This window comes from Ornithinibacillus halophilus, from assembly GCF_900129485.1.
GTDB lineage: Bacteria > Bacillota > Bacilli > Bacillales > Amphibacillaceae > Ornithinibacillus > Ornithinibacillus halophilus.
Genome location: NZ_FQVW01000004.1, coordinates 5,082 through 62,752, shown reverse-complemented (window position 1 = coordinate 62,752; position 57,671 = coordinate 5,082). Strand labels below are relative to the sequence as shown.

The 57,671-nt window shown below is 36.8% G+C and carries 34 protein-coding genes (1 of these 34 only partly in view); 28 read left to right on the top strand and 6 right to left on the bottom strand.

What is annotated here, in order from left to right; all coding sequences use genetic code 11:
• The 5 genes from BUB12_RS04005 to BUB12_RS03985 form a co-directional block, all read left to right on the top strand.
• Nucleotides 1-6,073 carry the 3' portion of a carboxypeptidase regulatory-like domain-containing protein gene (locus BUB12_RS04005; protein ID WP_072888284.1) on the top strand. 4,460 nt of this gene lie to the left of the window's left edge, so only the last 6,073 of its 10,533 coding nucleotides appear in the window; its start codon lies off the left edge, out of view; it ends in the stop codon at nt 6,071-6,073.
• Nucleotides 6,074-6,365: 292 nt separating this feature from the next.
• A complete protein-coding gene (locus BUB12_RS04000) occupies nt 6,366-10,985 on the top strand; it encodes a cell wall-binding repeat-containing protein (protein ID WP_084063212.1) in 4,620 nt (1,539 codons plus the stop codon).
• A gap of 138 nt (nt 10,986-11,123) precedes the next feature.
• Nucleotides 11,124-14,738 carry a S8 family serine peptidase gene (locus BUB12_RS03995; protein WP_456093736.1) on the top strand — a complete coding sequence of 1,205 codons (3,615 nt, stop codon included), beginning with the start codon at nt 11,124-11,126 and terminating at the stop codon, nt 14,736-14,738.
• A gap of 154 nt (nt 14,739-14,892) precedes the next feature.
• Complete coding sequence (locus tag BUB12_RS03990) at nt 14,893-15,450, top strand: BsuPI-related putative proteinase inhibitor (protein WP_072888278.1); 558 nt, start codon at nt 14,893-14,895, stop codon at nt 15,448-15,450.
• A gap of 165 nt (nt 15,451-15,615) precedes the next feature.
• On the top strand, nt 15,616-20,214 hold the full coding sequence (locus tag BUB12_RS03985) for a cell wall-binding repeat-containing protein (protein WP_234982562.1): 4,599 nt from the start codon (nt 15,616-15,618) through the stop codon (nt 20,212-20,214).
• A 90-nt stretch (nt 20,215-20,304) separates the two neighbouring features.
• Here the strand turns inward: BUB12_RS03985 and BUB12_RS03980 are convergent, their stop codons facing one another.
• A complete protein-coding gene (locus tag BUB12_RS03980) occupies nt 20,305-21,618 on the bottom strand; it encodes a nucleotide sugar dehydrogenase (RefSeq protein ID WP_072888276.1) in 1,314 nt (437 codons plus the stop codon).
• Between the two features lie 195 nt (nt 21,619-21,813).
• On the opposite strand from BUB12_RS03980, the gene galU reads away from it, so the two are divergent.
• The 17 genes from galU to BUB12_RS03890 all read left to right on the top strand — a co-directional run bounded on the left by galU (nt 21,814) and on the right by BUB12_RS03890 (nt 44,839).
• Entirely contained in the window at nt 21,814-22,704 is an 891-nt protein-coding gene (gene galU / locus BUB12_RS03975; RefSeq protein WP_072888274.1) for a UTP--glucose-1-phosphate uridylyltransferase GalU, read from the top strand.
• 699 nt (nt 22,705-23,403) lie between these two features.
• Nucleotides 23,404-24,540, top strand: coding sequence for a glycosyltransferase (locus BUB12_RS03965; protein ID WP_072888270.1), 1,137 nt, complete (start codon nt 23,404-23,406; stop codon nt 24,538-24,540).
• An 11-nt stretch (nt 24,541-24,551) separates the two neighbouring features.
• Nucleotides 24,552-25,682 (top strand): glycosyltransferase, encoded by a 1,131-nt coding sequence (locus tag BUB12_RS03960; RefSeq protein WP_072888268.1) that lies wholly within the window; start codon nt 24,552-24,554, stop codon nt 25,680-25,682.
• 48 nt (nt 25,683-25,730) lie between these two features.
• The gene (locus tag BUB12_RS03955; protein ID WP_072888266.1) at nt 25,731-26,528 is read left to right on the top strand and encodes a glycosyltransferase family 2 protein; all 798 of its coding nucleotides are present in this window, start codon (nt 25,731-25,733) and stop codon (nt 26,526-26,528) included.
• Nucleotides 26,529-26,554: 26 nt separating this feature from the next.
• Nucleotides 26,555-28,492 carry a glycosyltransferase family 2 protein gene (locus BUB12_RS03950; protein ID WP_072888264.1) on the top strand — a complete coding sequence of 646 codons (1,938 nt, stop codon included), beginning with the start codon at nt 26,555-26,557 and terminating at the stop codon, nt 28,490-28,492.
• 258 nt (nt 28,493-28,750) lie between these two features.
• Nucleotides 28,751-32,608: an N-acetylglucosaminidase gene (locus BUB12_RS03945; RefSeq protein ID WP_072888262.1), complete on the top strand. Its 3,858-nt coding sequence runs from the start codon at nt 28,751-28,753 to the stop codon at nt 32,606-32,608.
• Nucleotides 32,609-32,911: 303 nt separating this feature from the next.
• Complete coding sequence (locus BUB12_RS03940; RefSeq protein ID WP_072888260.1) at nt 32,912-33,298, top strand: hypothetical protein; 387 nt, start codon at nt 32,912-32,914, stop codon at nt 33,296-33,298.
• A 163-nt stretch (nt 33,299-33,461) separates the two neighbouring features.
• Nucleotides 33,462-34,172: a hypothetical protein gene (locus tag BUB12_RS03935; RefSeq protein WP_072888257.1), complete on the top strand. Its 711-nt coding sequence runs from the start codon at nt 33,462-33,464 to the stop codon at nt 34,170-34,172.
• A 528-nt stretch (nt 34,173-34,700) separates the two neighbouring features.
• The gene (locus tag BUB12_RS17605; RefSeq protein ID WP_159431545.1) at nt 34,701-35,051 is read left to right on the top strand and encodes a hypothetical protein; all 351 of its coding nucleotides are present in this window, start codon (nt 34,701-34,703) and stop codon (nt 35,049-35,051) included.
• A 33-nt stretch (nt 35,052-35,084) separates the two neighbouring features.
• Complete coding sequence (locus BUB12_RS03925; protein WP_072888254.1) at nt 35,085-37,154, top strand: glycosyltransferase family 2 protein; 2,070 nt, start codon at nt 35,085-35,087, stop codon at nt 37,152-37,154.
• Between the two features lie 187 nt (nt 37,155-37,341).
• Complete coding sequence (locus BUB12_RS03920) at nt 37,342-38,118, top strand: ABC transporter permease (RefSeq protein ID WP_072888252.1); 777 nt, start codon at nt 37,342-37,344, stop codon at nt 38,116-38,118.
• Nucleotides 38,119-38,139: 21 nt separating this feature from the next.
• A complete protein-coding gene (locus BUB12_RS03915) occupies nt 38,140-39,615 on the top strand; it encodes an ABC transporter ATP-binding protein (protein WP_234982561.1) in 1,476 nt (491 codons plus the stop codon).
• Nucleotides 39,616-39,622: 7 nt separating this feature from the next.
• On the top strand, nt 39,623-40,456 hold the full coding sequence (locus tag BUB12_RS03910; protein WP_072888248.1) for a glycosyl transferase family 2: 834 nt from the start codon (nt 39,623-39,625) through the stop codon (nt 40,454-40,456).
• Between the two features lie 126 nt (nt 40,457-40,582).
• Complete coding sequence (locus BUB12_RS03905) at nt 40,583-40,999, top strand: hypothetical protein (protein WP_234982560.1); 417 nt, start codon at nt 40,583-40,585, stop codon at nt 40,997-40,999.
• A complete protein-coding gene (locus BUB12_RS03900) occupies nt 40,999-42,654 on the top strand; it encodes a CgeB family protein (RefSeq protein ID WP_072888244.1) in 1,656 nt (551 codons plus the stop codon). The genes BUB12_RS03905 and BUB12_RS03900 overlap by 1 nt, the downstream gene beginning before the upstream one ends.
• A gap of 31 nt (nt 42,655-42,685) precedes the next feature.
• Nucleotides 42,686-43,663 (top strand): glycosyltransferase family 4 protein, encoded by a 978-nt coding sequence (locus BUB12_RS03895; protein WP_072888242.1) that lies wholly within the window; start codon nt 42,686-42,688, stop codon nt 43,661-43,663.
• A 90-nt stretch (nt 43,664-43,753) separates the two neighbouring features.
• Complete coding sequence (locus BUB12_RS03890; RefSeq protein ID WP_072888240.1) at nt 43,754-44,839, top strand: glycosyltransferase family 4 protein; 1,086 nt, start codon at nt 43,754-43,756, stop codon at nt 44,837-44,839.
• A gap of 64 nt (nt 44,840-44,903) precedes the next feature.
• Here the strand turns inward: BUB12_RS03890 and BUB12_RS03885 are convergent, their stop codons facing one another.
• The 3 genes from BUB12_RS03885 to BUB12_RS03875 all read right to left on the bottom strand — a co-directional run bounded on the left by BUB12_RS03885 (nt 44,904) and on the right by BUB12_RS03875 (nt 50,735).
• Nucleotides 44,904-48,254 (bottom strand): M14 family zinc carboxypeptidase, encoded by a 3,351-nt coding sequence (locus tag BUB12_RS03885; protein ID WP_072888238.1) that lies wholly within the window; start codon nt 48,252-48,254, stop codon nt 44,904-44,906.
• Nucleotides 48,255-48,461: 207 nt separating this feature from the next.
• A complete protein-coding gene (locus tag BUB12_RS03880) occupies nt 48,462-49,499 on the bottom strand; it encodes an LCP family protein (RefSeq protein WP_072888236.1) in 1,038 nt (345 codons plus the stop codon).
• A gap of 246 nt (nt 49,500-49,745) precedes the next feature.
• Entirely contained in the window at nt 49,746-50,735 is a 990-nt protein-coding gene (locus BUB12_RS03875) for an LCP family protein (RefSeq protein ID WP_072888225.1), read from the bottom strand.
• Nucleotides 50,736-50,891: 156 nt separating this feature from the next.
• Here BUB12_RS03875 and BUB12_RS03870 point away from each other — a divergent pair, with 156 nt between their 5' ends.
• The 4 genes from BUB12_RS03870 to BUB12_RS03855 all read left to right on the top strand — a co-directional run bounded on the left by BUB12_RS03870 (nt 50,892) and on the right by BUB12_RS03855 (nt 53,082).
• Complete coding sequence (locus tag BUB12_RS03870) at nt 50,892-52,058, top strand: nucleotide sugar dehydrogenase (RefSeq protein WP_072888223.1); 1,167 nt, start codon at nt 50,892-50,894, stop codon at nt 52,056-52,058.
• Between the two features lie 238 nt (nt 52,059-52,296).
• Nucleotides 52,297-52,521: a DUF1659 domain-containing protein gene (locus BUB12_RS03865; RefSeq protein WP_072888221.1), complete on the top strand. Its 225-nt coding sequence runs from the start codon at nt 52,297-52,299 to the stop codon at nt 52,519-52,521.
• Between the two features lie 49 nt (nt 52,522-52,570).
• A complete protein-coding gene (locus tag BUB12_RS03860; RefSeq protein WP_072888219.1) occupies nt 52,571-52,792 on the top strand; it encodes a DUF2922 domain-containing protein in 222 nt (73 codons plus the stop codon).
• Between the two features lie 155 nt (nt 52,793-52,947).
• Complete coding sequence (locus BUB12_RS03855; protein ID WP_072888313.1) at nt 52,948-53,082, top strand: YvrJ family protein; 135 nt, start codon at nt 52,948-52,950, stop codon at nt 53,080-53,082.
• 397 nt (nt 53,083-53,479) lie between these two features.
• On the opposite strand, the gene BUB12_RS03850 is transcribed toward BUB12_RS03855, so the two are convergent.
• Complete coding sequence (locus BUB12_RS03850; protein ID WP_072888217.1) at nt 53,480-53,908, bottom strand: universal stress protein; 429 nt, start codon at nt 53,906-53,908, stop codon at nt 53,480-53,482.
• Between the two features lie 215 nt (nt 53,909-54,123).
• Here BUB12_RS03850 and BUB12_RS03845 point away from each other — a divergent pair, with 215 nt between their 5' ends.
• A complete protein-coding gene (locus tag BUB12_RS03845) occupies nt 54,124-54,435 on the top strand; it encodes a hypothetical protein (protein ID WP_072888215.1) in 312 nt (103 codons plus the stop codon).
• A gap of 192 nt (nt 54,436-54,627) precedes the next feature.
• On the opposite strand, the gene BUB12_RS03840 is transcribed toward BUB12_RS03845, so the two are convergent.
• Nucleotides 54,628-55,770 (bottom strand): glycerate kinase, encoded by a 1,143-nt coding sequence (locus BUB12_RS03840; RefSeq protein WP_072888213.1) that lies wholly within the window; start codon nt 55,768-55,770, stop codon nt 54,628-54,630.
• Between the two features lie 707 nt (nt 55,771-56,477).
• Here BUB12_RS03840 and BUB12_RS03835 point away from each other — a divergent pair.
• Nucleotides 56,478-57,428 (top strand): nuclease-related domain-containing protein, encoded by a 951-nt coding sequence (locus BUB12_RS03835; protein WP_072888211.1) that lies wholly within the window; start codon nt 56,478-56,480, stop codon nt 57,426-57,428.
• Nucleotides 57,429-57,671: the final 243 nt, after the last annotated feature.

Genomic DNA, 57,671 nt, shown 5'->3' with positions numbered 1-57,671 from the left:
TGGACTTTCAACGCAATATGCTACAGTGGATTTTGAAAAAGGGCAACCAGTCACAGAAGATATTGTAATGGTATCAACAGAAAGTGGTACAATCTCTGGTTCAATTGTCAACAAAATGACTGGTCAAGAAATTAGGCTAGCTTCTGTTAAACTATTTGACAGAAATGATGAATTGCTGGAAGAAACCTCCAGTAATGTCAATGGTAGCTTTGAAATAACTGGCCTAAATGAAGATACGTATACCATTGAAATCTCTAACAATGGTTTTGTAACATTTATTGAGACCGTACAAGTTGGGACAGAACCAGTTTCACTAAATGTGGAACTTTATCCTGCACCGGCAGTGGCAACACTTGGTGACTATAGTTTTGGTTCTATAGGGGATGTATTAAGTGAAGTTGGTATTCGAACTAGAGATTTTGACTTGAGAGATGTTATTGAAGAACTTCCGAATTTGGATGTTGTTTTCTTTAATGAACAATCTTCCTATAGTACATCAAAAGAACTATTTGAGGAGTTTCTTGCAGTCGCAGATGAGCATGAAGTAAGTATCATCTATGGTGATACGTACTGGTCTGGTTCTGGAATTAACCATCTTGTGGAGAATTTCCAAGACCCAGAGTCACGTTCAACACATCGAGATACTAGTAATCCAGCAGGTTATCTCATTCATGAGGAAAATCCGATTTTTGGTGATGCTGAAGCTGGAGAATTTGTAGAAATAATGATCCCTTCCGCAAGTAGTGTAGGTTCGTTTGAAGGGTACTCTGGTATAACTATTGCCGATGTAACCCATGGTGGTAATGAATCAACACATGGAGCTGGTGTTGCATTCAAACCAAGAACAGCAGGAAGTATGGAACTTCTAATGAGTGGTCATGGGACATCCTTCACTCATGATACTAGGGATTATACGGACAAAGGGAATGAGATGTTCATTAATGCAATCCTATGGGCTGCATATATTGAGTACAATTCTGTTGAAGGAATCGTAACAGATCAAGACGGAAATCCATTGGATGCGCAATTAAATTTAAGGGGAGAAGTTGACCAAGAAACAAGTACGAATCCAGAAACAGGGAACTTCTCTATTGGAAGCCTTGATGGTGAATATGAGTTAGAGGTTAACTCTTTTGGATATCAGACTTACACTCAAACAATAACTATTGATGAAAATATGGAAGAATTATCAATTGAAATGGTTGTTGATGAGAGTGTCGGATCAATTGAGGGAACATTTATTGACGAAAATACGTTGGAAGGAATTGAAGGAGCGCAAGTTGATGTAATAGGTCAACCTCGTTCAGAAGTGACTGACGTAAGTGGAGAATTCGTGGTAGAAAATCTTCTTCCTGGTACTTACACGTTATTAGTCAATGCAGATGGTTATGTTGTGCAGGAATTTGATATTGAAGTCCAGGAAAATGAAGCAACAACATTTGAACGTACAATGAAGCCTTCTCCAAAAGTTGGAGTAGTTGTGGATACAGATCCATCAAGATACTTGTCAGTAAAAGACTATTTAACATCTAGAAATTACATTGTGGAAGATATCTTCTTCACGGATCTTGATAAAATCGAAGAAATGGATTTAGTGTTTGTGAATTCTGATTACGATAACAGTCTAATACCAGAAGAAGACGAATTTATCGCATTCACTAAAGAACTGGATCGTACGGAAACACCGGTTATTTGGACAGGTAGTAATGGTCCTAGAGGTGGCATTCGCTTCTTAATCGATTACTTTGGGGATCCAGAAGTAGAAAATAGAGGAACAAATTCTACATCAAATCGTGAAATGACAGCAACCAAAGTTCAAGATCATCCGATTCTTGATGGTGTGACATTTGATGAAAATAATCAACTACTATTTGATAGTTATTATTACTATGGCTTTGAAGGGTATACAGGAACAACAATTGCAACGATTGCCAATGAAAGTCAAGGTGAATTAGGTTCATTCGTAGCTTATGGCGGTCGTACGATGAATAGTGTAGAAGTATTATTATCAACTATGACATTTGGTCATGGCTTTTCAGATGACCAGTACTTCGACAAGGATCGGGAGCGAATTATTAATAATGCAATCACATTTGCATTAGAAAATGATGAGCCTTTAGTTGGTGAAGTTCGTGGAACGGTTAAAAATAACTTTGAACGTGAGGTATTCTCAACTGTTACGGTTGAAGAAACAGGCTATACGTTAGATACAGAACAAGATGGAAGCTTTTTCATTGGTCTGGATGATGGAACGTACACCCTAACAATTGAAGCGTTTGGCCATACTACTGAAAGCTTTGAAGTGGAAGTAGAGCGTGGTCAAGTTGTTGAAGAGTCGTTTGTGCTTCAATCGGAAGATGCTGGTATCTTAAAAGGAAGTGTGACAGCAGTAGATACGGGAGAAGGTGTTGAAGGGGCAACTGTTCAGTTGGTTGGTACTCCAATACAAACACAAACAGATGAAGATGGTAATTATGAGTTCCAAGCACCAACAGGAACTTACCAAGTACGTGTAACTGCAAATGGGTACACCCCAGTTGTAGTAAATGAAACGGTCAATAATGGAGAAGAAACTGTTGTCGATTTCGCTTTAACGATATCAGAAAAAATTGCGTTTATGACAACATCGTATAATCAGTCAAGAGCAATTCCATTCCTTGAAGAACAAGGTTATGAAGTGGATTTCTGGTTAAATTCTGATATTGACCAGTTGATGGAGGAAATGGAGGAATATGCGTTAATTATCTTTAATGATCGTCATACCTCTAGTACTCCAGAAGCGAAGTTTAAAGAGTTTGTTGAGTTGGCAGATGAATATAATGTAAGTATGATTTTCCCAGGCCAATTTAATAATGGTACGATTCGCTATTTATCTGACTTTTATGGTGACCCAGAATCAGATATTAGTGACTTTGAACCAGACTTTATTAATTATACGGTTCTAGAAAATCATCCAATTTTTGAAGGCTTTGAAGTTGGAGAAGAGATTCGAATTCTTGCACGCGAAGGAAGTAACCAACAGTATTATGCCTTTGAAAATTATAGCGGTACAACAATTGCTGATATTAGCCATGATGAATTAGGAAGGCTTGGTGCCGGATTGGCATACGACTTTAGAACTTCCAGCAGTGTCCATGTATTATTAGGAAGCTTGCATATTGGTTCTTATGGTCATCCGGAAGACCGATGGAATGAAGACACGAAACGAATTTACATCAATGCAATCGATTGGGCATTATCTGCAAGTCTTGGTGAGGTATCTGGAACGGTAGTTGATGAGGATAACAATCCAATTTCAGGAGCAACCATTTCTATTCCTGAAGAAAACTTATCTACACAAACTAATAGTAATGGTGAGTATCGTTTAGGGGTAGGTATTGGTGAACATGAAGTAACCGTTCAAGCTAAAGGATATGTACCACAGTCTGAGTCAATTGAAATTGAAGAGTTAGGACATGTTGTAGAGCTAGACTTCGAATTACAGAGAACGGATAGAGCTTCACTATCTGGAACTGTTACCGATGTCGATGGTGAAGGTCTTGAGGAAGTTACGGTCACTTTAAATGAAATTGGTGGTGACTTTGAAGAAGTTAAGGTAACTAATGCAGAAGGATACTATCAATTTGATGAACTATTAGATGGTGACTATGAATTGACAGTAGAAGCAAATGGTTATCAAACTATTACGGATACAGTTACTCTTGAAGTAGGGCAATCAGTAGAGCGTGATTACACATTGAGTGAATTTAATATTGCTGTATTAGGTGATATTAAGGATAACCTCGTCTCCTTCTTAGCAGATCATGATTATGCAGCGCAGAATCGTGATTGGAATATTGTAGACGATGTTTACAACTATTCATTAATTATTGTAAACTCCAAAGATGCATCAGAGGAACAGTTAAATCAATTGATTAATGAAGCTGATGAATATGAAACGAGCTTAATATTTGTTGATACTTGGGGTGTCGATGGTTCCATACCTTTATTAGAAGAGGTGTTTGGACAACCGAACCGAACGGAGCAAGGCTATAATGAAGGTGCGGTTTACATTGAAACTCAAAGTGAACATGAGATTTTTAACGGTCTAACTGAAGAAAGTATTAAGATTCACAGTGAAACAAGTCCATATGCTGCTTTTGAAAATTATGAAGGTATAACATTGGCGAGCCTTGTTGTCGATGGAGAAAATAAAGGAGATACCATAGCATATGATTTCCGTGGTGAAAACCATATGCACTTACTATTATCTTCCTTTGCTGTCAACAATATGATTGGTCCAAACCAAGGATGGACAGAACAAGGAAAGCAATTGTTCTTAAATGCAGTAGGTTGGGCGAGAGATGCTAAGCAAGATTTACCACAAGTTCCTGAATGGGAAAATGAAGAAGATATTCTGACAAGTGGTGATATTGTATTATCCGGTACTGGTGAATATCGTAGCACGGTAACTATCAGTCATGGGGATGAAGTGCTAGCTGAAATAGTACCGAATCATGATGGTACATTTACAGCTGAAATTACGAATCTTGATCATGGCGAATATGATTTAGTTTTAGCATCAAGTAATTTCGCTGGAACAGTAACACAAGAAAATACAGTTCATGTAATTGTGGATAAACATGCGCCTGAATTAGAATTGACTTCTCCAAGTGACCATTTAATAACTAATAAGGAAGTTGTTGATGTAACTGGTACTGTTGCTGATGATAATTTACATGAGGTATTCGTTAATGATGAGCTTGTATCTGTATTAGAAGATGGTTCCTTTGATACAAGAGTTATTTTAGAAGAAGGTACAAACATTGTAACAATTACAGCAATGGATCTAGTAGGAAATGTCACTACAATTGAAAGAACTGTAACTCTAAGTCTTGGTGGACCTGAGATTACAGAGGTTAGCCCACAGGAAGATATGTACTTGGTTCCAGGTGAGGAAGTTGAAATCCGTTTAGTTAGCGATGCTGAAAATGGTGATGCTACCTACAGTATAAAATTACCTGGTCAAAACACACCACAATCAAGTAGTGATAATGTGATGGAAGAAATTGAGCCAGGTGTATATGCTGCTACATGGGTAGTACCTACAAATCTCGAGATAAATGGTGCGATTATTGAAGTTTCTTTAACTGATATTGCTGGCAATACGACTAAAGTAGAAACACCAGGTAAATTATTTGTTTCTTCTGAGCAAATCGAACGTTTATCTGGCGAATTGCGCTACGAAACAGCTGTAGAAATTAGTAGAGAAGGCTTTGATACCGCAGAAACGGTTGTTCTTGCTCGTGGAACGGAATTTGCTGATGCTCTAGCTGGAGTACCACTCGCATTCAAGCTAGATGCTCCAATTCTATTAACTCGAAGTGATGAGTTATATTCTGCAACCTTAGACGAAATTCATCGCTTAGGTGCTAGTAAAGTAGTGATTCTTGGAGGAACAGGTGCGATTAATGAAGATGTAGAAGCAGAGCTTGAAGCAGAAGGATTGAATATTCGTCGCATCGCTGGAGAAAATCGCTATGCAACAGCAGCGTTAATAGCAGAAGAAGTAGCGCCAGATGGAATTGAGCAAGCAATTGTTGCAAATGGCAGAGACTTCCCTGATGCACTATCTGCAGCAACACATGCAGCGAAGGCTGGTATGCCAATTCTGTTAACTAGACCTGATAGTTTACCTGAGGAAACAGCAAGTGTTGTAGAAACGCTTGGTGTAACGGAAACAATTATTGTTGGTGGCTATGAAGTAGTAACAGAGGAAGTAGCGGCACAACTACCAGCAGTAGAAAGACTCCGTGGAACGAATCGTTATGAAACTAACATAGTAGTAAATGATTATTTTGGAGTCGATAACAACCATTTATATGTTGCAACCGGAAAACAATATGCAGATGCTTTAACAGGTGCTGTATTAGCTGCAAAGAATGATAGTACAATTGTTTTAGTAAGTACAAATATTCCTGAAGACGTAGCTGCATTCATTGAAAATAACGACACCTACCGATTAACTGTTTTCGGTGGAGAAGGTGCGATCAGTTCCGAAGTAGTAGATGGTCTAGAGATGTTATTACCATAATGTTAAGAAAAGATTAACAGATTGTTAGTTTAATAGAGAGCCGAACTAATTCTTGAATGAGATGAATTAGTTCGGTTTTTCTTTTTGTAAAGCATAGGCATTAGCTACTAGGACCTTATCTTTAATTTTTGAAAATTAAAATAAAATGATAGTTAACATGCACATTTCTATGAAAATTTAAACTATAATAATAACTGTAACCCAAGAATCGACAACCAATAGCTAGTCTAAAAAGAAAGAGGTGAATATTTTAATTCTAAAACAAACCAACTATTAAAATAGGAGTGTTAAGATGAGGAGAAACTATAAGTTTAACCGGAATTTGTCACTTATGCTCATCATAGTGATGATTATTGGACTGTTTGCCCCTTTTGGTACATTAGCACAACCAAAATCAATCGATCCTAATGTACAAGGGACAAGCCAGAATAAAATACAAGCAGAGCTTTTGGAACAATTTAATGAAGAGAAATATGTACAGTATCTAGTATTGTTACATGATCAAGTAGATTCTGAAAAAGTTGCTTTGCAAGCTGAGAAAGAAGCTAATCAATTAAATCTATCCAAGGATGAAGCAAAACTTTCTAAACGTCAAGCAATAGTATCTACCTTACAAGAAAATGCCAAGAAATCACAAAAAAATATATCCAATTTTTTAACTAAGGAGAAAAAGTCTGGTAAAGTTAAAGAATTTCAAAATTATTTTATTGTGAATGGATTTGCTGTTAAAGGTAATAAAGCATCTGTAGAAGAGATTGCTAAATTACCAGAAGTAAAATCCATTGTAATGGATGGAAAGCAACAACTTACCCCAATCGATGTGGATGATGAATCCATTCTAGTAGCAGACACTAATTCTGATGATGACATCGAATGGCATGTTGATAGAATTGGTGCACCAGAGGTTTGGGATAGAGGAATAACAGGAGAAGGTACAGTAGTTGGGAATATCGATAGTGGAGTAGATGTAAACCATCCAGCATTACTAGAAAAATACCGAGGATACAATCCAGGTGACCCTGATAATTTGTCCCATGAATTTAACTGGTATGATGCTGCAAGTAATATTGGTTCACCAGTTGATTCTGATGGCCACGGAACCCATACAATGGGAACGATGGTTGGGCAGGAAGCGGATGGAACAAATAAGATTGGTGTAGCACCAGGTGCAAAATGGATTGCTGCTAGAGCGTTTGCACATGATACTGCTTATGATTCTGATATCATCGAGGCAGCTCAGTGGATGTTAGCACCACTTGATGAGAATGGTGTGCCACATCCAGAGATGGCACCAGATGTTATCAATAACTCATGGGGAGGAAATCCAATTAACAATGATTGGTTCCGTCCAATGGTACAAGCATGGCGTGCTGCAGAGATTGTTCCGGTATTCTCTATTGGGAATGCAGGATTATTTAACCCAGGAGCAGGTCCAGGAACTGCATCCGCACCAGGTAACTATCCAGAATCCATAGGTGTTGGGGCAACAGATGAAAACGATGACCTTGCTAGTTTTTCATTAAAAGGACCAACAGAATCAGGGGAGATGAAGCCTGATATTGCAGCGCCAGGGGTAAACGTTCGTTCATCCATTCCTGGTGAAACTTGGGATACGTTCGATTACGACAGCTATAACGGTACTTCTATGGCAGCGCCTGCAGTTGCTGCAACAGCATTATTGATGCTAGAGGCAGACCCGTTATTAACTGTAGATGAAATTGATAATATATTAAAATTAACTGCAGTACCAAAAACAAATGAAGAGTATACTGAAACACCTAACAATGCATTTGGTTATGGATTATTAGATGCAAATGCTGCTGTTAATGCGGTAGAACAAGGCATTGCAACAATCAGTGGCCAAGTCGTTGCTCCTGGTGGAGATGAAATACCACCGACATTTGAACATGAACCACGTGAAGTAGTATTCATTGGAGAAGAAGCTCATTTCACGATAAGAGCAATGGATAATCTAAGTGTAAATAAAGTAACATTACATATCGAATATGATGACGGGGAACACGTAACCTATGATACGTACCGCACAGAAGGTGATCACTTAGATGGAACGTATGAAGTCTACTTACCACCAGAGCATATCTTTGGTGAGTTGCTAGAATATTGGTGGGAAATTGAAGAATTCAGTGGTGAATCTTTCGTTAGTGACCATTATGAAGTGGAAATTAAAGAAGCTGTTACAGATGGATATGTAGAAGACTTTGAATCGTATCCAGATGGCTGGTTTTCATTTGGAACCTTTAATTCTTGGGAATGGGGTGTTCCAGAATATGGCCCTGAGGGAGCTGCATCAGGTGACAAAGTAATGGGAACAAACCTTCGCGGTCAATATAGCATGAATTCCAACATGACATTGGTGATGCCACCTGTTATTCCAGAAGAAGGAACTCAATTACGCTTTAACCAGTGGTATAGCTTGAGTTGGTTTGGATGGGATAAAGGGATTGTCTATGTATCAACGGATAATGGACAAACATGGGAACAAGTATTTAGTAATACAGAGGACAACGAAAATTGGCATGAAGTAGGTATTAGTCTATCGGATTATGCTGGCCAAAAGATTCTTGTTGCCTTTAACTTAACGAGCTTAGATAACGAATTCCCAGGCTGGTATATTGATGACGTACAATTAGTCAATAACAGTACGGCATCAACTGATGAAGCACCTACTGGTGAATTAACACAACCATTTGCTGAAAAGGATAATAAATCGTATCCTTCAGCAACAGAAGTAGAAGTGGCTGAAGTAGTACCAATGTACAATGAGTCACTTCCAGTAGAAGCAACAGTTAAAGTTGTCGAAACAGGATGGGAAACAAAAACTAACCCACAAAATGGTGAATTTGTAATTAATCATGAACCAGGTGAATATACGTTAGAAGTAGTGGCGTATGGATATGAATCCCATACAGAAACAGTTACTCTTACAGAAAACGGAGTAGTTCAACCTGAAATTGAGTTAACGTCGCTACCGAAACAAACCATTTCTGGTCAAATTGAAAATTCAGATGGTGCTGCTATAGAAAATGCGCAAGTTTTCTTGTTAGAAGATGACAATGTAACACCGGTGAAATCTGATGTAAAAGGTAACTATAGCCTTGAGGCATTAGCTGGAACCTATACATTGAAGGTTTATGCGGACGGGTATTATGCATTAACGGAAGAAATTACCGTAGTAGAGGGAGAACCTATTAATCTTAATATTCATCTAGGTGCTTTTAATAGTACGGAGGCTTCTGAGATTTATTATGATAATGGTGACTGGGATAAAAACATTGTCTGGGGTAAAGAAGATAGTGGTTTTGCTGTTAGAATGTCATTAGAAGAAGGACAAGACGCAGCAATGCTTACAGGTGCAAAATTACAATTCTGGGCAGGTCATGTTCCTGTACCAGGAGGAGAAGATATTCGTATTTCTGTTTATGATGCAACTGGAGAAGATGGAAAGCCAGGTAATAAAATAGCTGGACCTATTGATGCAACTGCTGTACGTGATTTGTATCAATGGACAGAGGTTGATTTATCTGAGCATGGTATTGTGGTAGAAGGCGATTTCTACATTCTTTATCAACAAACTGATGACTACCCATATGTTCCTAGTTTTGTAGCAGATGGTGACAGCGAGAATTGGACAGGCAGAAGCTGGGATTACTTTGGTGGAGAATGGTATCAATCTGACCAAAGCTATGGAAATTACATGATCCGTGCTGTTGTGGATTATGGGGAACAAGAAGCAATTCCTGATATTGATACACCAGTAATTACATCACCAGAATCAGGTTTAGAAACAAGTAAACAAACACTTAGTTTACAAGGTACTGCTTCATCCTTTACAACAATACAAGTATTGAATAATGGGGAAGTAGCAGGTACAGCAAATGTAAATAAAGAAGGGAAGTTCTCTGTTTCTGTTGATTTAACAGAGGGTGAAAACAACTTGAAAGCTGTTTCACTATACAATGGCAAGCCTGTGAAAGAATCTGATTCGGTTCTTGTTACATTTGTTGGTGAAAAGCTAGAAAGGCTTTCTGGAGAGTTAAGATATGAAACAGCCGTTGAAATTAGTAAAGAAGGCTGGGATTCTTCAGATACAGTTGTATTAGCGCGTGGAACGGAATTTGCGGATGCATTAGCAGGTGTACCACTTGCTCATTCATTAAATGCACCAATTCTATTAACCCGAAGTGATGAACTATATCCTGCAACGCTAGAAGAAATTGAACGCCTAGGGGCAACGAAAGTAGTCATCCTTGGAGGGACAGGTGCAATTAATGAACATGTTGAAATGGAACTTGAAGGTGAAGGATTAAACGTGCGTCGTATTGCTGGGGAAACTCGCTTTGAAACAGCAGCACGTATTGCTGATGAAGTAGCTCCAGAAGGAAGTGATAAAGTAGTAGTAACGAATGGCCGTGATTTTCCGGATGCTTTATCTGTTGCAAGTCACGCAGCAGTTGCAGGGATGCCAATTTTACTAACACGTCCTGATAGTTTACCAGATGCTACGGCTGATGCAGTTGACACTCTTGGTGTAAGTGAAACGTATGTAGTCGGAGGTTATGAAGTAGTGACAGACGAAGTTGTGGCTGAATTGCCTGATGTGGAAAGACTACGAGGAACCAATCGGTATGAAACGAACCTAGTAGTAAATGAACATTTTGGGGTAGACAATAATCACCTCTATGTGGCTACAGGGAAACATTATGCCGATGCCTTGGCTGGTGCAGTACTTGCAGCGAAAAATGACAGTACAATTGTGCTAGTAAGTACCGATTTACCAGAGGGTGTTGCAGACTTTATCACCGAAAATCATACTTTAAGATTAACAATCTTTGGTGGAACAGGAGCAGTGAGTTCAACTGTTGCTGATTCTTTAGAACAATTATTACCATAAATCTTTGACATCACAGAACTCACTTTTATTAGAAAGTGAGTTCTGTGTATTATAAAAGCTATCAATCAAGGAGGAAATCATTTGCGAAGAAATAATACGTATTCATTAAAAGTTTTTAGTGTACTAACAGCTTTCTTAATGTTCTTCACACTCATTACTCCTGCTTTTGCAGAAGGTACTACTAGTAACAAACGTGTTTTACATGAATCTAGCGAAAATGCAGTTAGTAAGCTCAGTAATCGCTTGATAAGCCAATTTGATGAAGACGAAAAGGTTACATTTTTAGTTAAGTTTAAAGAAAAGGCAGACACCGATAAAGTGGTTAAAGAGGCGAAAAGGAATGCTTCTATTAATAATTTATCGGAACAAAAGACTGAGTTTGTTCAGCGTTCGTCTGTTGTGAGTGCTTTAAAGGAAACAGCGATGGTAGAACAGAAGAAAGCAATGAAATTATTAGAGAATGAAATGATTAAAGGAAAAGTAGATTCAGTTCATTCTTATTTCATTGTCAATGCTCTAGCCGTTACTGCAACAAAAGAGATTGCAGAGAAAATGGCAATATTGCCTGAAGTTGAGAAAGTATTACCAAACGAAAAAAGGCAATTAACGCTACCAGTTTCCGATTCAGAAACAGCCCCTAGCTCTGACCAAGAAAATGTCGAATGGAATGTGGAAAAGCTAAATGTTCCAGAAGTTTGGGAGATGGGGTTAGATGGGGCAGGCACTGTTGTAGCAAGTATTGATACTGGTGTTCAATGGGACCACCCAGCTCTTAAGGAGAAATATCGTGGATATGATGCAGATACAGGTACAGTAAATCATGATTTTAACTGGTTCGACGCAACAGCTGGGTTGACTGAACCATATGATGACCAAGGGCACGGGACACACGTAACTGGAACAATGGTCGGAAGTGAACCAGATGGTACGAATCGGATTGGAGTAGCTCCTGGTGCAAAATGGATAGGTATAAAAGCATTTGGGGCAGATGGAACAGCCACGGATGAAAGCCTATTAGCTGCTGCAGAATGGATTATGGCACCGACCGATTCGGAAGGAAATGTAAGGGTTGATCTTGCTCCAGATATTGTCAATAACTCTTGGGGTGGTGGTCCTGGACTTGATGAATGGTATCGAGAAGTTGTAACACAGTGGAGAAATGCCAATATATTCCCAGTCTTTGCAGCTGGAAATGTAGACAATGACAATCGAGGAGGCCCTGGTTCTGTTGCGACTCCAGCAAATTACCCAGAATCCTTTGCTGTTGGAGCATTAGATATTGGTGATGATGTTGCTAGTTTTTCACTAAGGGGACCTTCGCCATACGATGAAATCAAGCCAGAGGTAACGGCACCTGGGCAAGTAATTCGCTCTGCTGTACCTGGTGACGGATACTATGAAAACAGTGGTACATCGATGGCAGCACCAGCTGTGAGTGGAGTCATTGCTTTAGTAAAGCAAGCCAATAGTAATCTGGATGTCGATGAAATAGAAACTATTTTATTAAATACTGCTGTCCCTTTAACCGATGAGGAATATCCAGAAACACCGAATAATGGCTATGGATATGGGAAAGTAGATGCCCAAAATGCTGTATTAGCAATTGATGAAGGTGTCGCAACAATTGAGGGAACAGTCACGGAGTTAGTTGATGGAACTGCAAACCCATTAAGTGCACAAGTAAGCTTCCTAGGTAAAAATCGTTCCGTTAACACAAACCCTGACGATGGTTCATTCTCAATGAATTATGCAGCTGGTGAACATACTTTATTAATAGAATCATACGGTTACTATTCAGTAGAAGAATCTATTAATCTAGTAGCAGATGAAGTATCAGAAGTGAATGTAACGTTAGAAAAAATTCCGGAAACAACGATTGCTGGAACGATTATCGACCAAACAACAGGTGAACCAATAGAAGGTGCTAATTTATTATTGGTAGAAGATGCAAACATAGCGCCTGTACAAACAAATGAAAACGGATTATATGAGATTACGGCCTATGAAGGTGATTATACATTAAGAGTGTCAGCTAGTGGATATGTACCGAAAGAAGTTGATGTATCATTCACACAAGAAAATAATGAATATACAGTTGAGCTTGAACCTTTCTATAGCTATCCTGGTGGGGAACTAGCATATGATGATGGGGATGGTGAAGGAGGTAGTTGGTTCTTAGAAGCTGGAAATGCCTGGGGAGTTAGAATGTCATTAGATGAAGGGCAAGAGAAAGCTCTAGTAACAGAAGGGAAGTTCTTATTTGCGCCACGCGGTGGAGATGATTTTCAAGTTGTAGTGATGGATTCAAGTGGATCAAATGATGCCCCAGGTGAGATAATTGCTGGTCCGTATGATGCAACTGCAGTAAAAAATGGTGAATGGACCACGGTTGATCTTAGTAATTATGGGATTATTGTAGAAGATGATTTCTATATGGTTTATATCCAATCTGAGGGAAGGGAAACAGCTCCTCGATTACAAAATGATAAAGACGAATTTACCTATAGAAGTTGGGAAATGTACAAAGGGTATTGGTATCCGTTAGAACCCAACTTTTTAACAGGAAATAAAATGATTCGTGCTGTCGTTGAATATGAGGTTGATGAACCAGTAATTACTTCACCACAAAACAATGAATTTTTTACTGAAAATAGCACGGTGACAGTTGAAGGTACAGCCTCGCCAACGACAACGATCCATTTAGAAAATAATGGAGAAGATGTAGGTACGGCTAATATTAGAGATGATGGTAGTTTTTCAGTTGAGGTTGAATTATCGGAAGGGCTTAATGAATTACAAGCTATCTCTAAACAGGGTGGAAAAGTAACCGGTAAATCGGATGTAGTAAAGGTGTCGGTTGTACCAGAGGAACCGGTTCAACGACTATCAGGTGAGATTCGATATGATACGGCTATAGCGATTAGTCAAGCCGGATGGTCACAAGCAGATACCGTTGTGTTATCTCGTGGTTTAGAGTTTGCTGATGCTTTAGCTGGTGTTCCATTAGCAGAAAAATTAAATGCACCAATTTTACTAACTAGAAGTGATGAATTATATGCTGATACACTAGCAGAAATTGAACGATTAGGTGCAAGCAAAGTGGTAGTGCTTGGTGGAACTGGGGCAATTAGTGATGATGTAACAGCAGAATTAGAAGCATCAGGATTAGATATCGAACGACTTGCAGGTGAAACGCGCTATGAAACAGCAGCTCTTATTGCTGAGAAAGTAGCACCAAATGGTTCCGAACAAGTTGTTGTAGCAAGTGGCAGAGATTTCCCTGATGCCATGTCTGTTGCAGCACATGCTGCTAATGAGGGGATGCCAATCTTATTAACTCGTCCTAATGAATTACCAGCTGCTACTTCTACTGCAATTGAAAATCTAGGAACTACTGACACACTTATCGTTGGTGGTTATGATGTAGTTACTGATGAGGTTGCATCAGCATTGCCAGGAGTAGATAGAGTGCGTGGAGAAGATCGATATGCTACGAATCTAGCAATCAATGATTACTTTGGTTTAGAAAGTCGTCATGTGTTTGTTGCAACAGGGAAAGAATTTGCTGATGCTTTAACAGGTGCTGTGCTTGCTGCAAAACATAATAGTTCAATTCTATTAGTGGATGATCAAGTTTCGGATGGATTATCTGATTTCATTACCGAAAACGGTTCTCTTCAAATGACTATATTTGGTGGTACAGTTGCGATTGATGAAGAAGTTTATGATCAATTACAACAGTTACTTCAATAAAATGAGATGAAGGGAAGGCATGACTAATTATGGTCATGTCTTCTTTTTTGATAAATAATATTATAAATATTATTACAATTCATAACGTTCGGTAGAAAATTATCCTATTTTATCGTAATATTAGAAATAACTAACTACTCAGTGAGGTGCGAACATGAAAAAAAGAGCAACATTAATCTTATCTATTGTGCTGGTGATTATTGCTTCAGTCATTATTATTTACATTGTGCAACATAGTAGTGAACAAGCATCTGAACAGGAACAGGAAGTTGAAGAATTTAAAGAAAAAGTATTGGAGGAAAATAAAGAAATGTTTAAAAGAAGAGATATAAAAAAGAAGTTCGAACCAAAATCTATAAAAGGAATAGAAAATGAAAACTTTACAGTCTCACTAGAATCAAAGAGTTCACCGACAGCATATGAATATACTATTCAAAATGTAAGTGACAAACCACAAACACTTGAATTCACAACTAGCCAAAGGTATGAAGCTATCATTAATGATGAAAAAGGGAAGGAAGTTTACCGTTATTCTGATGGTAAATCTTTTATGCAAGTATTAAAAGATGTGACGATTAACCCTGGAGATGAATTAACGTATGAATTTAAACTACCTGAACTAGAGGCAGGAAAGTATACTTTAACGTTGCGTCTAGTAGCAAGAAATGCTCTATTTTCAAAGAAGACTATTAATATTACAGTAGAAAAATAAAATCTTTTGAAAATATTGTAGTTATTTGACTATTAATTTAAATCTAAATATAATATAATGTGAGAATAATACTAGTAAAGGGGGGGAAGTAGCACGAATCTACTAGATAGTTAGATTGGTGTCGAATTTGTGTACTACTAAACTATTAAATAGGGAGGAAACGAATTGAAGATTAAAAGAGTTTTAGTCTTACTATTAGCATTTTTACTAGTTTTTTCTAACAGTGCAATGGCTGCTGTAGGTCCTATCACGCAATCTAACGTTGATAGAGTGAATCAACAAAAGCCTACAAGCAATAACAAAGAAAAACTAGACAAAGAAGAATTAGATGAACTTTATGAAGACGATGATGAAGTAAGAGTAATTGTAGAGGTAGAAGGAGAGCCAGCAATTACTTATGCAACAAAACAGGGTCAAAAATTTGCTGATTTATCTGAGGCTAAAAAGGACGAGTTACATAATAACGCGTTAGCGACTCAACAAAAGGTCCAAACTCAGTTAACAAAGAAAAAAGTTGACTTAGAATTAAAACAAAACTTCACTACAGTATTTAATGGATTTAGTGGTGTTGTTAAATTCGGTGAAATTAAAAATATTGAAAAAATATTTGGGGTAAAAAATGTCATCATTAGTAATGAATACGAGCGTCCAGAAGTTACTCCTGATATGAAATACAGTACTGAACTTGTAGAAGCTCAGAAAACTTGGGATGAGTATGGCTACGATGGTGAAGGAATGATCGTTGGGGTTATTGACACTGGTGTTGATCCATCTCACCGTGACTTCGTTCTGACGGATGAAGAAGCAGCTGCTCTTTCTGAAGAAGATGTGGAGCAATTTGTAGCTGAAAACAACCTTCCAGGTAAATGGTATTCTGCAAAAGTACCATATGGTTACAACTACATGGATGAAAATGATGAAGTTCGCGACTTAGGTCCTGATGCTTCCATGCATGGTATGCACGTATCAGGTACAGTTGGTGCGAACGGAGACCTTGAAAACGGTGGTATTAAAGGGGTAGCGCCAGAAGCGCAAATCCTTGGACTAAAAGTTTTCGGTAATGATCCAAATATGGGATCGACTTATAGTGATGTTTACGTAAAAGCGATTGATGATGCAATTATCTTAGGCGCTGATGTAATTAACATGAGTTTAGGATCAACTGCGGCATTTGTTGATAGTGACGATCCTGAACAACAAGCGGTTAACCGCGCTGTAGAAAACGGTGTGTTAATGTCAATTTCTGCTGGTAACTCAGCATTTTTAGGAAATGGATTCTTTAACCCATTCGCTTCTAACCCAGATTATGGTGTTGTAGGATCACCAGGGGTTTCTGTGGATTCTCTACAAGTTGCATCTATTGAGAATAGTTTCATTGACTTAGATGCATTAACATTCAATTATGGAGAAAACACTGGTCTTGCACCATTTATGTCTGCAAGTAGTGTACATCCGAACGATATCGCTCCAGGTGCATACGAAATCGTTGCAGTTGGTATCGGTGATGCTGCTGGATTTGAAGGTGTAGATGTAGAAGGGAAATTTGCATATGCACAGCGTGGGAATTCATTCGTGGATACTGCATTAAACGCAGTTGCTGCTGGTGCTGCTGGTGTTATTGTTTACAACAATCAAGATGGTTGGGTAAACATGGCATCCGATCCTGCAGTTAACATTCCACAATTATTTATGGGTAAAACAGATGGGGAAGAATTAGCAGCAGCTCTTGTTGCTGGCGAAACAGTTACTATTAGTTTCAATGGTGACAAAGTAACGGAAGCTAATCCAACAGCAGATGCGATGTCTCAATTCTCATCTTGGGGATTAACGCCAAACCTTGATTTCAAACCTGAAATTACTGCACCAGGTGGTAGTATTTTATCTACATTTAACGATGATGAATACGGAATGATGAACGGTACTTCTATGGCTGCACCTCATGTAGCTGGTGGAGCTGCACTAGTTCTTCAACGTGTTGATGAACATTTTGATGTAGAAGGTAAAGATCGAGTTGAATTAGCGAAAAATATCCTTATGAATACTGCTGCTCCAGTAGTGGACAAAGGAGTTTTGAATACAGAACTAGAGAGTGGACTTTTCTATTCTCCAAGAAAACAAGGTGCTGGTTTAATGCAACTTCATAAAGCAATTAGTACTCCTGTTGTTGTAACAGAAGAAACAACTGGTCTTGGGAAAGTAGCTTTACGTGAAGTTGACGAAGAATTTAGCTTTACATTAGTTGCTGAAAACGTTACGGATGAAGATGTTTCGTATGATGTAGCGACTCAGTTACAAACTGACTTACAGATTTTAGGCTTAACTGGTAATGCATATTATACTGGTGCTTTAGGTGAACTAGAATCTGCTGAATTAGTTGGAGATGTAACAATCAATGGTGGCGAATCTACTGTAACAGTTCCAGCTAATGGAACAGCATCCATTGAAGTAACAGTTGATTTATCAGAAGCTTTAGTATTTACTATTGAAGCAGGTTATGTAGATCCAAACACAGTATTCCCTAACGGATACTGGGTAGAAGGTTTCGTAACATTTACAGATGCAACTGGTGATACTTTACCACAACTATCTGTTCCATATGTTGGTTTTGCAGGTGAGTGGGATGCTGCTCCTATCGTTGATGCACTTGCATTAGAAGGTCCAGACTACTCATTCTATGAAACTGGTTCAATGGTATATGATGATGGTGAAGGTGGACTATACTATATCGGTATGGATCAATTTACAGGAGCACATACTGAGAATATCGCAATTTCTCCAAATGGAGATAATGTAAATGATCAAGCAATTCCAGTTCTATCTTTCCTACGTAATGCGAAAACAGTAGAGTATCTTGTACAAGATGCAGAGGGAAACGTATTACGTAACCTAGGTAAAGAAGGATTCGTACGTAAAAACTACTACGATGCTGGATATGGTCCGATGCAGTCCATTAAGAGTTCATTCGCTTGGGATGGAAAAGTGAAGAACGAAGTAGCGGAAGATGGCCAGTACTTTGTTAACGTAAAAGCAACAATCGACTATCCTGGCGCTGAAGCACAAGACTTCTTAATTCCTGTAACAGTTGATACAGTTGCACCTGAATTAGAAGTTAGCATTGAAGATAATGTAGTATCTTACACGACTGAAGATGCAACTTCAGGAGTAAGTTATGTTGAAATCTTCGCTGATGGTGAATCTCTAGGAATTGTTCCAGCTGATTTAGGAGAACTTCCATTTGAAGAAATCCCTGCTGGCACTACGATAACATTAGTTGCTGAAGACTGGGCTGGTAATGTTACAGCGAAATCACTTGCTGGTATCAACGACGGTGATGCACCAGTAATCTATGTTGATGCTCCTGGTGGATTAGGAAAAGTATTCAATACAAATGAAATTAATTATGCTGGTACTGTAACAGATGATTCTGAAATTGTGGAATTCACAATTGATGGACAAGATGTTGAACTTACAGAAGTAGCTCCTGGTGAGTATGAGTTCGATACAGTACTAACGTTTGAAGATGGAAAACACACTCCACGACTAGTGGCAGTTGATGTTAATGGAAACGAAACATCTCTACAAAATAGTCAACTATTCTTTGTAGACACAACTCCTGCTGAATTGTCTGTGGAAGCTCCAGAAACAGTTCAAACAGAAACAGTTGAGTTGGCAGTTAACATTGTGGATAATAACGAAGAAATTCGTCTATATGTTGATGGTTCGGAAGTATTTTATAACGAATGGTTAGATCTTGAAGTAAGACCATTCGAAGATACAGTTACTGTTGAAGTTGACGTAGAACTTGGCGTAAATGAACTTGAAGTTAAAGTAGCTGACCTAGCTGGTAACGAAACAGTGGAGACTGTAGTTGTTAATCGAGTGAATGTTGATCGTATATCGGGTTCTGATCGTTATGAAACAGCTGTTCTAGCAAGTCAAAAAGGGTGGGAAACTGCTGATGTAGTTATTCTTGCTCGAGCAGATGATTATGCTGATGCATTAGCTGGTGCTCCTTTAGCTGCAGCAAAAGATGCACCACTATTATTAACAAAGACTGATGAATTACAAGAAGCAACAAAAGCTGAAATCGAACGCCTTGGTGCTACGAAAGTATTCGTCCTTGGTGGTGAGAGTGCAGTAAGTGAGTCAGTAGTTGCTGAACTTGAAGCAGCAGAAATAGAAGTAACACGTGTTAAAGGTGATGACCGAATTGGCACTGCTGTTGAAATTGCTAAACTAGTTGCTGGAGATGGAAATGTTGAAGATGCAGTAGTTGTAAATGGCTTCAACTTCCCTGATGCGCTATCTGTAGCATCTTATGCAGCTCGTAATAACCAACCAATCCTATTAACTAAAACAGATAAATTGTCTGAAGAAACTGCGCAAGCACTAGTTGACTTAGGAGTGGAAAATACTGTAGTTGTTGGTGGTACTGCTGCGGTATCGGAAGAAGTATTTGCAGAACTTCCAAATGCAGATCGTGTATCTGGTAAAGATCGCTATGCTACAGCAGTTGAAGTTGCTGAATACTTTGGCGTTGAAACCAACCACCTATATGTAGCAACTGGTAAACACTTTGCAGATGCATTATCTAGTGCAGCACTTGCTGCGAAAGAAGGGGCAGGAGTATTGCTTGTAGGTAATGATGTATCTGAGGTTGTTAAAGAATATGTTTCTAATGAGACAGATACTTTAACTGTACTTGGTGGTACATCCGTAATAAGTGATGAAATTCTAGATGAACTAAGCCAGTTACTAGACTAAAATAAATAATCCCAACAGGGTTCATTGTGACTCTGTTGGGATTATTTTTTAATTTAATGGTATTTTTATGTGGTTGCTTAAAAAATATTATTATAAACTCCAGTATTGATAACCTTTTGATTCTAATTCTTTTCTATCCAAAAGACTCTTAATATCTACAATGACTTTCTTGTCATTTTTATATAGCTTTTCAAGGTCATCAATATTGTAAACATCTTTAAACTCGTCGTGTGGAACGGCCACCACAACACAGTCAACATCTTTAAGTTGGTTTAAATCAACAAGGTCGATGTCAAATTCACTCTTCACTTCATTTATATCTGCTACTGGGTCATGTACTAACACTTCAACATCATACTCTTTTAATTCATTGATGATGTCAATAATCTTAGTATTGCGTACATCAGCAACATTTTCTTTAAATGTTAGTCCAAAAATAGCAACTCTTGCTCCATCAATATCCTGTTTTGCCTTAATCATTTGCTTGATAATATTGCTTGCTACGTATTTACCCATATCATCATTAACTTTTCTTCCGGAAAGAATAATCTGGGAATGATACCCTAATTGTTCCGCTTTATATGTAAAATAATAAGGGTCTACGCCAATACAATGTCCACCGACTAATCCAGGAGTAAACTTAAGGAAATTCCATTTTGTTCCTGCTGCTTCTAGAACAGCTTTAGTGTTAATACCCATTTTATTAAATACTATAGACAGTTCGTTCATGAACGCTATATTAATATCACGTTGTGAGTTCTCTATAACTTTTGCTGCTTCAGCAACTTTAATTGACTCTGCTTCATGGACACCAGCCTCGATAATTGAGCTATAAACATCTGAAATCTCTTTTAAAGCTTCTTCATCAGAACCTGAAACAATTTTAGTAATCTTTGTTAGTGTGTTAACTTTGTCACCAGGATTGATTCGTTCAGGAGAGTATCCTACTTTAAAGTCTTCCCCATATTTCAAACCGGATACTTCTTCGAGAATAGGAATACAAATTTCTTCTGTTGTTCCTGGGTAAACTGTTGATTCATACACTACAATTGATCCTTTGGTTAAGTTTCTTCCAACAGTCTCACTAGCACCAATTACAGGTTTTAAATTTGGGGTTTTATCAGTATTGATTGGTGTTGGGACAGCAACTACATGAAACTTACAATCTTTAAGTTCAGTTTCATCATTAGTAAATTTCATTGTAGTGTTTTGAACAGCTTCATCTCCAACCTCGTCTGTAATGTCCACACCACTTAAATATTTGTCTAATTTTAAAATGTTTATATCAAACCCGACAACATCATATTTTTTTGCAAATTCAATAGCTAGTGGTAAGCCAACGTATCCAAGTCCGATGACCGAAATTTTTTCTTCTTTTGACTGAATCTTGTCAAATAAGCTCATATTTCCTCGATCCTTTCATCTATTTATAGATATCTCTACTACTATACAATTATAGCTTATCCTTGTATAGTAAATTCTATTATACATTGTAAACTATTTGAATTCACTTTGGAAACCCCTAATAAGATTGGAGTGTCTAATTGCTTATATGATAAGATGGATATAATTAATATCAATTGAAGGAGATTTTTGTCGATGAGAGTAAAAAAAGCAATTATCCCCGCTGCTGGATTGGGTACGAGATTTTTACCTGCAACAAAAGCACAACCAAAAGAAATGCTTCCGATAGTAGATAAACCAACCATTCAATATATTGTAGAAGAAGCTGTTGCATCTGGAATTGAAGATATTATCATCATATCTGGTAGAGGTAAGCGAGCGATAGAAGACCACTTCGACACTTCCTATGAACTAGAGGAAAAGTTAGCTAAAAAGGGCGATTTAGCTAAATTAGATATGGTTCGTTCCATTTCGAATTTAGCTAATATTCATTACATAAGACAAAAGGAACCTAAAGGATTAGGGCATGCTATAGCATGTGCCCATAGTTTTGTTGGTAATGAACCTTTTGCCGTTTTGTTAGGGGATGACATTGTGGAATCAGATGAGCCATGTTTAAAGCAACTAATTGATGTTTTTAATAAACATGAACAATCTGTTATTGGAGTCCATGATGTCCCTGAAGAAGATGTGTCAAAATATGGGATTGTAAAGCGACTAGGAACAAAAAGCTACGGACCTTCAATTAGTGCGATTGATACCTTAGTAGAGAAGCCTAATCAAGACGAAGCACCCTCTAATTTGGCAATCATGGGCCGTTATGTATTAAGACCAGAAATATTTGATATTCTTGAGAAACAAGCACCAGGGAAAAATGGTGAAATTCAACTCACCGATGCACTTGTAAAACTAAATAATCAGCAACAGGTGCTAGCCTATAATTTTGATGGGAAACGCTATGACATCGGTAATAAATTAGGGTTTGTTCAGGCAACTATCGACTTTGCTTTAGCACGTCAGGATTTGCAAGATGATATTAAGGAATATATGGAAGAAAAATTACAATTATTAAAGATAGAGAAATAGATAATGTAGAATTCGCTCGTCCCCGGGTGAAACTCGCTCGCCCCCGGGTGAAACTCGCTCGCCCCCGGGTGAAACTCGCTCGCCCTGGTGTGAAACTCGCTCGCCCCCGAGTGAATTCGCTCGCCCCCGGGTGAACTCGCTCGCCCTGGTGTGAAACTCGCTCGCCCCGGTGTGAAACTCGCTCGCTCCCGGGTGAACTCGCTCGCCCCGGTGTGAAACTCGCTCGCCCCCGGGTGAAACTTGCTCGCCCCCGGGTGAAACTTGCTCGCCCCCGGGTGAACTCGCTCGCCCCCGGGTGAAACTTGCTCGCCCCAGAGTGAACTCGCTCGCCCCCGGGTGAAACTTGCTCGCCCCAGAGTGAACTCGCTCGCCCCGGGTGAAACTCGCTCGCCCCCGAGTGAATTCGCTCGCCTCCGGGTGAAACTTGCTCGCCCCCGAGTGAAACTCGCTCGCCCCCGGGTGAAACTCGCTCGCCCCCGGGTGAAACTCGCTCGCTCCCGAGTGAAACTTGCCGCCCCGGTGTGAAACTCGCTCGCCCCCGGGTGAACTCGCTCGCCCCCGAGTGAAACTCGCTCACCCCCGAGTGATTCTCTCTCCACTCCCTCTAGGACCTCCTAACAATTTATAATTATTACTCGCTATGGTATAATTTTTGGAGATTATTTCTATGGATACTATGGATGAGGAAGGCTGGATTTTGTGAAAAAAATTAAAGTTGTCTTTTTTATATATCAATTGGGCTCAGGTGGGGCTGCTAGGACGTTATTAAATATAGTAAATAATATAGATAGAGGTCGGTTTGAGCCTGTTCTTGTTACATTGAATTATGAAGGTAATTATGAGCATTACTTACATGAAGATGTACCTTTAATTAAACTCCCAACCAGAAGATTGCGTTCGGCGATTATTCCTTTATCCAGAGTAATTCGTAGAGAGAGCGCAGATATTGTATTTAGTACAATCCCGAACTACAATACGATTGCTCTTCTAGCTAATTTACTTTCATTCACCAAGGCGAAGAATATTGTAAGAGAAGCGGCGTACTTAGGTGGGAGTTTTTCTAGTAATTTAAAGCTAAGAGTATATGGTATGCTATATAAATTTGCCCCACGTGTCATTGCGTTGTCTCAAGGGGTAAAGGACAATATTGTTAAAAGGTATAAAGTAAATCCGGAAAAAATAACGGTTATATATAATCCGGTTGATTTAGAAACAATTCAATCCAATGCGATAAATGGTGAAATGCAGAAAGAGGATCAAGTGATTTTTCACTCTGAAGCCAAGACGATTGTTACTGCGGGAAGGTTAGTTGCAGATAAGGATCATAAAACGTTAATCAAGGCTTTTTCAAAAATTAATCAGAAATTGAATGTTCACTTGTTTATCTTGGGAGAAGGGGATCTTGAAAAAGAACTCAAGCAACAAAGTGAACAATTAAACGTACAAGATAATGTACATTTTGTTGGGTTTCAGAAGAACCCGTATGTTTACTTCCATCATGCAGACCTATTTGTATTATCCTCAAAAAGAGAAGGATTTGGACATGTGTTGGCAGAGGCATTGGCAACAGGGACACCTGTTGTTTCGACGAACTGTAAGCCTGGTGCAGTTGAGGTGCTTGACCATGGAACATACGGGAAACTATGTGAAGTAGGTAACGCAGACAATATGGCCGATGCGATATATGAGGTGTTAACGATTGATGACTCCCAAAGAGAGCAAATGGTCCAAAAAGGGCTGAAACGTGCCCAAGAGTTTAACGCCCAGGATATTGTGAAGCAATATGAAGAGGTATTTGTCCAACATGCCAATCAACGGACTAGAGATAGAATGTAGGAGGTTAAGAAATGGATGCAGCTAAACGAGTAGTTCATTTGACGACAGTACACCACCCATATGATCCGCGAATTTATCATAAGGAATGTAAATCATTGCAGGCAGCAGGCTTTGACGTGACATTGGTTGCTAAAGAAGACCCAACCGATTCCAGAAAAAATGAAACAATTAAGCATGTCAAATTAAAATCATATTCCAATCGTTTGAAACGGATGATCTTTGGAACTGTTGATGCTTATAAGAAAGCAAAGCAACTAAATGCAGATGTGTATCATTTCCATGACCCAGAGTTATTGCCAATAGGATGGCTTTTAAAAAAGAAGAATAATGTCGTAATTTACGATATCCATGAGGACTATGTCACAAGTATTATGCAAAAAGAATATATGAACAAACCACTTAAAAAGGTAATTTCTACCTTATATAAATGGATGGAGAAGCTTTTTGCAAAGAAAATGGAACTTTGTTTAGCCGAAAAGTATTACAAAGATATTTATCCAAATGGAAAATGTATATTGAACTATCCAACCATTAATGAAAATATATTAAGGCATCAACGAGATATAGCTAAAGTGGATGATAGTGTGTTATACACAGGGAATGTCACCCATGTTCGTGGAGCGTTGATTCACGCTAAAATCCCAGCGATTCATCCTAGTGTATCAGTGCATTATGTTGGTTTGTGTAAAAAGTCGATAGCAGATGAAATCTTCACTATCGCTAAAGATAAGCAGGATCAAATTCATATCCAAGGTATTGACCATTTTGTGGAAAAGGAAGATATCGAAGCGCAGTACGTTAGTCGTAATTGGTTAGCAGGTATTGCTCTTTTTCCACCAACAGAACATTATATGAAAAAAGAGTTAACCAAGTTTTTTGAGTACATGAGTGCAGGTCTTCCAATAATTTGTTCTAATTTTCCAGTTTGGAAAGATTTTATTGAGACGTATGATTGTGGAATTGCAGTAGACCCTTATAATGATAAGGAAGTCAAAGAAGCAATTGAGTACTTAAGAATTAACCCGGATGAGGTAAAACGGATGGGTGAAAACGGGAAAAAAGCAGTAGTAGAAAAACTAAACTGGAATGTAGAAGAAGAAAAACTCGTGAAATGGTATAAACAACTACTTTTACAACATTAATAAAGGGCATGTACTTACAAGGATTATTTAAGAAAAGAGGGGGAAAATATGGCCCAGCAGCATAACCCTTTAATATCAATAATTACACCTGCTTATAATGCAGAACGTTTTATTGGAGAAACAATAGATTCAGTAATAGCCCAGACTTATTCGAATTGGGAAATGATAATAGTCGATGATCGTTCAACCGATGCTACTGTGAGTATCGTGAAGAACTACCAACAGCGTGATAGTCGGATTAAGCTTCATATATTACCGGAAAATAGTGGATCTGCCATTGCTCGTAATACAGCAATGAAACATGCAAAGGGCAACTTCATTGCTTTTTTAGATAGTGATGATTTATGGTATCCTGAAAAGCTAGAGAAGCAACTAACATTTATGCAGAAAAAGGATATTGCTTTTTCATTTACAAAATACAGAAGAATGGATGAAGATGGGACATTAAGAGATGCAATATCTAAAGCTCCAGAATCGGTAGGGTACCATGATTTATTAAAACATTGTGTTATTGGTTGCTTGACCGTTATGATCGATCGAGATAAAGTAGGTAAATTAGATATGGTGAATATTAGAACAAGACAGGATTATGCCTATTGGTTAGAAATTACAAAACGTGGATTTCGTGCCTATGGATTACCAGAAGTACTTGCAAAATATAGAACGGTTGAGAATTCAATATCTAGAAATAAATTCAAAGCTTCTAAGCGTCAATGGTATGTGTATCGTCAAATTGAAAAGTTAAGCCTATTCAAGAGTTTGTATTATTTTTCCAATTATACGTTAATGGGTGTGAAAAATACTATTAAATATAAGGTCTCATCTACGAGTAAGGTAAATTATTAATCAATCAAGGATGGTGGCATACAGCGATGAAAAAGATTTTAAAGATACTTGCTTTTCCTGTTGATTGGTTTCTATTTACTGTCCTAAATGACGATCAACGGAAATTTATTAGTACTCTCATTTCCGACGAACATAAAATGAAGGTAAAGAAGATTTTTAGTGGAAAAAAACTGATCGCACTTAATAAGCTTCATAATATTAAATACCATCTATATAACCTCGGTATGCAAGAAAAAGGTCTAAAGGAATTAGAAGTATTTTACGAAAATGCGACAGATCCGTATATAAAAAGAGCTGCTGCATGGGAGCTTGTTCTATGGCACACTAATCAATACACAAAACAAAGTGCTAAAAAGGCGTTAACTTATATACCAGCAGCATCCTTAAATGTAAAAAATAAAGATCAATTGAGAAAAGTATCGATTATTAAAGCGGAATGTCAGCAAAAGATAGGAGAAAATGAAAAAGCAATAGAAACAATAAATCATATGCTTGATTTAAAGCATCATCCAGATTTATATTTAGCAAGAGCTAATTTGGAAGAGTCCATTGATTCGAGACTTCGATGGATCAACAAAGTATACGCTTATTATAACCTAGCTCCTATCTCTTTTTCTGGAAAAAAAGATGCTATTACTTATGATGACTTGTCTACAGAGGAGTTAAAGCCGGTCCAAAATGCTGATTCAAAGGTATCAATTATCCTACCTGCCTTTAATGATGAAGTAGGAATTCAAACAGCTATCAATTCATTACTTTCCCAAACTTGGCAAAATATCGAACTACTAGTTGTAGATGATTGTAGTTCTGATGATACTGCAAAAGTGGTTCAAGGTTATGTAGAAAAAGACTCTAGGGTGAAATTATTAAAAACTCCTATTAATAGTGGACCATATGTAGCTAGAAATATAGGTCTCAAGGAAGCAACGGGAGAATTTCTAACAATAAACGATTCGGATGATTGGTCACACCCACAAAAGATTGAGATTCAAGTGAAACACTTAATAGAAAATAAACAAGTTATTGCTAATACATCAGAGCATTCACGATTAACAGAAGAAGAAATCAGGCTATATCGAAGAGGGACACCTGGAAAGTATATTTTTCCTAACATGTCGTCAATCATGTTTAGACGACAACCAGTACTCGATAAACTTGGCTACTGGGATAGTGTGCGCTTTGCTGCTGATGGAGAATTCAAACGTCGTCTCCTAAAACAATTTGGAGCCAAGAGTTATGTAGACCTTAAGTCAGGACCACTCTCATTACCTAGACAATCCGTTCAATCATTAACAGGGAGTTCAGCATTTGGGTACAATGGATTCTTTAAAGGGGTTCGAAAGGAGTATGTAGAAAGTCTTGAATATTACCATAAACAGGCTGAAAATCTATATTACTCTTATCCTCAAAAACAAAGGCCGTTTCCTGTACCTGAACCAATGTGGCCACAAAGAGAGGAGAAACCATCAGGCATTCGCCACTTTAATGTTGTCATTGCGACAGACTTTAGGAAGTTTGATGCGACGATTGTAAACGAAATAAAGAAAAGAAAAGACAGATGTCGGATTGGTCTTGTCTCAATTAATCACTATAATTTGGAATTAGATAACCAAACGAATGAAGTGTATCGACATCTAGTTGATGGGGACAAAGTTCAGATGCTTGTATTTGGTGAGAGCATAAGGTGTGACGAATTAGTCATAATTGATCCTGCTGTTTTACAATATTCTCAAGTTTATATACCTAAAATTGAGGCGAAGGAAAAGTTCGTAGTTGTGAACCAGTTACCAATTGAAAATGGTGAGAGAATATATTATATAGATGACTGTGTTCAACAATTTAATTCTTATTTTAAATCACATGGGATTTGGTTCCCCATCAATTCAACAATTCGTAAAAACCTAACAAGTTATTTTGCTGATGAGCTAACTAACTTAACTTTGGCTGAGAAAGATTGGAAATAGGTATTAAGATTTATTGCCCATACTATATACTATCGTACAAAAAAGAGGTAGATTTTTTCTACTTCTTTTTTTATAAAGCTTAAAATCTACCATACTATTACACCATTTACTTTCTATCTATTATCTACTAATATAAATATATACTATAATGGGGTGGACTATATAAGTGACAGATTTAAAATATGGATAGAGGATTGGTTTCTAATTCTTATCCTGACACACTTTAGTAGTCTACTCCACACAGAAGGGGGGATTAAAATGACGAGAAAGGCATCCATTTTCTTAACTGGCTTCCTTCTTGTGCCGACCATAGCTTATGCAGAAAATGGCGAAAATAGCGATGTTGACAAAGCAAGTGTGATGGTCGAAGAAAATGAAGGGGTAGAGATAGCGGCAACTACGACTACAATTAAAAGTCCAGATGAATGGTATCAAGAAGGAATAAATAATCCTTCTGCTTCAGGAAGAGTTGAAATTTTTGTTGAAGCGTACAATTATTATCCTGAACATGAGAAGATTATCTCTGGTTTAAATGCTTCTGTAGCAAATCTATTAAATTGGACTAGCAGAAGACATAATAGTGGGGACTATGATGTGGCAATCGATAGATATGATTACATATTAACCATTGAGGGAATAAACAATATATATAGTAGTGAGGCAGCATGGAAAAAGGAATTTGCTGTTAATGGCATGAACTATCCTACTGTTGAACAATTATATCGTGAGGCCATGTCAGAGCGCACCGCATCAGGTAGGTTCTTAGCGTTTAAAGGAGCATATGACTACTATCCTACTGATAAAAAAATAGCTGAAGGGCTGCATTCAAGCGCGGAGTTATTGTTCAATTGGGCGATAAAACAGCATAATTCACGTGAATTTGAAGTTGCTGCAGATAGATATGAGCGCATCCTTTCAACTGATTCTCTTCCGTCTAGTTTTCTATCAAAAGTGCAATCTAGTCTAAATGAGGCATTGCAAGGGAACCGACCTGCTGACTTTATCCTAGAAGAGGCTGAAAATGCCTATTCTGCATCAGGGAAATTTGATCTTTACATCGAGGGATATGAGTCATATCCAAACAACGAGAATTTTGTGCAAGGGATAAATGAGAGTGGGAAGCAATTGCTGAGATGGGCAAGAGGAAAACACCAATCAGGAAACTGGACTACGGCAATCGATCGTTATCAGAAAATATTGGATGGACCAGCTATAACAATTGAACTGGAAGATTCAGCAGCACTACATTTAAAGGAAGCAAATAACAGGAAAACGATCCCAACACCTGAAGTACTTCTTGGTGCATATAAGGAATTAACAAAGGTTTCAGCAATATTTGACCAAAGTGTTATAAATTATCTTTATTATCCTGAATCAGATAAATTTAAAGCTGAACTATATCACGCTAGTCAACAGCTCTTAAACTGGTCATATAAGAGACATGAAGATGGAGAATTTAAAATAGCTAAAGAGAGATATGAATTAATACTATCTACTCCATATATTAAAGGTGATATCGTAAATCGAACAACATCTTTACTTCTTGATGCAGAGATAGGAAAACGTTCTGCAGATGCGATTTATAATAATGCTGTTGAAGAACACAGGGCATCCTATAAGCTTGACTTATTTGAGAAAGGATATGAGTTTTATCCAGAGGACAAACGATTTGTACAAGGACTTCAAGACAGTGCAAGAGCTCTACTTAATTTAGCAACTAGAAAACACTACGCTGGCGATTTTGATTATGCACTAGAACGCTATAAAAGAATCTTAGAAGTATCTGTACTATCTGATGAACTTTTAAATGAGGCTAGGCAAGGATTTGCAGATGCAGAAATAGGAAAACGTCCTGCTGATGTTATCTACAATTTGATACAAGAAGAAAGTACTGCCTCAGGCTTATTTGAATTAAACAAACAAGGATATAAATTCTATCCAGAAGATAAACGATTTATTCAAGGATTAGCAAAGAGTTCTCAATATTTATATGATTTAGCTGTACGCTATCACTCTGAAAAAAGATTTGAAGATGCGAGCTCGCGATACACTGAATTAGTTTCTACAGATGGAGTGCCTATTATATGGAATAAAAAGGCGGGATACCAATTAAAGTATTCTCTTGAAGGAAAGGTCACGCCTGGAGTTGAGGACTATATCTTACTAGTTGATAAGGAACCGTCAGCATCAGCAAAAGTAGATATCGCTGTTGAGGGATACTGGATTTATGATGGGAATCCCAAAATGGAAACTTTAGTGATAGAGAGTGCTTATGCTCTTTTAAGATGGGCAACGAATGTTCATTTAAAAGGGGATATTATTAATGCTTTAGAAAAATATAATAGATTACTAGATTTACCAGTGAAAAGTGATGACCTGGTTAAGGAAATTAATATCAAGAAAAATTATGCTGAACAAGGGAAATCATTACCAACTGCAGATCAACTTTATAATGAAGCTCAAGAGGAAACTAGAGCTTCCTATATATTTGATATCTATGTCAAGGCTAATATCCTTTATCCAGCTGATCAACGTTTTATAAATGGGATTGAAGAAAGCTCAGTATCACTTCTTAACTTAGCGATCCGATACCATCAAAGAGAGAATTATGAAAATGCTGTTGAGCGTTATGATAAGCTCATTTCGACCAATGGTGTTCCTAGTCACATCCAACTAGAATCGAAATTGAGAAAGAATTACGCTGTTGATTTTGAACAAATTGCAACGGCAGATTATCTATTTGAAGTAGCAGAAAACAAGCAATCTATTAGTGGTAAGTTCGATGCTTACGTTAAGGGTTATATTTTCTATCCGAATGATGAGCGCTTTATTCGTGGTTTAGAAATCAGTGCATATAAATTATATGAACGGGCCTTAACTATTCACAAGAATAAGGACTTTAATGGTGCGATTAATCTCTATGAAAAATTAATTGCGACACCAGGTGTTCCTAACTATATTGTGGAAGGGTCTATTATTAATCTAGAATATGCTATAGCCAATGCGATACCTGAGAACCAAATATATAACTTCACTGAATATAATCTTAGTTTAGAAGATGCTCTGAATATACAGATGAAAGTGAACCCACAAACCGATAAATATATTGGTGATCCAGCCTTTGTTCACGGAGATTTTATTCGTATTATTCGTGAAGCTCAAATTTCTGGAACAACTGTGAATGTTAGAACAGAACCAATCCTTAAAGATAAGTACATCGCCCATTCATTAGCTGGAGGAACAGAAATAGAGATAGTGGATCGTGTCGTGGGTGATAGTTTCAGTGGTAGTAATCTCTGGTATAAGATTAAATACAATGACGAAATACTATATGCACACACTATGTTAGTTGACCCTGCCGTCGGTGAGACAACTGCAAATGTGAATTTGCGTCAAGAGCCAACTGTTGAAAGCCATAGTTTTGGATTAATGGATAAGGGAAAAAGAGTAACCATTATTGGGAGCTTCGACAGCTGGTATAAAATACCATACGATAAATATTGGAAAAATGCACCAAGTAGTGACACTGAATATTATTTAGATCCAACTAATTTTATAGATGATGAAAACCAGAAATACCAATTTTTAGACTTAAGGTATTTTACTGGAATACCAGCATCTGAACTTAGCCAACTACTAGATGGTAAAGGGAAATTAGATGGGATGGAGAATGTCTTTAGAGAGGCAGCTGAAAGGGCGGGTATTAATGAATTATACCTAATATCTCACGCCCTATTAGAAACCGGTCACGGAACGTCCACGCTCTCTTTAGGAGTGGAGTATAAAGGTAAAACTGTATATAACTTCTTTGGAATTGGTGCAGTGGATAATGATGCGATTAATGCAGGCGCTAGGAGAGCATATGAAGAAGGATGGTTCACAGTTGAAGAAGCCATCATTGGTGGTGCTCAGTTTGCAAAGCAAAAGTATATTTACGCAGGTCAACCCACATTATATTCGATGCGATGGAACCCTGGAGCTATGGATAATAGAGGCTCAGCAACACACCAATATGCAACAGATATTGGCTGGGCTTATAAACAGGTCTTCTATTATTCACGTTTTTATTCAAAAGGTGATTACAATCTAATTTTTGATGTTCCTGTATATAAATAAGTGTAGAAACAGTAAAGTTAAAACACACATGGATTGTTAAGTCAATTCATGTGTGTTTTAACCTTGATTAATTAAGAGTGCATGGCAAGAGGGAAATGAATACCTAAAGGTCTCGCGAAGGAACTTCAGGTCTCTCCTGTATTCATAAGAAATTTTGTTGTGGAGGATGTCATTCCTGTTGTAGTTGTACTGTATATTGACAGTGACGGATTCATTTGAGTATTATATTGTAAATAAGATAACACTTACATATAAATCCCACCCTATTACGGTATAATAAATAGTTTTCTAGGAGGAATTAATTTGACGAATAGCAGTCTAAGTTACCGCTATGGATTTGCAGTCTATCATAAAGATTCTATACCGGATTTGACAGAAATAAATGATTGGAAAAGAATAAAGGTTTCTGAGTATGTTATCCATTTCCATCCTGAAGTGAACATGCAAATGGTTGAAACAAAGATAGGTAATGCAATTATAATTGGTGATGCCTATGTTTGTAAGGGGAAAAAGGATTTAAAATCTATACTCGAGTTGATGTTAAAAAAAGAAGCTTGGAGTGAATTTGATAACATTACTGGACGTTTTGCATTGATACTTATTTCTTCAAATAATGATAATGTAAAAATACTTCATGATCCATTTGGTTCTAGAACTGTATATTATCGTCAAAATATTAGTCCCCAATAATTATTATGACTTATTAAGAAGGAAGACAATTCGATATTGGCCACGTCACTCTGTTAAAACAATTACTAAAAGAAAATTTTTAAAGCAATGTGATCAATATTTTAAAAGTTTTACATCATACATAGCACCTAAAAATAAAATATTGTTAGGATTAACCGGTGGAGTGGATACAAGGGCTCTAATAGCAGGAATTAGGGGGAATGGTGTTAATCCACGATTAATTACTTGGACTGGAAATCGTCTTCCAAAAAAAGAGGTTAATGTGGTGTTGAAAATGAAAGAACATTTAGGTTGTGAGCATGTTTATATGGACCCATCTCTTTTATTGGAACATGATAGGTTTAATGAGCTACGTAAGGCTGGCAACAAAGCGACTGGTTTTTCAAGAGGACCTTCGAGATTGACTGCAAATATGGGAGAAGTAGTCTTACCTAATGAGGTATTTGTTCGTGGATTTGGTGGTGAGGTTATTCGTGGTTTTTATAATCGTCATAAATCAGCAATGACAGGTAACCTAGTGAAAGACTTTGCAAACTTATATAAAACAAGTAGAATTAAAGAGCCAAGTGAGGCCTTTACTAAATTTGTGGAAGAATCGACTAGAGGATTTTTAGAACGAGCAAATTATGATAAAAATTTGTTTAACATAGATATAAGAGATTTATTGTATTGGGAGCAGCGAATGGGAATGTGGGGAGCGAATATGCTTAACGAAATGGATCCGGCTATTTATTCTATAGTAGGATTTAATAGCCGTCCCCTTTATGAAGCGTCATTTGGATTAAAAAGTAATAAACGACTCGGATCAGAAATAATGTTAAAAATAACAGCGCAATATGATAAAGCATTTTCTGAAATTGGGGTAGTCTCTTAATAGCCGATATTAAGAACTCTACTATTCCTTAGCCTCCTCTTGGCAGTTGCTATATGGAGGCTTTTTTATGTGGTTAAATTATAATGCCCTCTTTGTAAAAATCGCTTAAGTTTACGGTTCGTTGACATATAATACTCTTTTAAGTATGATGTTACTATTCATTTTCTTACATAAGTCGCCAATGTTTACTATTTGATGTTAATAAAAAACTTATGGATAAAGTAATTTCTGTCGTAATAGGACTTTAAGTAACTGCATTTGGCCCATTGCTACGGAAAACTTGGTTGGGTTATAATTTACATATAGCAGCACGTTATGATTTTAAATACTCTGGTATTTGCGTGAGGTACGACTATATAAAGGATTAATGTTTATTGTCCTCTCTTCTAATAAATACTTAAAGAGAGGCTTTTGGTATGTTATTATTTTAAAGAAGATATAGTATAGAATATGGGAACATATAGCGATTTTAGTTTCAAATATAAAAATTAGCAAATAATATAGTTCTAAATAGAGTAGAGGATGTGAATGAGGTTGGTATCTACATCAGAAAGTAGAGAGCAAATTAATAAAAGTGATTTGGAGACAGTATTAGAGGAGCAAAAGAAATTTTATAATTTAATAAAAATTGAACTAGAAATGTTTAATTTGGAGAATCAGTATAACAAAATTGCAACCCAAAACAAAGAAACTATCGATAAAATTGATAGGTATGAGCAGGAAATCGATTACTATAAATCCCAGTTGCATCGAGTATCAAGTGAACAACAGTATTACCTAAAAGAATATAACAAAATTTTAGAAAGTACATCGTGGAAAGTTATGGCTCCTTTGAGGATGATTGGTTCTACGTTTAAAGGACTAACAGGTAGAAGATAAAGTTGATAATGTTTCGACTAGGAGGGAAAATTAGTGGACGAGAGATTTGAAGAGCAACATAAATTGGATAGTGATTTAAGAGAATTAGAACATAGAAAAAATATATTAGAAGAAAAACTAATAATTGAACAAGAGCAAAGCGCGCATTTAAATGAAGAATTAAAGAAGATTGAACACCATTTACATAGTGTTAAAAATAGATATAAACGAGAAGTAAATTTAAGAAATAAGAATAAAAAAGAACTAGATAAAATAAATAAAAGTCGCTCCTGGAAATTGAGTTTGCCAGTTCGAAAGCTTGGAGAGATGGTGAAGAAGAATAAGAGCAATGATATAGAAACACAAGTTAAACATGCTTTGAATGTAGGGAATGAATCACAGAAGGATAATAAATATGATGCTAGAGCGTTAGATCGAAAGTTATGGGGAGGTTATTCCTCTTATGCATTAAAAGAGCTCCTCAAACTTAAAACTTCTCAATTAGCACCAATGAATGAACGTATGAGAGCAACCAGAAGTATTTCAAGGTGGTATTACGACAACCAAGAATATCAAAAAGCTTATGAAGAACTAGAATATATTAATGAAGTTAAACCTATTAATAACCCCAACCCTGACCGAATTGTAACAGAAATTAAAGTAATGAAGAAATTAGGAGCAACAGAGGCCGCTAAGAGCAAAGTATGGGATGCAATTGAAGCAAAAGGTCTTCAGTCAAATCTATGTTTGAGTATGGCACACCTTGCTGAAAATGAAATGGATAGGCTTAATTGGTATAATATGATCTACGGAAAATACGGATATAATCAAGTTCGAAAATTAGATGAACAGAAACCATTGGATTTAGAAAATATATATACTGCAACGACAAAAGTCAGTAAAGAGTTGGAAGATTATAAGGTTTCGGTTATTATTCCGGCCTATAATGCGGCAGATTTAATTCATATCGCATTAGATAGCCTATTGAAACAAACTATACAAAATATAGAAATTATCGTGGTAGACGATTGCAGTCCAGATAATACAGCAGATGTCGTGGCAACATATGCTGAAAAAGATGAACGGATTAAATTGATTAAAAAAGAAGTGAATGAAGGTGCATATGCAGCAAGAAATACTGGTTTACAATATGCAACCGGGGATTATATTACAGTTCATGATAGTGATGATTGGTCCCATTCACAAAAAATTGAAATTCAGTTAAAAGCCTTAATGAAGAATCCAAATGCAGTAGGGTCGATTTCTTACCTTGTTAGAGCAACAAAGGATACTTGCCCTCTAAATGCAGGGTCATTATTAAGTGTTAAATTCTTAATGATGAATTCTTCCTCTTTATTAATTCGACGTGATGTAATTACAACCTTAGGTGGTTGGGATAGTGTAAGGGTTGCTGGTGATACAGAGTTCTTATGGAGAATTGAGAAAATCTATGGGAAAGAGAATGTTATTAGAGTTGAGCCATCTGTACCATTGTCGATTGCATTGTCAAATGAAAATTCTTTAACTGGTACAAGTACAACCCATGTGAAAACCATTCATTTTGGATTGAGAAGAACCTATCGAGAATCTTTCCAATGGTGGCATGAACAGGCAGATGGAGCCGAGGACTTATATATGGATCCATCTAAGATTAACAGACATTTCCCTTGTCCAGTTCCTAACAAACTCAAACGTCCAGAAGTGAGAGAGTATGATGTCGTTGTTATAGCGGACTTTTCAAATAACTCTAATCAAGAACTTTTGGATGAAATGATTAAAAAGTACGTGAATAACAATAGAAAATTAGGTCTATTCCATTGGCCGGATTATCATGGGGACCCTACAAGAACAATAACTGATAATATTTATTATTTATCTCATAAGTATGATATTGACCTACTAGTTCCTAATGAAGAAATAACTACTGAACAACTAGTTATCCTAACACCTAAAATATTAGATTATGCGTTAGATACTGCGCCAGTTGTAACTTATCAAAAGGCATACGTAGTGGATGATGAGAAATTTAGAGACAAGAAAGCAATTCGAGAGAAGAACGTCTTGAAAACGTTGAATGTAGATGATGTTGAGTGGTTTACTGTCGACCAGCTAAAAAATATGTAAATGATAGAAAATCCGTTTATTAATACGGGTTTTCCTATCTTTGAAAATGAAGATGATATTAGTCTGGAGAAGAATCACTTTATTTATTAATCAGTCTTACTGTGATATAATTCTTTGAGTATTACGTAGTTTAAAGTGGTATTCTTGTTAAGATAATGAAGATAAACAGGCGGTGTGATTTTCCCTTATGAAGAAATACATTCAAGAAATGCTTATGAGAAAAGATTTATTAATATATTTAGTAAAGTCGGGATTGAAAGCCGAGCATCGCAATAGCTATTTAGGTTATTTTTGGTGGTTATTAGACCCGCTACTCAACGTTCTAGTCTACTACTTTTTAGTTGTTATTGTATTACAAAGAGGAAGTGAGAACTATCCATTATTCCTGGTTATTGGGCTAGTAGTTTGGCGTTTAATCAGTTCAGGTATTAGTGCATCATCGAAATCGATATTAAGGTATAGTTCTATAATTAACCAAGTCTATTTACCTAAGGCAATATTTCCAATGTCATTTATTTTGTCTCAACTGTTTAATTTCCTATTTGGTTTAGTAGTAGTAGGAGCGTTTTTACTAATATACGGTGTTATTCCAAGTTGGGAGATTATATTTTTACCATTATTAATTGTAGTTACGATGTTATTCCTTTTTGCAATTGGATTAGTACTAGGATATATTAATGTTTTTGTTCGAGATATAGACAATGTCTTAACTTATGTGACAAGGGTACTCTTTTATGCCTCCCCCATAATTTGGGAAGGTGGTAGACTGGGACCTAAATTTAGTTGGGCAATCGACTATAATCCCATAGCCGTTATCGTAGAATCTTATCGTGCTATTTTAATGCATGGTACAATTCCGAACTTTACTGGATTAGGGATTATCCTTCTAATTTCTCTTGTAATTATTGTAATTATGATCAACCACTATAGTAAAAATGAACACAAGATTATTAAAGCTCTTTAATGGAAAGTGAGTGGTTTAGCGTTGAGCAACAAAAGACAAGTAATCCATTCTGACAAAGTAGGAGTAGCCTTTTATTCTGGAAATAAAGATGACTTAAAATCAAAAGCCCTAAGTTTAATAACCAGTAAAAAAAAGAAGAAAAAACCTAAAAAAGTATGGGCATTAGAAGAGATTAACTTTGATGGATATGAAGGTGAAATACTGGGGATTATCGGTTCAAATGGAGCTGGAAAAACTACTTTAAGTAAAATCATTGCTGGGATTCTTCAAGAAGATCGTGGCGATATGAATGTCGACGGAAAAGTAACTGCTCTTTTTTCATTTGGAATGGGTTTTAATAAAGAGCTAACTGGCCGAGAGAATGTTTATTTAAACGGCATGATGCTTGGAATCTCCAAAGAAAAGATTACGGAATATATTGATGAAATCCATGAGTTCTCTGATTTAGAGGAATTTATGGATCAGCCTATGAAATATTATTCCAGTGGGATGAAAGCTAGACTAGGATTTAGTGTTGCTTCCCACTTACAACCGGAGATTTTAATTCTGGATGAAGCTTTAAACACTGGTGATGCCAAATTTAGTAAAAAAGCTGCTGAAAAAATGAAAGAGCTTGTTAAATATGCCAAGATGGTTGTTATCGTAACTCACAGTTTAGGATATGCAAAGAAACATTGCACTAGGCTGCTATGGCTTGATAAAGGGGTAGTAAGGGAAGACGGAAACCCGGAGGAAGTAATCAATCATTATAAAGCTAGTCTACCTGAAAGACCTAAAAAGCGTCGGATACTAGAACTTGATAAAACCGAATCTAAAGTACGCGATGAATCAATTGTAAAAGCAAAAAATGTTGGTGTATCGTTTGATTTGAAAGGGGGTAAATTTTGGGCTCTAAGAAACTTGAACTTTGAAGTGAAAGAAGGAGAGGTCTTAGGCATAATCGGACATAATGGTGCTGGAAAAAGTACATTGTGTAAAGTATTAACCAAAATTTACAAACCTGATGAAGGAGATATAGAAGTATTAGGACAAACCTCAGCACTATTGGGTTATGGAACGGGGTTTAATAATCAACTAACGGGTAGGGATAACATTTACTTGAATGCAATGTTGCTTGGTATCCCTAAAGAGCGTGTTGATGAAAAGCACGAGGAAATAATAGATTTCTCTGGCATCAGAAAGGCGATTGATAAACCGGTTAAGACATATTCAAGTGGAATGAAGTCAAGGCTTGGTTTCAGTATTGCTGCCATTTTAAAACCAGATATTTTTATTATAGATGAAGCCTTGTCAACTGGTGATATTAGCTTTCAACAAAAGGCAAGTGAGAGAATTCAGGAAATCATCGAAAGTGCTAAAGCAGTAATAATTGTTTCACATAATATGAACTTTGTTGAAAAGGTATGTACAAGAGCAATCTGGATGAAGAAGGGTGAAATTATTTACGATGGAGCCCCAGAAGAGACAGTTGCTAAATATAAAGAATCGATAAAGTAGGTGTACTATGGTTGATAATTATAAACGTTACACTGTTCAATATAATGAATTATCAAGTTTTCAATTACCAAACGAAAACACTCCTTTCATAATAGATGTACAAAAGCAGCAAGTAAGTTTTGAATTTTTAATCCGTTTGAAGCAAGAGAGTGAGAAGGCAATTGTTTTCGGTTCAGGTGCGTATGATGCTACATCTGAACTAGAACCACCAATTTTCCAAAGACATAAATGGATAAAACATTTTGATGACAACTTAATTTATTATAATGATCCTACGTTATATCTCGGTAAAATCAATTTGGGATGGGGATTTGGATATGAGGATAGGCATTACTTAATGGAAGTTGCCTCAATCCTAAAGATACTACTTGATAAAATGTCAATCGAGAGAGAGAAGACACTATTCTATGGTAGTTCAGCAGGAGGATTTATGTCCTTAATGTTAGCTGGATTTATTAAAGGTACCATAGCTTTAGTTAATAATCCTCAGACAATAGTATGGAATTATTATGATCGGCATGTCAATGGTATGTTTAGTAGTGCCCATCCAAAATTAACAAGAGAAGAAATTATTGACAATTATGCTGAAAGACTTAATGTGCTATCTTTTTATAAAAAGATAAATTTTGTACCCAACATAATATACCTTCAAAACTTGGCAAGTGATAGGGACTTGACTCACCACTTAAATCCATTTATTGTTGGATTAGGTCAAATTGATATGGGAGACTTTATAGATAGAGTCAAAGTAGACTTATACTATGATAAAGAACTAGGACATAGCCCACTGCGATTAAAAGAATCATTACATTATATTGATAAAACAATAAAAAGTTTATAAAATAACCTACATGATAAGGAGATAACTTAGTGATAGTTATCTCCTTACGGCACATTATAGGGTTATTTTATACTTCCTTCTCGTTTTTTTGATAGGTACATATTTTATCTCTGGAGGTTAGTAATGATGAGGAACAATATGTCTGAAGTGAAATCGTTTGATGAAACAGTAGTACGTGCTACCGAATCATTACAGATTCAAAGAAATGACGATAAGAGTGAAAAGGAAGTAAACCAGTTATTAAAAGACTATCGCCATGAAAATCTAGTATTACGAGAGACGGTAGTTAGGTTACAGAAAGAATTAAAGGAAACTCTTACCCACCAACTTGAAGCTAAAGAAGTAGAAGAAAAGTTTATACAAGATGTAGAAAAAAGATATCGCACATATAAATTGGAACAAGAAGAGAATCAGGAGAAATTAAAGAAAAAGCATGATCAGTTATTACAAAGGTACAATGCCCTCAAGAGATCAAAATTAGGACATTTAACGTTAAAGTATTGGGATTTCAGAAAGAAACTGAGAACAAGAGTGAGTAAATAATGGATAATTTCTTTTTAGATCGACGTAAAGCGATAGAAAATGAAAAAGAAAAGTATGAAAAGCAGTTATTGGAACTAAATACCGAAATGAACTTATGTCACTTGAATACTAATTACTTCGAGACGATTATCACCTCTATGAAACAGACAAAAAATATCATGGTTAAAAAGAAGGAGAAAGGCATATACCTTCAATCTAATTTACCAGATGATGATGACCATTACTTCCATTTCACTGATGATGAACTGCTAGGTGAACTAATTAAAGTTGTTAATAACATGAGAGATAAGTTAATTGCACTATCTTTTCCTGGTAGAGCTTCTAGTTGCAAGATTGAACTGAGACTAACATTTATTGACACTAACGAGAACAAGAAGAACGTAAGACTATTACTTGGAGAAAAGCGAGTTTTTCGCCTCGACACTATACAACAGATAAAGCAAATTAAAATGCGAATCTATATTAGTGGGGAAGGGGCGGCTTACATCCAAAATCCAATGCTTATGGTCAAAAAGACAGAAAGAACTCTATCTATAAAGCCTAAACAATACTCAGAATTAGCTATTCTTAGTATTAGGAAAGATAAGGTTTTAAAGAAATTTGAGTCTGAAGTGCGATTGTATCAAGTCGATAAAGACATTTTCTTAGAAAGATTCGCCAACAATAAACCGGATATCTTTTTATGTTCATCTCACTGGTTAACTAATACTGGAAAACGAGATAAAGGGATTCTTTATAATATTTTGTACTGGTGTGTGGAGCGAAATATACCTACTGTTTTGTGGGATACAGCTACCTCTAGTCAATATCCATCCATTATTGAGGATGCCAAGCTTTTTGATATAGTTTTAACAGCTAATGAAGAATCAATTGATCGATTTACTGAAAATGGTTGTAAAAATGTTTCCTTCTTGCCATATTCAGTCAAACTGGATTTTCCTAATACCATAGAGAGTTATTATTTGAAAGACGTTGCGTTTGTTGATGATAAAGAACTTAATTCTCTACCAAACTTGAAAGATGATCTATCTGTGTGTTACCAGGAACGAATTGAGTCCTTACGAAACATCTTAGAATTTCATACAATTAGGCATAAGGTGGAAAGTATTTTAGATATTGCAAACATTAACTATTGTAAAACGGTAAATTCTGCAACGATGATCGCCGTCATTAAAAGTAAGCAAGATTATCAAACAGTGATGGAACACTATTTAAGACAAACAATGCCTAATAAAAAACTAGTGATGTTGATTGATTTTTTTGATGGATATTTGGATATTTTTAACGAGAACAATAAGAGTGATATAAAAACTTATTTATTGGACTATATCCATCATTATGAAAGTATTAATGACATTATCGAAACAAGTCACTACGCTCCGATAAATAGTAAATGTTATTATGATAAAAATTACTTAAGAGACATGTATTATACTAGCATCCTTATACGAGATTCAATTATCGTAAAAAATATTGGTAAGGAATTCACTTTTGTTACAGATGGAAATTTTGATAAAGCTTTAATTCCGAAGAGTTTTTCTAAATCGATTGCCCCAAGACAGTTCATACAACTTTTTAATGAAGATTCACTAGGAAAATGGTTTCCATTTGGCATTAGATTTTTTAACACTTTTAATTTTGAAGATATAACATAAATAATTCTAATTAGTGAGGAAGGAGTTCTAAATGAAAAAAGTTGCTGTGTTTGGTCATGACTTAAAGTTTATATCCTATATTATGGATTATTTAGATAACTCCTCTAATTATCAAATTAGAATTGATCATTGGAATGGACATACGCGTCACGATGAAGGGAAAAGTTTAGAGGTGTTGGAGTGGGCAGACATCTTATTTTGCGAGTGGGGCTTAGGAAATGTGGTTTGGTGTCAGAAACATAAAAAGAGTAATCAGAAGTTAATCGTCAGGCTACATCGATTCGAGATGAACACAAGATTTCCGGCTTTATTTGATTATAATAAAATCGATCAACTGTTCACCATTTCTCCGTATGTTTACGAAGAATTCCATCGTGTAGCAAATGTTCCGCGTGAGAAAATGAAAGTGATATTTAATGCAGTCGATACTAAACGTTTTGCTAAACCTAAAGTTGATGGAGCAAATTTTAATATAGGAATGGTTGGCTACGTTCCTATGCTTAAAAGAATAGACCGTGCATTGGATATATTTGAAAAGTTATATGAAAGTGATTCACGTTACAAACTGATGATTAAAGGTAAAGAACCACAAGAAGTTAATTGGGTCTGGAAACTAGATTCACAAAGAAGATTTTATGAAGAAGTTTTTGATAGAATCGAGAACTCTAAATATAAGGATCATATTTTCTTTGAGGGATGGGGAGACGTATCGGAATGGTTGACCAATATTGGTTATGTCCTTTCCGTGAGTGATTATGAGAGTTTTCATTTAGCTCCGGTGGAAGGAATGGCTTCAGGTGCTTATCCTATCGTATTAGATCGCGAAGGAGTTCGATGTATCTTTCCAGAAAAATACATATTTAATAATACTCAACAAGCAGTGTCCTTTATTACGTCGGGGGATAAACAGCCAGAAACGGAGCTTGCTTCGTATGTAGAAGAGCGATTTGCTTTACCTAATATATGTTCAGAAATAGATAATTTGATACAGGAGATGTACCATGAATGAGGACAAAAGGCTCAACACTACAATAAAGATTTATTTTTCCACTAAAAGGTGATAAGATGGTTTAAGAAAATCTTTTAAAGAGGTGCCAGTATGTGGAATATTAGTGAGTTAGTTGTAGCATTCATCCTGTCAGCCACCACGGCATTACTTGTTACACCCATCATTTCACGATTAGCCATTAAATTCAATGCGGTTGATAAGCCTGATACCAATCGGAAATCACATAATGGCATTAAGCCAAGCTTAGGTGGACTCTCCATTTTCATCGGAGCAGCAGTGGGCTTCATTTACTTACAACCTGTCAACGTGCACATGACTGCCATCACCATAGGTGCTTTAATCATGATTATTACAGGTATGCTTGATGATATCTTTGACTTAAAACCATTATATAAGCTTGCAGGTCAAATATCAGCAGCTGTTGTCGTCGTTTCATCTGGTTTAGTAATAGAAAAACTTACTCTTCCGTTTATGGGAACTGTATATATAGATAATTTTGGAATTATTTTAACGATACTGTGGATTGTAGCAGCTTCTAATGCAATTAATTTGATTGATGGATTAGATGGTCTTGCTGCTGGTGTATCCGGAATAGGACTAGCTAGCATTCTTATAATGGGGATCATGGATTATCGAATAATAGTAGTTTATTTGACTACTATTTTAATCGGTGGTTGTATTGGATTTCTATTTCATAACTTCTACCCTGCAAAAATATTTATGGGTGACACAGGTGCTTTATTCTTAGGGTATTCCATAGCAGTTATCTCAATGCTTGGGTTATTTAAGAATGTAGCTTTCTTTAGTTTTATTGTTCCAATTATTGTTATCGCTGTTCCTGTTTTTGATACTTTACTCGCTATTATTAGAAGAGCCATTAATAAACAAGGTATTGCTACTGCTGATAGAAATCATATTCACTATCAGTTAATTAAAGCTGGGTATTCACACCGAGCTGCAGTTCTAATAATTTATGGTTTTAGTGCTTTCTTTGGAAGCATGGCAATTGTATTTAATAGTACTAGGTTGCTAACCTCGTTGTTTATTTTTCTATTTATTATTTTGGGAATCCAGTTAATAGCTGAATTAGCAGGAGTCACGGTCTCACAGAGGCGGCCAATAATGGATAGTATTCAAAAAATCAAAGGTGTAATAAAGGCGAAACAGCGTTTATAATCACTAAAAAGTACATGACAATAAAAAGCCGAACTAATTTTAATTAGTTCGGCTTTCATCTTGCTTACCTGTGACTTGCTTCTTCGGCAATTAACAATCCAATGGAGTTATTTTTGTTCCAAATGGAATTGAAATATGATAATGGAACGGGTCTATTACCTACATACGGAGCAATCTCCGGTGTTAGTACTGGTCGTCCTAAATCTTGCTGTGACCAGTCTGCTCTTCTTCCTCCACCAGGTATACCCCTTGTGTAGTATAATGAATAACCAGTTTTTAGACTAACTTTTTCAGCAATTTTCTTACTTAATTTATGCAGTGAATTGTTAATACCATATAAGTCATCTCCAAAATAGAGAATACTTCCTGAGGAATGGTAATCTACCTCAGTTTTAAAATTATGTGCTTTTGTAAACTCATATAGTGCAATGGCCTCTGGTTCAGATAGAGGTTTATATCCTTTAAAGTTTGCTGGTAATGGTCTTCCAGGATCATTTTGTACTAAATGCCAATTTTTCGGGAAGTTGCGATTTAAATCTACGCCTCGGCTATTTGCTTTCCAAGCTTTAAAATCTGTACTTCCATTATTCATTCTAATAACTTCATTCGGATTACTTACAGTTGAGGCACCGAATTGAACTAATGAAACACCATCAGGATTTACCATTGGTACGAACCAAATGGAAACCTCATCAAGAATTGCTTTAGTATTATAGGAATCAAATTTTGTTCCCTTTGCATAAGAATACGCATATTCATCAAGCATTTTCATTAATAGGTTCGTTGTCATATGTTCACGTGCATGCTGTGAGCCATTAAGAAATACTTCTTTTTTTCCAAACCCAAGCTTAACAGCATAAATGTTACGACCTTCAACCGATTTACCAATAACTTCTGTAGTTACTAAATAGGGATATTGTTGTTCTAATTTACGAATATCTTTTTCCATTTGAGAATAAGAGTATTTTGCAACATTTGCATTAACGACTTTTGCTATCGTATAGATACCTTTACCTTTTTTAGCTAATTCGCGGTAAGTTTTAGCTTTTTGTTTAATACTGCTACTCACACCAATAGATTCAATAATTTTATTATATCGATCGATAGAAGTAGTGAAATTACCACTTTGCTGTTTTCTAACAGCCCAATCCATTAATAACACAGCACTTTGGTCTAATCCTTTTTTAATTTGTTTATCTCTAGGATGAAGCGTATACCCTTCGTTAAATATTTCTAAACGTTTCGAAGCAGATCCTTCATTGTTTGCAGCTTGCATAATTTCTGATACTGATGGAAAAATTTCCATCTTATTAGCGTATTTTAATTTTAGAGATGTTTCATTTATTAGTGTATCTGGCAATGCAGGTGCAGAGAGAATGATTTCATATCGTTCTTGTGCAGTCTTAACATTTCCATTTAAGTGTTGTATAGTTGCCCATTCTAATAAAGAAATAGCACTAGATTCAACAGCGGCTTTTATTTCATTACTTCTAGGGTAGAACAGGTAGCTGTTAATAGCTAATTGTAATTTTTCTGTAGCTTTATAAGCATTATTAATTTGCTCAATCAATTCTTTAGAAGTGGGTAATATTTTCCCGTCTAAAGCATATGCAAGTTTGTTTTCTGTTTCTGTCACTAATTCATTATTTAGTACCGTTACATCTAGAATCGTTTCATATCGGTCTATTGCAATGTCGATATTCCCTTTTAGATGTTGACTTGTTGCCCAATCTAGTAAATTTGTTGAACTTTCATTCACTGCAACGATAAAGTCTTTGTTTCTTGGATAAAATTCATAACTATCGATGGCAAGTGCTAGTTTACTAGATGCTTTAGTAGAAGCTTCAATTTGTTTTAGTAATTCTTCTTCCTTTGGCAAGACACTTCTGGAATTTGCTAGTTCTAGTTTCTTAGTAGCTTCTGTTTCGATAGTAGGCTCTAAGAATGGAGATGCTAGCACCATTTCGTAACGAGTAATGGCTGTATTTAATTTACCATTTTGGTGTTGAATGGTAGACCAATCCATTAATGAATAAGTACTGTTTATTAGGCCGTCTTTCATCAATGTATTTTCAGGAAAGCGTTCATATCCTTCGCTAAATAATGAGAATTTCTCAGAAACTTTCGTTGAACTGTTTGCAAGGTCATATAGTTGCTCTGATGTTAATTCTTGTTTGGATGAATACTTTAGATACTTTTCTGTTTCTACCCTTAATTCTTTGCTTAATTTCGGAGCGTTTAGAATTTGTTGGTAACGATCGGTTGCAATTTCATATTTTTGATTTTTGTGCTGTTTTTTAGCCCAATTGAATAATAGTTGAGCACTTTCATTGATACCAGTGATCAGATGTTGGTTTTCAGGATACAATTCGTATCCATTAATATAAATATCTAATTTACCAGAGGCTGTATTATCTTGGTCAGCCTGATGTATGATATTTTCAACAGTTGGAAGTGTTCTTCCTTCTAAAGCATAACCCAACCGTTTCAATATAATATCTTTAACATTTGAATCTAGTAGTGGTAGCTCTAATATACGTTCATATCGGGTTTGGGCAGTGTTTGTTTTTCCATTTTGATGTTGTCTTGTTGCCCATTCTAAAAGAGAGACAGTACTGCTTTGTAACCCTTGTTTAATAGCATCATGATTAGGATACAGGTGATAGCCTTCCTCATAAATATCTAAAATAGTAGAAACTTTATTGGAACGTTTAGCCATTTCAATATAATGTGCAGGTGCTAACTGTTCTTTTTGGGCATATCCCAAATATTCTTCAGCAATTTGTTTAATAGTAGGATCAGTTACGGGTGCATCTAGAATAGATTGGTATCTGTCTACTGCTGTATGATAAATTCTCTGTTGATGTTTATTGTTTGTCCAATTAAATAAAAGCTCTGCACTATAGTTTACACCTGATTCCAATTCCTGATGATTGGGATAAACATAGTAGCCTTCAGAATAGATATCGAGTTTACCAGAGGCTGTAGGATTATTATTAGCTTGATTGATAAAATCCTGTTCCATTGGAAGTGCAGAATCTATGTATTCTAGCTTTTTTTCTGTTTCTTTCTTAATTGCATCATTTAACATAGGTGCATTGAGGATTAGATTATAACGTATTTCTGCTATTTCTAAGGAACCCTTTTGATGTTTCGTTGTACTCCAATCCAATAGCGATCTAGCACTTGTGTTAATCCCTTCTACAAATCTACTATCTGATGGATAGTGATAGTATGCTTCTATAAACGCTTGTAATAATTTAGAAGCAGTCTTTTGAGAGTTCGCAAATTCAAACCACTCATCTGCAGTTCTTTCATCGTTCAGAGTAGATTCTTCTGTTAGTTCTTCAGCATAACTTAGCTCTGGAACTAAAAGGATCGATACTAGTAATAATAGAAATAATAGCTTCTTCAAATTCTTTCCTCCTGTGTTAAGTTTTTATGATAGTTATACCAATATATTATATCAAACTCTTTACGTTATTTGACATAAAAATAAAACTAGGAGGGAAAGGGATTTATTGGAAAATAATATTTAACCATAAAAAGATCCGACAAATTGAATTTGTCGGATCTACATTTTCATAGCTAGAGTTTAATTATTCTAAACCTATTTTTAGCTTTATTCATAATTAGGTTGCACGTTTACTTGTGAATGAGCACTTTCTGAAGGGCGATCAGTTTTCTCAAGTTCTAGGTGATTTCTTAATGTCTTTTTTGTTTCATTTAATGCTAATTCATCTAATTTCCAGTAATAAATTCCAGCTGGTTGATAGTTTTGTCCTTCTAATGTCATAGATTCGATGTTTAGTTTTCCATTAGTGGCATAAGGTAAGAAACTCTTCATATCATCGAATGATAAGCTAGTTGTCATGTTGTCTCCAACTGCTTCCATTACATCATCTAGTTTAAATATTGAACCTACAGATGCAGTCTTTTTCGCTACAGCTTTTATGAGTTCCATCTGTCTCTTTCCACGTTCAATATCATTATCCAGTTTTCTGGTTCGTGCTAATGCTAATGCTTCTTCTCCATTTAATTGTTGCTCACCAGGTAATAAGTGAATAGAATTCTTCTTATCATTAGAGTCAGATTCCCAAAACTCATAAGGAACATCAGCAGTGATGCCACCAATTGCATCTACCACATCAACAAACGCATGGAAATTCAATTTGACATAATAATCAACGGGGACATCGAGTAAATGCTCCACTGCTTCAATACTTGCTTTAGGTCCACCAAAAGCATGAGCATGGTTGATTTTATCTTCATAGCCCACCTCTGGAATGTATACTAAGGAATCACGTGGGATACTAACGAGTTTCACACTTTTGTCCTTTTTGTTTAGTGTCGCCAACATCAAGGCATCAGATCGAGAACTACCTTCGTTGGCACGGTGTTCACTCTCATCAACACCTATTATGAGGATAGAAATATTGTCTTCTTTTGGATTCACTTTTTCTTGTCTAAGGTTCGATTTATCTCTTCCATCATTTTCATAGGAACCTGTAACAACTGCATCAGCCTTATTCCATAACGAAATAAATATGCCAGATCCACCAATGATTACAATGAGGAGTGGTATTAACATAAAATATATTCTTTTTCTTAATTTACGTTTCTTTTTGACTTTCCTTTTTTCAAGTCGAGAACTGGTCATTCTTGTTTTCCCCTTTTAAGCAAATAATTTATGCATCGAGTACAATTTTACTATGAAACTATGAAATAGTACATTAAAATATAATAACAATTATAATAATCCTGTATTAAATTTGTACTAATATATAAGACGATAAAATCCTTGTATATGTTTCAAATTTAGTGAAGTTTTTTGCAAAAAAGATTAGATATTAAGGCTTGAAAAGAAAAAGCCGACATATATGCAGCTATATGTCGGTGAATCTTATTAATTAATAGTTAATTGTGGATTAGCAGTTGGTGAGAGGTTAAGGTGTGTACGCAATTCCTTTTGTACTTGTAGCTGGCTTTCTTCGTCAATGATATAATACCATCCCCCTTGAATATATCCTCCCTTACCTTCTAATTGGATTGTTTCTAATGAAATATCTTCAGCTAGCCCATAAGAAAGGAAACTTTTCATATCATCAAAGGATAAATTGGTCTTCATGTTGTCACCAATGGCTTCAATAACATTGCCTAGCTTAAATACAGAACCCATTGATGTGGCCTTGCCTGCAATAGCCTTAATTATTTCTTGCTGTCGCTTTCCACGGTCCACATCGGAGTCGTATTTCCTTGTTCGAGCTAAAGCAAGAGCTTCTTCACCATCTAATTCTTGATAGCCAGGCAATAAATGAATGGTGTTTTTCTGGTCTTGTGAATTCGATTCAACAATCTCATACGGGACATCGAACATGATGCCACCTAAAGCATCAACCACTTGAACAAATGCTTCAAAATTCATTCGGACAAAATAATCGACAGGTACATTTAAAAATTCCTCTACAGTTTCAACGGTAGCATCAGGCCCCCCGTGGAAGTGAGCGTGATTAATTTTGGTGTTGTAGCCAACCTCTGGCACATAAACTAAGGTATCTCGTGGGATGCTTAGTAGTTTAACTGAACTTTTTTGTTTATTAAAAGTAGCTAGGATAATGGCATCTGTACGACTTTTTTCCCCATAATTACGATGTTCACTCGTATCAACACCTAAAAATAAAACTGATACGTTATCTTGAAGTGGATCGACTTTTTCAGCTCTTAGATTAGATTTATCTTCATCACGTTCTAACTTCTCGTGAGATTCATTTACTATATTTTTTGTTTTCGTATATAAATTTGATACATAAATTCCACCAATTAATAGAAGGATAGCAATGAAAATACTTCCATTTATTAATAATTTCTTTTTATTTGTAAGCTTTTTTCTAGACATAAAGTTTCTCCCTTTATAGTATCTACCTCATAAGTAGTTGACTAAATAGTAGTCGTGTATACGTTAAAGAAGATGCTTTATCTTTATTTTTAAATACAAAAGTTGTAGGATATAATGGAAACAAAGAGAATCGTAGAATTACTTGGAGGTTACATAATGAAAATTACGGTAGCTGGAACAGGCTATGTTGGCCTATCAAATGCTGTATTACTAGCACAATACAATGAAGTGATCGCATTAGATATTATTCAAGAAAAAGTGGATATGATCAATAATAAAAAGTCTCCAATTGTTGACGAAGAAATCGAGAATTTCTTAGCAACAAAAGACTTAAATCTAACTGCAACTATAAATAAAGAAGAAGCCTATAAAAATGCACAATTTGTAATAATTTCGACACCAACGAATTATGACCCAGATAAGAACTATTTTGATACAAGTACGGTAGAAGATGTCATTGAGACAGTATTGGAGATTAATCCTGATGCAGTGATGATAATAAAATCAACCGTACCAGTAGGATATACGAAAGAAGTAAGGGAAAAGTATAACACAAATAATATCATCTTTTCTCCTGAATTTCTAAGAGAAGGTAAAGCACTTTATGATAATTTACACCCTTCACGTATTATAGTCGGGGAACAGTCAGACCGTGCGAAGAAGTTTGCAGATTTGTTAGTCGAAGGTGCAATAAAAGAAGATATCCCTGTGCTATATACAGATTCCACAGAAGCAGAAGCAATTAAACTGTTTGCGAATACGTATTTAGCATTACGTGTCGCGTTCTTTAATGAATTGGATACGTATGCAGAGGTAAGAGGCCTAAATACCCAACAAATCATTGAAGGTGTCGGCTTAGACCCACGAATTGGAACGCATTATAATAACCCATCGTTTGGTTATGGTGGCTATTGCTTGCCTAAAGATACAAAACAGTTGCTAGCAAATTATGAGGATGTTCCAAACAATATCATTGGTGCGATCGTCGATGCCAATCGAACAAGAAAAGATCATGTTGCCGAAATGATCTTACAACGCAATCCGAAAATCGTTGGAATTTATCGTCTAACGATGAAAACCGATTCAGATAACTTTAGACAATCATCGATCCAAGGTGTAATGAAACGTATAAAAGCAAAAGGAATCGAAGTCGTGATTTATGAGCCTGTTTTAGAAGAGGATGAATTTTATAATTCTAGAGTTATTAAGGATTTCGATGAATTCAAGAAAATTAGTGATGTGATCGTAGCTAATCGCCTTTCAGATGAAATTAAAGACGTGAAAGATAAGGTGTACACAAGGGATTTATTTAGTAGGGACTAAAAGTTGAATAATGTAGGAAAACATTAATCAGTGGGGGAATTGCCTTCACTGATTTTTTTGTGCTGAATTAAAGCTGTTTTAAGTTTCGTAGTCACAGTGGTCACTCTAAAGAATTGAATATGTACTGTCAGTTGTATGTGGAAATTAAGAAAAAATGAATCTTTTTTAATTTTTTTCTCAAAAGACACCCCTTTTTGCAAACTTTTTTCGAATGTATAGGTGAAAGGAGGTGTTACACATGGCAGTAGCTGATTTAAAAAATTCCACATTACGCCTTGTGTTTAACGTTGGGAACGACATCAATACTGGTGAGCCAATTTATAAAACAAAAAGTTTCAGCAAAGTGAAAACAGATGCAACAGCAGACCAGCTTTATGCAGTTGCGACGGCATTTGCTAGTTTGACGGATATCCCACTTTATAACATTGAGCGTAGAGACAACTTAGATATTCGAGAAGCGTAGGTAGGAGAGGATGGTTTGAAAAAAATTTTAATGGAAAGGAGGGAAATACATGAAGAAACTTGAATTAAAGTTTGTCAATGAGCTTGGAAAAATAGTAACGTACAGCATCGACAGTCCTGAAGAGCCAGTAGACCCATCAAAAGTACACGCAGCTATGGATGAAATTATTGCTCAAAACGCCTTTAACACTGGCGGTGGGAATTTGGTAGCTAAGAAAAGCGCGCGCATTGTTGAGCGTACTGTGGAAGATGTTGATTTAGGATTGGAATAATATATGGAAAGGTAAGGAGTAGAGGATGGGCCAGCGTGATGCTGGCCTGTTTTCGTTAGATGGTAGTAGGAAAGAACTGAGATGTCTAGCATCGTGTAATTGGGGGAGTTTTTTCTCTAAGGTTGATAATTTTAAATGAAGGGGGGGAATGGACGATGGAGACATGGATCCCATTCTTAACAGAGGTAGGATTTCCAATAGCGGTGACGTTTTATTTATTGCATCGCATTGAAGGGAAACTGAACACATTAATAGAATCCATCCATGCATTGCCGGAGAGGATGAGGTAGGGGAAGTATAGTGGGGTGGGGGTGCGCTAATGGTGTGGAATATGTTCTTAGCGTTGTAGGGCTCGCTCCTCATGGGTAGGACTCGCTCCCCGAGGGTGTGAATTCGCTCCTCATGAGGTGGAATTTGCTCGGTGCGGGATAGAACTCGCTCCTCATGGTGTGTATCGCCACAGGGGTTGATTCGCTCCCTCTGGTGTAGAATTCGCTCGCCACGGGTTAGAACTTGCTCCCCATGATGTGGAATTCGCTCGCCACAAGGGTTGATTCGCTCCCCACATAAAGAGACTCGCTCCATAAAATTCAAAGTTTGCTCATCCAAACAAAAAATACCACACTTAAAAAAACAAAAAATGAGGCAAGCCACATATAGGCTTGCCTTTTAAAAGAGACTATTCTCTTATTTCACAATTAAAATTTCGCAGTCGGCATGATGTAGAATGTGGTTGCTGACGCTTCCTAGGAAGAATTTTTTCATTCCACCTAACCCACGGCTACCGACTATGATCTCATCAATGTTGTGTTCTTCGGCATATTGGCATAATTTCATCCCTGCATTCCAATGGTAATTGTCAATGATGACTGAGGTGCGGATATTCATGCTGTCCTCCGAATTCTCTCTAATTGCTTTTAATTCTTCTTTAAAATCTTCTGCTAATTCCATTTGAATACTGTGCGCGATTGCTGCGTTCGTAGTTGGGCCAGTATTTGGAACAATGGTGACGACGTGCAACTCGGTATCAGGCTCAAACTTAATTTGAGCTTTTGCTTTATTAAGGGCTTTTTTGCTTAAATCTGAGCCATCGTATGCTACTAGAATTTTTCTCATAGTGCAGCACTCCCTTAATAGATAAAGTAGAAAGGTACTATCCTTCCTACTTCTATTATACTACGTAATTTTCCTGAAAAGATTGAACCTTAAGTAAACGTTCTGTGACGGGAGTGTGACGTGATATAGGTCCCTTGTTCACTTCAAAACACGACATTTTTTGTATGGAAATGTCAAAATTAATCCAGTATACTAGAAAGGAAGGAGGTGAAAAGATGAGTAAAGAACAGTTAGATCGCATGGAAGATGCCATTTCTAATTTAACGCGAATCGTTGGTAAAATCCTGGAAGAACAGAATTCAATGAGAGAAGAAATGACATCGTTTAGAGAAGAACAAAGATTAATGCGAGAAGAAATTAATTCTATTAAAGAAGAACAATGTGCCATGAGACAGGAAAACAATGCTCAACACGAAGAATTTAAAGAACAAATAAACGAAATAAAAACAGATATGAAAATATTTTGGGATAAAGCCAACAATAATGAACTAGAAATCGGTCGAATTAAAAAGCTACAAGGATATTAATCAATATTAGGTATATTAGGTATCAACCATCCTCGTGTTCCTACAGATTTCTTCTCAATAAAAATAATTCCAATAAAACTGGCCCCGTTAGTTGCCTCTTTATTAGATGCTTCTAACGGGGTTTTTAATTGTTTTATAATACTATTTTTTAATAAAAGTTCAGCTTCCTAGTGGACAGGTGGTCTGAGAAACCTATTTCAGCATTCTACCAATTCTTAGCCTCTTTTGCATGAGGTTAACGACGTTTTTCGTCTGCTGAAATAGTAATTCTTCTGCTTGTTCCATGGATTCTTCAAGGGTCAATGGTTTATTAATGATGGAGAAGCAACCACTGAATTTTCCTAAGAGGGCATCAAGATTTCCCGCTAGCCCACCAGAGATAAGGATTGCCGGAACTTGGTTCTTGCTTGCTAAATCAGCAATATAACCTGGTGCTTTTCCTTGCAAGGTTTGCTTATCACTTTGTCCTTCCCCGGTGATGACAAGGTCTGCCTGTTGGATGGCTGCTTCCACATTAGATGCCTCACCAACAAGCTTTGCTCCGGATAAAAGTTCTGCATTCAGAGTGAGAAATGCAAAACCAAGTCCACCTGCTGCGCCGGCACCGGGTGTGGAGCTAAGTTTGTTATCGGTACCTTCAATGAGATGAGAGAAGGATGTCATTGCCTGATTATAGGTGGCGACTTGCTCAGGAGTGGCTCCTTTTTGTGGTCCGTACACTGCACTTGCACCATTTTCACCCGTTAGAGGATTTTCCACATCACATGCAACTTTAATAGTTGTAGTTTTTAACCGTGGGTCTAAATTATTAAAATTAATATATTTAATATCTTTCAAATCTTGCCCATAAATCCCAACTTGATTTCCGTGTTGATCGTACGCTTCCATGCCAAGGGCTGTTAGCATTCCAAGCCCAGCATCATTGGTTGCACTCCCACCGAGACCGATGATAAAAGAATTGCAGCCACGGTCAAGAGCATTCTTCATTACTTCTCCAAGCCCATAAGTTGTGGTATTGTCGGGATTGCGCTTGTGTGCTGGTACTTGTGTGAGTCCGGCAATATTTGCTACTTCCATCACAGCAGTGTTGTTGTCGATAATGGCATAGTATGTTGTGATTTTATCACCGAGCGGCCCAGTGCATTCTATGGGAATTTTAGTGCCATTTGAGGCAGCAAGGAGCGCATCAACCGTGCCCTCACCACCGTCTGCCATTGGTTTTTGAATAATATTGTGGTTTTGATTCAATGATTCAATCGCACGCTGCATAATCGATGTCGCTTGTGTAGAAGTTAAACTTCCTTTAAATGAATCTGGTGCAAGGACAATGTTCATTATGTACCTCCTAAAAGTTTATTGTAGTTGGGGAGGGGAAGTGGTTTTCGCTCGTAGAAGAGTGGAAAGTGCTCGCCCCTGGGTAGGAGTCGCTCCACCTCGATGTAAACTCGCTCGCTCCTGGGTAGGAGTCGCTCCGCATCGAGGTCAATGTGCTCGCCTCAGGTTGTGAATCGCTCCGCATCAGGGTGAACTCGCTCGCTCCTGGGTAGGAGTCGCTCCGCATCAAGGTAAACTCGCTCGCTCCTGGGTAGGAGTCGCTCCGCATCAAGGTAAACTCGCTCTCCCCAGGGTAGGAATTGCTCCGCATCAAGGTGAATATGCTCGCCTCCGGGTAGGAATCGCTCCGCATCGAGGTGAACTCGCTCGCCCCAGGGTGTGAATCGCTCCGCCTCGAGGTAAACTCGCTCGTCCCCGGTGTGAGTTCGCTCCGCGTCAAGGTTAACTCACTCCTCACATGTTCAATATTGATCCTACCCACCACCTAATCGCTCACAAAAACAAATATCTCGCTCCTAATTAAAAATCATTAATTTTGTATTTTAAAGATACTTTCTACATCAATTATACAATTTCCTCCTAAGCATAATTGAATTTTAAGGCCGTTCTGGGTCTTTATTTTTAAATTTTACCAATGTGACAGACGTACAAAAAACATGTAAGATAATTTCAAATAAAAAATGTTCTCTAATAGAAGGGGGAATTATATGTATATGAAACCTCTAGGGTATCCCTTGCCTTTGAAGAAACTTGAAGTAATTTTGCCAAGACTTCATCCCAAGTTTCCACAGCTTCAAGAAATGGAGAAAGATCTGGCCAGTAGGAAAAAGGGGTATATTGGAGAGAAGAAGGTAGATTATTACTTAAAACTTTTACCTCAAAAATTTGTCATTCTCCAGGATGTCTGTCTGGAATTTCAAAGACATAAATTTCAGATTGATAATGCAATTCATTCCCAATATGCGATATATCTAGTTGAATCAAAAAATTACAATGGCAAAATTACTTTTGATACCATTCTCAAACAACTTATTCGAAGTGATGGAAAAATTGAGGAGGGTTATCGATATCCGATCACTCAATCTGAGTCCCATAAGCTATATCTCCAAAGCTGGCTTCATGAAAGAAATTTCCACGACATTCCAATCATTCCCCTCGTTGGCATTGCAGACCCCACCACCATAATTGATGTGATCGGTGACCGTGCATCAATCGCAAGAACCGTCGTACATGCCGAGTATCTTCCGCATGAAATTATGAAAATGGACGAAAAATTTAAGCAGAATAATAGTCCTAGAATTCAACCACAAACAATAGGAAAGACTATTTTAAATGAATGTACGGAATTTGATATTGATATCGTTTCGCAATATGGTGTGAAACCAGAGCATTTATATCCCGGAGTTCATTGCCCGAATTGTGGCCATCTGAGAATGAAATGGATTGGTTGGAAATGGACTTGTCCAAAGTGTCAAAAGACCTCTAAGCACGCCCATTGGAAAGCATTAGCTGATTATTTTCTATTGTTCAAACCAACGATTACAAATTCTGAAGCAAGATACTTTCTCCAAGTCAACTGCCGCCATCAGGTGAAGAGATTGTTAGCTGATGCTAGATTGGAATATGTACCTGAAAAACGAGTGTGGAGGGCGAAGTGAATGAAGCGCAATGATAGTAGCCGTTCTCCACCGGGTTTGAAGTTGGTAGAGGAGATGGACTTCCACAACTCGCTCGAGAAGGAGTAAAACTTGCTCCCACTGAGGTTAAACTCGCTCGCCAAGGGTGTGAACTTGCTCCACAATGAGATAAACTTGCTCGCCAAGGTGTAAAAGTCGCTCCTCCCTGAGGCCAACTCGCTCGCCAAGGAGATGAACTCGCTCCACCCAGAGGCCGACTTGCTC

Excerpts from the sequence above, each read along its gene's own strand:
- BUB12_RS03920 (WP_072888252.1), top strand. The coding sequence starts at position 37,342 with ATGAAGAAATACATTCAAGAAATGCTTATGAGAAAAGATTTATTAATA.
- BUB12_RS03905 (WP_234982560.1), top strand. The coding sequence starts at position 40,583 with ATGAGGAACAATATGTCTGAAGTGAAATCGTTTGATGAAACAGTAGTA.
- BUB12_RS17605 (WP_159431545.1), top strand. The coding sequence starts at position 34,701 with ATGAGGTTGGTATCTACATCAGAAAGTAGAGAGCAAATTAATAAAAGT.
- BUB12_RS03865 (WP_072888221.1), top strand. The coding sequence starts at position 52,297 with ATGGCAGTAGCTGATTTAAAAAATTCCACATTACGCCTTGTGTTTAAC.
- BUB12_RS03850 (WP_072888217.1), bottom strand. The coding sequence starts at position 53,908 with ATGAGAAAAATTCTAGTAGCATACGATGGCTCAGATTTAAGCAAAAAA.
- BUB12_RS03895 (WP_072888242.1), top strand. The coding sequence starts at position 42,686 with ATGAAAAAAGTTGCTGTGTTTGGTCATGACTTAAAGTTTATATCCTAT.
- BUB12_RS03900 (WP_072888244.1), top strand. The coding sequence starts at position 40,999 with ATGGATAATTTCTTTTTAGATCGACGTAAAGCGATAGAAAATGAAAAA.
- BUB12_RS04000 (WP_084063212.1), top strand. The coding sequence starts at position 6,366 with ATGAGGAGAAACTATAAGTTTAACCGGAATTTGTCACTTATGCTCATC.
- BUB12_RS03870 (WP_072888223.1), top strand. The coding sequence starts at position 50,892 with ATGAAAATTACGGTAGCTGGAACAGGCTATGTTGGCCTATCAAATGCT.
- BUB12_RS03855 (WP_072888313.1), top strand. The coding sequence starts at position 52,948 with ATGGAGACATGGATCCCATTCTTAACAGAGGTAGGATTTCCAATAGCG.
- galU (WP_072888274.1), top strand. The coding sequence starts at position 21,814 with ATGAGAGTAAAAAAAGCAATTATCCCCGCTGCTGGATTGGGTACGAGA.
- BUB12_RS03945 (WP_072888262.1), top strand. The coding sequence starts at position 28,751 with ATGACGAGAAAGGCATCCATTTTCTTAACTGGCTTCCTTCTTGTGCCG.
- BUB12_RS03860 (WP_072888219.1), top strand. The coding sequence starts at position 52,571 with ATGAAGAAACTTGAATTAAAGTTTGTCAATGAGCTTGGAAAAATAGTA.
- BUB12_RS03955 (WP_072888266.1), top strand. The coding sequence starts at position 25,731 with ATGGCCCAGCAGCATAACCCTTTAATATCAATAATTACACCTGCTTAT.
- BUB12_RS03845 (WP_072888215.1), top strand. The coding sequence starts at position 54,124 with ATGAGTAAAGAACAGTTAGATCGCATGGAAGATGCCATTTCTAATTTA.
- BUB12_RS03890 (WP_072888240.1), top strand. The coding sequence starts at position 43,754 with ATGTGGAATATTAGTGAGTTAGTTGTAGCATTCATCCTGTCAGCCACC.
- BUB12_RS03990 (WP_072888278.1), top strand. The coding sequence starts at position 14,893 with ATGAAAAAAAGAGCAACATTAATCTTATCTATTGTGCTGGTGATTATT.
- BUB12_RS03980 (WP_072888276.1), bottom strand. The coding sequence starts at position 21,618 with ATGAGCTTATTTGACAAGATTCAGTCAAAAGAAGAAAAAATTTCGGTC.
- BUB12_RS03910 (WP_072888248.1), top strand. The coding sequence starts at position 39,623 with ATGGTTGATAATTATAAACGTTACACTGTTCAATATAATGAATTATCA.
- BUB12_RS03875 (WP_072888225.1), bottom strand. The coding sequence starts at position 50,735 with ATGTCTAGAAAAAAGCTTACAAATAAAAAGAAATTATTAATAAATGGA.
- BUB12_RS03960 (WP_072888268.1), top strand. The coding sequence starts at position 24,552 with ATGGATGCAGCTAAACGAGTAGTTCATTTGACGACAGTACACCACCCA.
- BUB12_RS03995 (WP_456093736.1), top strand. The coding sequence starts at position 11,124 with ATGTTCTTCACACTCATTACTCCTGCTTTTGCAGAAGGTACTACTAGT.
- BUB12_RS03835 (WP_072888211.1), top strand. The coding sequence starts at position 56,478 with ATGTATATGAAACCTCTAGGGTATCCCTTGCCTTTGAAGAAACTTGAA.
- BUB12_RS03950 (WP_072888264.1), top strand. The coding sequence starts at position 26,555 with ATGAAAAAGATTTTAAAGATACTTGCTTTTCCTGTTGATTGGTTTCTA.
- BUB12_RS03840 (WP_072888213.1), bottom strand. The coding sequence starts at position 55,770 with ATGAACATTGTCCTTGCACCAGATTCATTTAAAGGAAGTTTAACTTCT.
- BUB12_RS03880 (WP_072888236.1), bottom strand. The coding sequence starts at position 49,499 with ATGACCAGTTCTCGACTTGAAAAAAGGAAAGTCAAAAAGAAACGTAAA.